45 protein-coding genes (2 of these 45 only partly in view) are annotated in these 57,671 nt (G+C 63.2%); 37 read left to right on the plus strand and 8 right to left on the minus strand.

The window, feature by feature from the left end; translation table 11 throughout:
- The 5 genes from AC07N6_RS17075 to AC07N6_RS17095 form a co-directional block, all read right to left on the minus strand.
- On the minus strand, positions 1-550 hold the start of the coding sequence (locus AC07N6_RS17075) for a DUF2863 family protein (protein WP_494782628.1). The gene continues 698 nt to the left of window position 1, outside the view; 550 of the gene's 1,248 nt are visible here — the first part of the coding sequence; the start codon lies at positions 548-550; its stop codon lies off the left edge, out of view.
- A gap of 204 nt (positions 551-754) precedes the next feature.
- A complete protein-coding gene (gene acnA, locus AC07N6_RS17080; RefSeq protein WP_494782627.1) occupies positions 755-3,448 on the minus strand; it encodes an aconitate hydratase AcnA in 2,694 nt (897 codons plus the stop codon).
- Between the two features lie 135 nt (positions 3,449-3,583).
- Positions 3,584-4,135 (minus strand): hypothetical protein, encoded by a 552-nt coding sequence (locus AC07N6_RS17085; protein ID WP_494782626.1) that lies wholly within the window; start codon positions 4,133-4,135, stop codon positions 3,584-3,586.
- Between the two features lie 14 nt (positions 4,136-4,149).
- Positions 4,150-5,154, minus strand: a complete 1,005-nt coding sequence (locus tag AC07N6_RS17090; protein ID WP_494782625.1) for an HpcH/HpaI aldolase/citrate lyase family protein — start codon at positions 5,152-5,154, stop codon at positions 4,150-4,152.
- Positions 5,155-5,230: 76 nt separating this feature from the next.
- A complete protein-coding gene (locus AC07N6_RS17095; RefSeq protein WP_494782624.1) occupies positions 5,231-6,220 on the minus strand; it encodes a malate dehydrogenase in 990 nt (329 codons plus the stop codon).
- A gap of 467 nt (positions 6,221-6,687) precedes the next feature.
- On the opposite strand from AC07N6_RS17095, the gene AC07N6_RS17100 reads away from it, so the two are divergent.
- The 19 genes from AC07N6_RS17100 (at position 6,688) to rlmD (ending at position 29,819) form a co-directional block, all read left to right on the plus strand.
- Positions 6,688-7,473 carry a GntR family transcriptional regulator gene (locus AC07N6_RS17100; RefSeq protein WP_494782724.1) on the plus strand — a complete coding sequence of 262 codons (786 nt, stop codon included), beginning with the start codon at positions 6,688-6,690 and terminating at the stop codon, positions 7,471-7,473.
- Positions 7,474-7,612: 139 nt separating this feature from the next.
- Positions 7,613-8,023, plus strand: a complete 411-nt coding sequence (gene sdhC, locus AC07N6_RS17105; protein ID WP_494782623.1) for a succinate dehydrogenase, cytochrome b556 subunit — start codon at positions 7,613-7,615, stop codon at positions 8,021-8,023.
- A 2-nt stretch (positions 8,024-8,025) separates the two neighbouring features.
- Complete coding sequence (gene sdhD / locus AC07N6_RS17110) at positions 8,026-8,388, plus strand: succinate dehydrogenase, hydrophobic membrane anchor protein (RefSeq protein WP_494782622.1); 363 nt, start codon at positions 8,026-8,028, stop codon at positions 8,386-8,388.
- Positions 8,389-8,391: 3 nt separating this feature from the next.
- Positions 8,392-10,170 carry a succinate dehydrogenase flavoprotein subunit gene (gene sdhA, locus AC07N6_RS17115; protein WP_494782621.1) on the plus strand — a complete coding sequence of 593 codons (1,779 nt, stop codon included), beginning with the start codon at positions 8,392-8,394 and terminating at the stop codon, positions 10,168-10,170.
- 11 nt (positions 10,171-10,181) lie between these two features.
- Positions 10,182-10,892: a succinate dehydrogenase iron-sulfur subunit gene (locus AC07N6_RS17120; protein ID WP_141916252.1), complete on the plus strand. Its 711-nt coding sequence runs from the start codon at positions 10,182-10,184 to the stop codon at positions 10,890-10,892.
- Between the two features lie 153 nt (positions 10,893-11,045).
- Positions 11,046-11,315: an FAD assembly factor SdhE gene (locus AC07N6_RS17125; RefSeq protein WP_050467912.1), complete on the plus strand. Its 270-nt coding sequence runs from the start codon at positions 11,046-11,048 to the stop codon at positions 11,313-11,315.
- A 147-nt stretch (positions 11,316-11,462) separates the two neighbouring features.
- Complete coding sequence (gene gltA / locus AC07N6_RS17130) at positions 11,463-12,764, plus strand: citrate synthase (protein WP_494782620.1); 1,302 nt, start codon at positions 11,463-11,465, stop codon at positions 12,762-12,764.
- A 429-nt stretch (positions 12,765-13,193) separates the two neighbouring features.
- A complete protein-coding gene (locus AC07N6_RS17135) occupies positions 13,194-16,058 on the plus strand; it encodes a 2-oxoglutarate dehydrogenase E1 component (RefSeq protein WP_494782619.1) in 2,865 nt (954 codons plus the stop codon).
- 87 nt (positions 16,059-16,145) lie between these two features.
- On the plus strand, positions 16,146-17,375 hold the full coding sequence (gene odhB, locus AC07N6_RS17140; RefSeq protein ID WP_494782618.1) for a 2-oxoglutarate dehydrogenase complex dihydrolipoyllysine-residue succinyltransferase: 1,230 nt from the start codon (positions 16,146-16,148) through the stop codon (positions 17,373-17,375).
- A 212-nt stretch (positions 17,376-17,587) separates the two neighbouring features.
- The gene (gene lpdA / locus AC07N6_RS17145) at positions 17,588-19,015 is read left to right on the plus strand and encodes a dihydrolipoyl dehydrogenase (RefSeq protein WP_494782617.1); all 1,428 of its coding nucleotides are present in this window, start codon (positions 17,588-17,590) and stop codon (positions 19,013-19,015) included.
- 289 nt (positions 19,016-19,304) lie between these two features.
- On the plus strand, positions 19,305-20,402 hold the full coding sequence (gene zapE / locus AC07N6_RS17150; RefSeq protein WP_494782616.1) for a cell division protein ZapE: 1,098 nt from the start codon (positions 19,305-19,307) through the stop codon (positions 20,400-20,402).
- The gene (locus tag AC07N6_RS17155) at positions 20,399-21,274 is read left to right on the plus strand and encodes a hypothetical protein (RefSeq protein WP_494782615.1); all 876 of its coding nucleotides are present in this window, start codon (positions 20,399-20,401) and stop codon (positions 21,272-21,274) included. Before zapE ends, AC07N6_RS17155 begins: the two co-directional genes overlap by 4 nt.
- Positions 21,275-21,466: 192 nt before the next feature.
- Positions 21,467-21,673 (plus strand): YdcH family protein, encoded by a 207-nt coding sequence (locus tag AC07N6_RS17160; RefSeq protein WP_050467906.1) that lies wholly within the window; start codon positions 21,467-21,469, stop codon positions 21,671-21,673.
- Between the two features lie 194 nt (positions 21,674-21,867).
- Positions 21,868-24,000 (plus strand): DNA repair helicase YoaA, encoded by a 2,133-nt coding sequence (yoaA, locus tag AC07N6_RS17165; RefSeq protein ID WP_494782614.1) that lies wholly within the window; start codon positions 21,868-21,870, stop codon positions 23,998-24,000.
- Between the two features lie 69 nt (positions 24,001-24,069).
- A complete protein-coding gene (surE, locus tag AC07N6_RS17170) occupies positions 24,070-24,807 on the plus strand; it encodes a 5'/3'-nucleotidase SurE (RefSeq protein WP_494782613.1) in 738 nt (245 codons plus the stop codon).
- Complete coding sequence (locus AC07N6_RS17175; protein ID WP_494782612.1) at positions 24,804-25,805, plus strand: protein-L-isoaspartate(D-aspartate) O-methyltransferase; 1,002 nt, start codon at positions 24,804-24,806, stop codon at positions 25,803-25,805. The genes surE and AC07N6_RS17175 overlap by 4 nt, the downstream gene beginning before the upstream one ends.
- A gap of 260 nt (positions 25,806-26,065) precedes the next feature.
- Complete coding sequence (locus tag AC07N6_RS17180) at positions 26,066-27,043, plus strand: peptidoglycan DD-metalloendopeptidase family protein (RefSeq protein WP_494782611.1); 978 nt, start codon at positions 26,066-26,068, stop codon at positions 27,041-27,043.
- A 196-nt stretch (positions 27,044-27,239) separates the two neighbouring features.
- Positions 27,240-28,259, plus strand: coding sequence for an RNA polymerase sigma factor RpoS (gene rpoS, locus AC07N6_RS17185; RefSeq protein WP_494782610.1), 1,020 nt, complete (start codon positions 27,240-27,242; stop codon positions 28,257-28,259).
- A gap of 198 nt (positions 28,260-28,457) precedes the next feature.
- On the plus strand, positions 28,458-29,819 hold the full coding sequence (gene rlmD, locus AC07N6_RS17190; RefSeq protein WP_494782609.1) for a 23S rRNA (uracil(1939)-C(5))-methyltransferase RlmD: 1,362 nt from the start codon (positions 28,458-28,460) through the stop codon (positions 29,817-29,819).
- Positions 29,820-29,903: 84 nt separating this feature from the next.
- Here rlmD and AC07N6_RS17195 read toward each other — a convergent pair whose 3' ends face one another.
- Positions 29,904-30,596: a Bax inhibitor-1/YccA family protein gene (locus tag AC07N6_RS17195; protein ID WP_494782608.1), complete on the minus strand. Its 693-nt coding sequence runs from the start codon at positions 30,594-30,596 to the stop codon at positions 29,904-29,906.
- A 236-nt stretch (positions 30,597-30,832) separates the two neighbouring features.
- Here AC07N6_RS17195 and ndk point away from each other — a divergent pair, with 236 nt between their 5' ends.
- The 15 genes from ndk (at position 30,833) to AC07N6_RS17270 (ending at position 47,344) form a co-directional block, all read left to right on the plus strand.
- Entirely contained in the window at positions 30,833-31,258 is a 426-nt protein-coding gene (gene ndk / locus AC07N6_RS17200) for a nucleoside-diphosphate kinase (protein WP_494782607.1), read from the plus strand.
- Between the two features lie 96 nt (positions 31,259-31,354).
- The gene (gene rlmN, locus AC07N6_RS17205; protein WP_494782606.1) at positions 31,355-32,527 is read left to right on the plus strand and encodes a dual-specificity RNA methyltransferase RlmN; all 1,173 of its coding nucleotides are present in this window, start codon (positions 31,355-31,357) and stop codon (positions 32,525-32,527) included.
- 312 nt (positions 32,528-32,839) lie between these two features.
- Positions 32,840-33,925 carry a helix-turn-helix domain-containing protein gene (locus AC07N6_RS17210; RefSeq protein ID WP_494782605.1) on the plus strand — a complete coding sequence of 362 codons (1,086 nt, stop codon included), beginning with the start codon at positions 32,840-32,842 and terminating at the stop codon, positions 33,923-33,925.
- 4 nt (positions 33,926-33,929) lie between these two features.
- Positions 33,930-35,201 carry a flavodoxin-dependent (E)-4-hydroxy-3-methylbut-2-enyl-diphosphate synthase gene (gene ispG / locus AC07N6_RS17215; RefSeq protein WP_494782604.1) on the plus strand — a complete coding sequence of 424 codons (1,272 nt, stop codon included), beginning with the start codon at positions 33,930-33,932 and terminating at the stop codon, positions 35,199-35,201.
- A gap of 132 nt (positions 35,202-35,333) precedes the next feature.
- A complete protein-coding gene (hisS, locus tag AC07N6_RS17220; protein WP_494782603.1) occupies positions 35,334-36,695 on the plus strand; it encodes a histidine--tRNA ligase in 1,362 nt (453 codons plus the stop codon).
- Between the two features lie 25 nt (positions 36,696-36,720).
- Complete coding sequence (locus AC07N6_RS17225; protein WP_494782602.1) at positions 36,721-37,365, plus strand: YfgM family protein; 645 nt, start codon at positions 36,721-36,723, stop codon at positions 37,363-37,365.
- Positions 37,366-37,492: 127 nt separating this feature from the next.
- The gene (gene bamB / locus AC07N6_RS17230; RefSeq protein ID WP_494782601.1) at positions 37,493-38,689 is read left to right on the plus strand and encodes an outer membrane protein assembly factor BamB; all 1,197 of its coding nucleotides are present in this window, start codon (positions 37,493-37,495) and stop codon (positions 38,687-38,689) included.
- 7 nt (positions 38,690-38,696) lie between these two features.
- Positions 38,697-40,040 carry a ribosome biogenesis GTPase Der gene (gene der / locus AC07N6_RS17235; protein WP_494782600.1) on the plus strand — a complete coding sequence of 448 codons (1,344 nt, stop codon included), beginning with the start codon at positions 38,697-38,699 and terminating at the stop codon, positions 40,038-40,040.
- 143 nt (positions 40,041-40,183) lie between these two features.
- Positions 40,184-40,423 (plus strand): RNA chaperone Hfq, encoded by a 240-nt coding sequence (hfq, locus tag AC07N6_RS17240; RefSeq protein ID WP_050467890.1) that lies wholly within the window; start codon positions 40,184-40,186, stop codon positions 40,421-40,423.
- A gap of 39 nt (positions 40,424-40,462) precedes the next feature.
- Positions 40,463-41,587 carry a GTPase HflX gene (gene hflX, locus AC07N6_RS17245; protein WP_494782599.1) on the plus strand — a complete coding sequence of 375 codons (1,125 nt, stop codon included), beginning with the start codon at positions 40,463-40,465 and terminating at the stop codon, positions 41,585-41,587.
- A gap of 169 nt (positions 41,588-41,756) precedes the next feature.
- Entirely contained in the window at positions 41,757-43,106 is a 1,350-nt protein-coding gene (gene hflK, locus AC07N6_RS17250; RefSeq protein ID WP_494782598.1) for an FtsH protease activity modulator HflK, read from the plus strand.
- Positions 43,106-43,993 (plus strand): protease modulator HflC, encoded by an 888-nt coding sequence (gene hflC / locus AC07N6_RS17255; protein ID WP_494782597.1) that lies wholly within the window; start codon positions 43,106-43,108, stop codon positions 43,991-43,993. Before hflK ends, hflC begins: the two co-directional genes overlap by 1 nt.
- 286 nt (positions 43,994-44,279) lie before the next feature.
- The gene (locus AC07N6_RS17260) at positions 44,280-45,440 is read left to right on the plus strand and encodes an ATP phosphoribosyltransferase regulatory subunit (RefSeq protein ID WP_494782596.1); all 1,161 of its coding nucleotides are present in this window, start codon (positions 44,280-44,282) and stop codon (positions 45,438-45,440) included.
- Positions 45,441-45,443: 3 nt separating this feature from the next.
- On the plus strand, positions 45,444-46,757 hold the full coding sequence (locus AC07N6_RS17265; protein ID WP_494782595.1) for an adenylosuccinate synthase: 1,314 nt from the start codon (positions 45,444-45,446) through the stop codon (positions 46,755-46,757).
- Positions 46,758-46,810: 53 nt separating this feature from the next.
- Positions 46,811-47,344 carry a phosphoribosyltransferase gene (locus AC07N6_RS17270; protein ID WP_141916308.1) on the plus strand — a complete coding sequence of 178 codons (534 nt, stop codon included), beginning with the start codon at positions 46,811-46,813 and terminating at the stop codon, positions 47,342-47,344.
- Between the two features lie 81 nt (positions 47,345-47,425).
- On the opposite strand, the gene AC07N6_RS17275 is transcribed toward AC07N6_RS17270, so the two are convergent.
- Together AC07N6_RS17275 and AC07N6_RS17280 are read right to left on the minus strand one after the other, a co-directional pair.
- Entirely contained in the window at positions 47,426-48,505 is a 1,080-nt protein-coding gene (locus AC07N6_RS17275) for an SDR family oxidoreductase (protein WP_494782594.1), read from the minus strand.
- Between the two features lie 24 nt (positions 48,506-48,529).
- On the minus strand, positions 48,530-49,708 hold the full coding sequence (locus AC07N6_RS17280) for an MFS transporter (protein WP_494782593.1): 1,179 nt from the start codon (positions 49,706-49,708) through the stop codon (positions 48,530-48,532).
- Between the two features lie 123 nt (positions 49,709-49,831).
- On the opposite strand from AC07N6_RS17280, the gene AC07N6_RS17285 reads away from it, so the two are divergent.
- From AC07N6_RS17285 to pbpC, 3 genes are all read left to right on the plus strand, one after another.
- On the plus strand, positions 49,832-50,713 hold the full coding sequence (locus AC07N6_RS17285; RefSeq protein ID WP_494782592.1) for a LysR family transcriptional regulator: 882 nt from the start codon (positions 49,832-49,834) through the stop codon (positions 50,711-50,713).
- 131 nt (positions 50,714-50,844) lie between these two features.
- The gene (locus AC07N6_RS17290; RefSeq protein ID WP_494782723.1) at positions 50,845-56,715 is read left to right on the plus strand and encodes an alpha-2-macroglobulin family protein; all 5,871 of its coding nucleotides are present in this window, start codon (positions 50,845-50,847) and stop codon (positions 56,713-56,715) included.
- A gap of 10 nt (positions 56,716-56,725) precedes the next feature.
- A protein-coding gene (gene pbpC, locus AC07N6_RS17295; protein WP_494782591.1) for a penicillin-binding protein 1C crosses the window boundary here: on the plus strand, positions 56,726-57,671 show its beginning. It continues 1,307 nt past the right edge of the window; 946 of the gene's 2,253 nt are visible here — the first part of the coding sequence; it begins with the start codon at positions 56,726-56,728; the stop codon falls past the right edge of the window.

Raw genomic sequence — 57,671 nt, forward strand, 5'->3', positions numbered from 1 at the left:
GCTGCTCGCCGCGCAACTGCACCGGCGCGTGCTTGAGCGCAGATTGGCCGAGCTGCTGGGTGAGGGCGAAGACTTCGCTGTGAAAGCGCGGCAGCTGCTCGATCGCAAATAGCGTGGGCGCCAGCGCCAGTTTGGCATCGTTGGCCAGCACATGGGCGTGCAGGTGGGCGGCCAGCGCATTTTGCATGTCGGCGGCGATGGCGCCGGAGGCGATCGAAAAGCGCGTCCAGGCCAGCACCGGCAGCACCAGCAGTTGCACGTCGTATTCTTTCCCTTCGAATTCAATGGCGGTCGACTCGCTGCCGGCTTCGACGGCTTCGATCAGCACGTCGTAGGCATCCAGGTCGGCCTTGAAGAGATGGTCCAGGGCGGCGTCGATCAGCGTCTGGTGGCCGGTACGCAAGAGCTTGTGCAGCAGGGCGTCCAGCGGTTTGAGCCAGGCCTTTTCCTCAAGCCGGCTGGAGGCTTGCGCGATGGCTTGCGCGAAGGTCACCAGGTGCTGGCTGTCGGAAGAAAGCTTGGAGGAAGAACGTTTGGCGGGACGACGCATGGGTGTGTTTCTAGGGGATAGGGGAAACTTTGTATTGTAGATGATTTGGGCCTGAATTCCGGCCTTGGCGTCGCTGCAGCCGGTTTGGCAAGCTCTCATGCGCGAGAGCAATAAAAACGCCGGACAAGTCCGGCGTTTTTGTTTGGCCATGTCGCCCGTTCGCAGGCGGCATGGCCGGCATGGCCATGGGCAACGTCTGCTTGCTTAAGCGGCCAGCAGTTGACGCAGCACGAACGGCAGGATGCCGCCATGCTTGTAGTAGTCCACTTCGATCGGGGTATCGATGCGCAGCAGCAGTTTGACTTCCTTGGTTTCGCCGTTCTTGCGATGGATCACCAGGGTGGCTTCCTGTTGCGGCTTGATGTCGCCATCGAGACCCTTCAGGTCGAAGGTTTCCTCGCCGGTGATGCCCAGGGTCTGGACGCTGTCGTTGCCGATGAACTGCAGCGGCAGCACGCCCATGCCGACCAGGTTGGAGCGGTGGATACGTTCGAACGAACGGGTGATCACCGCCTTCACGCCCAGCAACTGGGTGCCCTTGGCCGCCCAGTCGCGCGAGGAGCCGGTGCCGTACTCTTCGCCGCCGAACACCATGGTCGGCACGCCGTCGCTGACGTACTTCATGGCCGCGTCATAGATCGCCATCTGTTCGCCGCTCGGCTGGTGGACCGTCACGCCGCCTTCAACGCCCGGCACCATCAGGTTCTTGATGCGCACGTTGGCGAAGGTGCCGCGCATCATGATTTCGTGGTTGCCGCGGCGCGAGCCGTAGGAGTTGAAGTCGGCCTTGAGCACGCCGTTGGCCTGCAGCCACTTGCCGGCCGGGCTGGAGTCCTTGATCGAACCGGCCGGGGAGATGTGGTCGGTGGTGATCGAGTCGCCGAACACGCCCAGGGCGCGTGCGCCGGTGATGCCGGTCGCCGCGGCCTTGGGCTCTTCGGTGAAGGTTTCGAAGAACGGCGGTTCGGCGATGTAGGTCGATGTCGGCCAGTTGTAGACCTCGCCCTTGGCGACGCCCTTGATGGCTTCCCACAGCTTGCCCGGCGCGCCCTTCACATCGGCGTAGTTTTCCTTGAAGGTCTTGGCGTTCATCGCGAACTTCAACAGCTTTTCGATCTCTTTCGAAGTCGGCCAGATGTCGCCCAGGAAGATGTCCTTGCCGCCACGACCCTTGCCGACCGGTTGCGTCATCAGGTCGACGTTGACGTTGCCGGCGATGGCGTAGGCCACCACCAGCGGCGGCGATGCCAGGAAGTTGGCGCGGATGTTCGGGTGGATGCGCGCTTCGAAGTTGCGGTTGCCCGACAGCACGGCCGCGGCCACCACGTCGTTCTTGACGATCGCTTCGTTCATGGCCGCAGTCAGGTCGCCGGCGTTGCCGATGCAGGTGGTGCAACCGTAGGCGGTCACGCCGAAGCCCAGCTTTTCCAGGTAGGGCAGCAGGCCTGCTGCTTCCAGGTACTTGGTCACCACGCGTGATCCCGGCGCCAGCGACGTCTTGATGTGCGGCGCGACCTTCAGGCCGGCTTCGACAGCCTTCTTGGCCAACAGGCCCGCGGCCAGCAGCACGCTCGGGTTGGAGGTGTTGGTGCAGGAGGTGATCGCCGCGATCAGTATGTCGCCGTTGTGCAGGTCCACGCCATCGGCGTTCTTGTAGGTCGCGCCCAGGTCGGCGGCCTTCTTGTTGAAGCCGTTTTCGGCGATCGGCTTGGTGAACAGGTCGGCGAAGGTCGACTTGACGTTGCCGATTTCGATGCGGTCTTGCGGACGCTTCGGACCGGCCAGCGACGGGGCGACGGTGCCCAGGTCCAGCGAGACTTCCTGGGTGTAATCGATCTGGCCGGCCTTGGGCACGCCATACAGGCCCTGCGCCTTGAAGTAGGCTTCGAAGGCGTCGATCTCGGCCTTGGTGCGGCCGGTGCCCTTGAAGTACTCGATGGTGGCGTCGTCGACCGGGAAGAAGCCCATGGTGGCGCCGTATTCCGGGGCCATGTTGGCGATGGTGGCGCGGTCGGTCAGCGACAGCGACTCGGTGCCTTCGCCGAAGAATTCGACGAACTTGCCCACGACCTTGGTCTTGCGCAGCAGTTCGGTGATGGTCAGCACCAGGTCGGTGGCGGTGACGCCTTCGCGCAGCGCGCCGGTCAGGTTCACGCCGACCACGTCCGGGGTCAGGAAGTAGACCGGCTGGCCCAGCATGCCGGCTTCCGCCTCGATGCCGCCCACGCCCCAGCCGACCACGCCGATGCCGTTGATCATGGTGGTGTGGCTGTCGGTGCCCACCAGGGTGTCGGGGTAGTACACGCCGGTCTTGTTGTGCACGCCGCGCGCCAGGTATTCCAGGTTGACCTGGTGCACGATGCCGAAGCCCGGGGGCACCACGCCGAAGGTGTCGAATGCCTGCATGCCCCACTTCATGAACTGGTAGCGCTCGTTGTTGCGCTGGAATTCCAGTTTCATGTTCAGGTCCAGCGCCTTCTTCTCGCGGAAGTGGTCGATCTGCACCGAGTGGTCGACCACCAGGTCGACCGGCACCAGCGGCTCGATGTTCTTGGGGTTCTTGCCCAGCTTGCTGGCGACGTTGCGCATCGCGGCCAGGTCGGCCAGCAGGGGCACGCCGGTGAAGTCCTGCAGCACCACGCGGGCGACCACGAACGGGATTTCATCCACGCGCGCGGCCTTGGCGCCCCAATTGGCCAGTTCCTTGACGTGCTGTTCGGTGACCTTCTGGCCATCGACGTTACGCAGGACCGACTCCAGCACGATGCGGATGGAAAGCGGCAGGCGGGAGATCTTCACGCCCAGCGATTTTTCCAGCGCTGGCAGCGAGTAGAACTTGCCTTTCTTGGAACCGGAAATCTTGAATTCCTTTAGGGTGTTCAATGTGTTGCGGGACATGGCCTCTTCTCCTTAGATGACAATTCAATTAGTGATATTAGCTAGTCGAATCCGGTTTGCGCTGCAATGTTCAAACTGCTGGGGGCTGCCTGATTCTGTGTTACGGCAGGAATCACTGATTCCTGATGCTTCCTGTTAATTCTTCGGCGCCGCTGCCGCTGCCGTTGCCACTGCCGGTGTGCTGGCAGCTGCAGCCGCTTGCTGCTGTTCGGCGTTTCTGCATTCATTGGCCAACTGCTGCCCCTTCTTGGCGTCCAGCAGCAGGCCCTTGGCCGGGATGCCGATCCAGACCAGGCCGACCTTGCGGTTCTCGAAGCGGTTGGCGCCGGTGGTGGTGTCGACCCGGGTCAGGCGGTGAATCCTCTTGTTCCAGCGCAGGGCAATATGCTTGTCGTCGTCGGCGTTCTTCCAGATGGTCAGCTTGTTGCCCAGTTCGCAGTTGAAGTCTGCGGAAAGGGTGCCGCCCAGTTCGGGTTCGCTGTCGTCATCTTCGGCTTCCGACGAGAACGGCATCTTGGCGACGGGCGCTGCCGCCGCTGCGGCAGCCGCTTTCTTGGCCGGCGCCTTCTTGACGGCCTTCTTCTTGGCGGCGGTTTGTGCCGATGCAGTTTGCGCCTGGGCGGCGGGCAGGCCGGCGGCGGCGAACAGGGCGCCGAGCAGGGCGATTGCGGTCAGTTGTTTTTTCATGAACGGTGATTCGGTTACTGAGAAATAAGTGATGGGGAATCGCCGGCGGCAAACCAGGGCGCCGCTGACGGCGGCAGCGCCACGCCGGCGGCGTGGGCGCGCTGCAGGATGCACCAGTAATAGCGATAGCTTGCCCGGTCGTGCAGGCTTCCCTCGTGCTGGATCGGGCCCCATTGCACGGCCTGGGCCTTGAGCAAAATTTGTGCCGCCTGGCCGGCTTCCTCGACGGAAGGCGACATGGCGCGCACGATCGGCCTGATCTGATCCGGATGAATGCTCCACATCCGGGTATAGCCGAACTCTTGCGCCGCGCGTCGCGCATCGTCGGCGACGGCGGCGGGATTCTTGATGTCGGTCGTCACGTTGTGCGACGGCGTTTTGCCATGGGCATGGCAGGCGGCGGCGATTTCCAGCTTGGCGCGGCGTACCAGCGGATGGTCGAATTGCCCGGGGGAGCGCATCGCGGCGCCGGGGATCGCACCATAATGCGCGGAGACGAAATCCATCACGCCAAAAGAGAGCGACTCGACCTGCGGCACCGCCGCGATCTTCCACACATCGGCCAGCGCGCCGTGGGTCTCGATCAGCACGTGCAGCGGCAGCGCATGGCGCCCGGCCGCAAGGCAGGTGGTGTTGATGGTTTCCAGCGCATGCAGCACATCGTCGGCGCCCTCGACCTTGGGCAGCATCACGAAGGCCAGCTCATGCGCCGCGGCCGAGCAAATGATGGAAACATCTTGCGCGAAGTGCGGGCTGCCGACGTCATGCACGCGCGCGCCGATGCGGCGGTGGCGGTTGTCGGGGCCTTTGATCAGCGAGGCGACCAGTTGCGCATGCGCGGCTTCGTTGCCGGCGGCCGCGCCATCCTCGCAGTCGAGCGTGATGTCGAACACCGGGCCGAGTTCCTGCTGCAGGGCGATCGACTTGCGCATCAGCTTTTCGGAGCCGGCGTAATGATCGCAAACCGGAAGCGAAACCGGTTGCTGCGCACCTGGGAACAAGACCTGGGAGGGATGCATTGCTGCTGAATGAATGGGGTTGCTGTTCAGTGAAAACTGCGCGGCGGCGGCAAGCCGCACGCCGCGCCGCAGTCGGTTAGCCGACCAGGTGCTTGACGCCTTCGCGCTCTTCCAGCAGCTCTTTCAGAGTGAGGTTGATGCGTTCTTGCGAGAACGCATCGATCTCCAGGCCCTGGACGATCTTGTACTCGCCGTTTTCGGTGGTCACCGGGAAGCCGAACATGGTGCCTTCGGGGATGCCGTAGGAGCCGTCCGACGGGATGCCCATGGTGGTCCACTTGCCGTTGGTGCCCAGCACCCAGTCACGCACGTGGTCGATCGCCGCGTTGGCCGCCGACGCCGCCGAGGACAGGCCGCGCGCTTCGATGATGGCCGCGCCGCGCTTGCCCACTGTCGGCAGGAAGGTGTCCTTGTTCCAGACCTGGTCGTTGATCAGGTCCTTGACGGACTTGCCATCGGCCGTGGCGAAACGGTAGTCGGCGTACATGGTCGGCGAGTGGTTGCCCCACACGCACAGCTTTTCGATGGCGGAGACCGGCTGGCCGATCTTGGCGGCCACTTGCGACAGCGCGCGGTTGTGGTCCAGGCGCAGCATGGCGGTGAAGTTCTTGGCCGGCAGGTTGGGGGCCGACTTCATGGCGATGTAGGCATTGGTGTTGGCCGGGTTGCCGACCACCAGCACCTTGACGTCGCGCGAAGCCACGGCGTCCAGCGCCTTGCCCTGCACGGTGAAGATCTGGGCGTTGGCTTCCAGCAGGTCCTTGCGCTCCATGCCGGGGCCGCGGGGACGGGCGCCGACCAGCAGGGCGACGTCGGCATCCTTGAACGCGGTCAGCGGATCGCTGTGGGCGGTCACGCCGGCCAGCAGCGGGAAGGCGCAGTCGTCGATTTCCATGATGACGCCCTTGAGCGCCTTCTGCGCTTTTTCATCAGGGATTTCCAGCAGTTGCAGGATGACCGGCTGGTCTTTGCCGAGCAGGTCGCCGTTGGCGATACGGAACAGCAGGGAGTAACCGATTTGACCGGCGGCGCCGGTGACGGCAACACGCTTGGGGGCTTTAGCCATGTTGAATCTCCAAAAGAGGTGATGAAAAAAAGCATTCCGGACTGCATCGAAGCGCACGTTGCGGTCGCGTCGCGTAAGGCGCGGCAGGGCCGTCTGCGGTTGCTTCTTGTTTGCGCAAATGTCTTGCGCGAGTTCCTCAAATTCTTGTTAGACCGCCATGATACCGTCGAAAACGAAGGGAGTCAGTTGCTTTCGCGGGCAGCGCCGCCGGCCGGTCGGAAAACCGTCGCACGCATGTCCGGCGCGCATGAAAATGCGGAATTCCGGAGGTCTAAATGCAATCGATTCTCGTTATCGTTGATTGGCCGGAAGCGCGCGTCGCGTCTGCGTTGCGGCTTTTCAGGTTGCTCGCGAGTGTAGGCCTGCGAAGGACGCGTGTCAATCAATATCTTATGTCTTATATAAGACATATTATTGCATCATTTTTGCTGGACGCCGGGAGCGGTTTTGTGGTGAAATTCGGGGTTATGAGCTCGATCCTGCCCAATTCGAACAACGGTGACGCGCAAGGCGTGGGATCGGGTGTTGCCGGCCCCGCGCCGACCTTCAGTCCGCTGTACCAGCAGATCAAGGCGCTCATCATGCAGCGCCTTGAGGCCGGCGAGTGGAAGCCGGGCGAGCTGATCCCCAGCGAAGTCGAGCTGGGCGGCCGTTTCAAGGTCAGCCAGGGAACGGTGCGCAAGGCCATCGATGAGCTGGCGGCGGAAAACCTGGTGGTGCGGCGCCAAGGCAAGGGGACGTTCGTTGCCACCCATCATGAAACGCAGGCGCAATTCCGCTTCCTTCGCCTGATGGCCGACAGCGACGAGCCGCAGCGTCCGGAAAACAAGATTATCGAAGTCAAGCGCGTGCGCGCATCCGCCGAGGTGGCGAGGCAGCTGGATGTGAAATCCGGCGACTCCGTCATCTTCATCCGGCGGGTCAAGTACTTCAATGGCGTTCCCATCATCCTCGAAGAAATCTGGCTCCCTGGCGTGATCTTCAAGGGGCTGACGGCCGAGCGCCTGGTGGAATACAAAGGGCCGTTGTATGGCCTGTTCGAGTCGGAATTCGGGACACGCATGATCCGCGCCGAGGAGCGCATCCGTGCCGTGGGGGCGGATCCGGAATCTGCGGAAATCCTGGGAGTTCCGCCCAACACGCCGTTGTTGAGTGTAGAGCGTGCTTCATTCACCTACGGCGACAAGCCGGTGGAAATGCGGCGCGGCCTGTATTTGACGACAAATCATCATTATCAGAGCGAACTGAGCTGAGGTCCGGCGGGGTGCGTGCCCTGGGCGGAAGGGGGAGATTGCTCCCCATTTGGCTGTGCTGCGAAGCGGAATAATGTTGGTGACGATTTGTAAAATCGGCGAAAATTGCAAGATTGTTTTAATCTGAGGAGAACCTTGTATGTCTGAAGCCGCTAAACCACAACGGCCGCAATTTCGTAACATACACCTTACCCAAATTGCCGGTTACCGCATGCCGCTGGCTGCGCTGGTGTCGATCATGCACCGCGTCAGCGGGCTGTTCCTGTTCCTGATGCTGCCTTTTATCCTGTATCTGCTGGATAACAGCCTGCTCTCCGAGGGCACTTTCGAGCATCTCAAGGGCATCGCCTCCAACTGGTTTGTCAAGCTGGTCATCCTCGCCCTGTCCTGGGCTTATCTCCACCACTTCTGCGCCGGCATCCGCCACCTGATCATGGATAACCATATCGGCCTGGACAAGGACAGCGCACGCAAGTCGTCGGCCGGCGTTCTGGTCGTCAGCATCGCGCTGATGATCCTGGTTGCATTGAAACTGTTCGGAGCATTCTAAACATGGATAACAATATCGGATCCAAGCGCCTCGTCGTCGGCGCCCACTATGGCCTGCGCGACTGGCTCGCGCAGCGCGCCACCGCAGTCGTGATGGCGGTCTACACCGTGATCTTGCTGGCGTGCTTCTTCACCTCCGTGCATTTCAGCTATGAAGGCTGGGGTGCGCTGTTCTCGCACCAATGGTTCAAGATCGCCACCTTCGTCACGCTCATGGCGCTGTTCTTCCACGCCTGGATCGGCGTGCGCGATATCTGGATGGATTACGTCAAGCCGGTCGCCCTGCGCCTGGTTTTGCAAGTTGCCACGATCCTGTGGCTGATCGGTTGCGCCGGCTATGCCGCGCAGATTCTGTGGAGAATGTAAATCGTGGCTGCTATCAAATCCACAATCACTACCCGCCGCTTTGACGCGGTCATCGTCGGCGCCGGCGGTTCCGGCATGCGCGCCTCCCTGCAACTGGCGGAAGCCGGCCTGAACGTGGCCGTGCTGTCCAAGGTCTTCCCGACCCGCTCGCACACCGTGGCTGCCCAAGGCGGCATCGGCGCTTCGCTGGGCAATATGTCGGAAGACAACTGGTACTGGCACATGTTCGACACCGTCAAGGGGTCGGACTACCTGGGCGACCAGGACGCCATCGAATTCATGTGCCGTGAAGCACCGAAGGCGGTGTACGAGCTGGAACACTTCGGCATGCCGTTCGACCGCAATCCCGACGGCACCATCTATCAGCGTCCGTTCGGCGGCCACACCGCCAACTTCGGCGAAAAGCCGGTGCAGCGCGCCTGTGCCGCTGCCGACCGTACCGGCCACGCGCTGCTGCACACGCTGTACCAGCGTAACGTGCGCGCCAAGACCCACTTCTTCGTCGAATGGATGGCGCTGGACATCATCCGCAATGAAGAGGGCGACGTCCTCGGCGTGGTCGCGCTGGAAATGGAAACCGGCGAAATCATGATGCTGCACGCCAAGACCACCCTGTTCGCCACCGGCGGCGCGGGCCGTATCTGGGCGGCATCGACCAATGCCTTCATCAACACCGGCGACGGCATGGGCATGGCGGCACGCGCCGGCTTGCCGCTGCAGGACATGGAATTCTGGCAATTCCACCCGACCGGCGTGGCCGGCGCGGGCGTGCTGATCACCGAAGGCGTGCGCGGCGAAGGCGGCATCCTGATCAACAGCAGCGGCGAACGTTTCATGGAGCGCTATGCGCCGACCCTGAAGGATCTGGCGCCGCGCGACTTCGTCTCGCGTTCGATGGACCAGGAAATCAAGGAAGGCCGCGGCGTCGGTCCGCACAAGGATCACGTCCTGCTGGATCTGCGCCACATCGGCGCCGACACCATCAAGAAGCGCCTGCCGTCGATCCTGGAAATTGCGCACAAGTTCGCCAACGTCGACGCGACCAAGGAGCCGATCCCGGTCGTGCCGACCATCCACTACCAGATGGGCGGTATCCCGACCAACGTGCATGGCCAGGTGGTCGTGCCCAAGGGCGGCTCGCAAAAGGAAGTGGTGCAGGGCATGTACGCCATCGGCGAATGCGCTTGCGTCTCGGTGCACGGCGCCAACCGCCTGGGCACCAACTCGCTGCTGGACCTGGTGGTGTTCGGCCGCGCCGCCGGCAACCACATCGTGGCCAGCGGCCTGCAAGACCAGAGCCACAAGCCGATCCCGGCCGGCGCGCTGGACCGTTCGCTGGAACGTATCGCCCGCATGGAACACAGCACCGGTTCCGAGCGCGTGCAGGACGTCGCCAACGACATCCGCGCCACCATGCAGAAGTATTGCGGCGTGTTCCGCACCGATGCGCTGCTGCAGGAAGGCGCCAAGAAGATCATGGAACTCGACGAGCGCCGCAAGCACGTCTCGTTCAAGGACAAGTCCAAGGTGTTCAACACCGCCCGCCAGGAAGCGCTGGAGCTGGACAACCTGATCGAAACCGCCAAGGCCACCATCACATCGGCCGCCGCCCGCAAGGAGTCCCGCGGCGCGCACGCGCACAGCGACTACGAGCAGCGCGACGACGTGAACTGGCTCAAGCACACACTGTGGTTTTCCGAGGGGAATCGTCTCGACTACAAGCCGGTCAACATGCAGCCGCTGACCGTTGAGACATTTAAGCCTAAAGCACGTACTTTCTAAGAGGTCGCAACATGACTCGCACTTTGAAATTCAAAATCTACCGTTACGATCCGGACAAGGACGAGAAGCCGTACATGCAGGACCTGACGGTCGAGTTGAAGCCGACCGACAAGATGCTGCTCGACGCCTTGCAGCGCATCAAGGCCGACGTGGACGACTCGCTGGCGCTGCGCCGCTCCTGCCGCGAAGGCGTGTGCGGCTCGGACGCGATGAACATCAACGGCAAGAACGGCCTGGCCTGCATCACCAACTTGAACGAGCTGACCGAACCCATCGTTCTCAAGCCGTTGCCGGGCCTGCCGGTCATCCGCGACCTGATCGTCGACATGACCAACTTCTTCAAGCAGTACGATTCGATCAAGCCTTACCTGATCAACGACAGCATCCCGCCCGAGAAGGAGCGCCTGCAGTCGCCCGAGCAGCGTGAAGAGCTCGACGGCGTGTACGAGTGCATCCTGTGCGCCTGCTGCTCGACGTCGTGCCCGTCGTTCTGGTGGAATCCGGACAAGTTCGTCGGCCCGGCCGGCCTGCTGCAAGCCTACCGCTTCATCGCCGACAGCCGCGACGAAGCCACCGGCGCCCGCCTGGACAACCTGGAAGACCCGTACCGCCTGTTCCGTTGCCGTTCCATCATGAACTGCGTCGATGTCTGCCCGAAGGGGTTGAACCCCAACGCGGCCATCGGCAAGATCAAGGAACTGATGGTGCGCCGCGCGGTTTAAGCGGCGCAAGCAGTACGAGCCGCCCGCGGCGCTGCCCAGCCGGGCCGCGGCGGTTCGAAACGGGAAGCAGGGCACAGGGGCTTCCCGCTGCCGAACCCGGAACGCCGGGATTCGGTAGTATTGAAGATGAAAAGTATAGAAGTGAGCGAGTTCATGACTACCCGTCACCAGGATGATCCGGCAAAACGCGCGCGACTGCGCTGGCGAGCACGCCGAGGCTTGCTGGAGAACGATCTGATCTTGACGCGCTATCTCGATGCCAACGAGGCCGGGATGAGCGACGAAGAGGTCGATGCGTTTTCCCGGCTGATGGACCTGTCCGACAACGACCTGATGGACTTGCTGCTGGCTCGCAAGGAGCCGGAGGCGGCGGTTGACCTGCCGCATGTGCACACGTTGTTGCAAAAACTGCGTACGGCCTGATTTTGCGCCTGGCCACAAGCCAGACGGATTTTGCTCGAACGCGGCCTGCTTTTTCACGCCACCCAGCGCATCGGATCATGGATGCCGCCAGGCAACGCGGTCGCGGTTTTGATTAACGGTTTCACCATCCCAGCAAAAGGAAAAGCTATGTCTAATACCGATATCAAAGCTACCCTGTCATTCTCCGACGGGTCTCCATCCGTAGATTTTCCTGTCTACAAGGGCACCATCGGCCCGGACGTGATTGATATTCGCAAGCTGTACGCCGGCACCGGCAAGTTCACCTACGACCCGGGTTTCATGTCGACCGCAGCCTGCAACTCCTCGATCACCTATATCGACGGCGACAAGGGCGAGCTGCTGTACCGCGGCTACCCGATCGAACAGCTGGCAGTGAATTGCGATTTCCTGGAAACCTGCTACCTGCTGCTGCACGGCGAGCTGCCCAACGCCGCCCAGAAGACCGAATTCGTCGATACCGTGACCCAGCACACCATGGTTCACGAGCAGATGAACTTCTTCTTCCGCGGTTTCCGCCGCGATGCGCACCCGATGGCGGTGCTGACCGGTTCCGTGGGCGCGCTGTCGGCCTTCTACCATGACTCGCTGGACATCAGCAATCCGGTCCACCGTGACGTGTCGGCCATCCGCATGATCGCCAAGCTGCCGACCCTGGTTGCGATGGCATACAAGTACAACATCGGCCAGCCGTTCGTGTATCCGCGCAACGACCTGTCGTACAGCGCCAACTTCATGCGCATGATGTTCGCCAACCCGTGCGAAGAGTACAAGGTCAACGACGTGCTGGTGCGTGCGCTGGACCGCATCCTGATCCTGCACGCCGATCACGAGCAGAATGCCTCGACCTCGACCGTGCGCCTGTCGGGCTCGTCGGGCGCCAATCCGTTCGCATGTATCGCCGCCGGCATCGCCTGCCTGTGGGGCCCGGCGCACGGCGGCGCCAACGAAGCCGCGCTGACCATGCTGGAGAGCATCGGTTCGGTCGACAAGATCCCCGAGTTCATCAAGCAAGTGAAGGACAAGAACTCCGGCGTCAAGCTGATGGGCTTCGGTCACCGCGTCTACAAGAACTACGATCCGCGCGCCAAGCTGATGCGCGAAACCTGCTACGAAGTCCTGAATGAACTGGGCCTGCACGACGACCCGCTGTTCAAGCTGGCCATGGAGCTGGAAAAGATCGCGCTGGAAGACGACTACTTCGTGTCGCGCAAGCTGTACCCGAACGTCGACTTCTACTCGGGCATTGTGCAACGCGCGCTGGGCATCCCGACCTCGATGTTCACCTGCATCTTCGCCATGGCGCGTACCGTCGGCTGGATCGCGCAATGGAACGAAATGATTTCGGATCCGGAGCAAAAGATCGGCCGTCCGCGCCAGCTGTTCGTCGGTTCGCCGCGCCGCGATGTGGCGCCGATCGACAAGCGCTGAACGGGCCCCGGGCCGGCTGGCGCAGAGTTGGCCGGCCGGCAATAACGGACGGTCGTGCGCTTGTCTCGCCTGTCCCGTGATCGGGGCGGGCGACGATGAAGCCTTGGTCGGCGCGGCTTTCCGGGCCGCTGTTGGCGGTTTGAAACGCCCAGCGGAAGCCGCAGCAAATAAAAAAGCGAATCCTGAGGGTTTCGCTTTTTTATTGGGGAGAAGGATATATAATTCCGTAGCGCTGGCTGGATGACACTGGTAGCAGCCATTTCATCAACAGGTATTCCCGCCTATTGATGAAATGGGTTCTGATACAGAAATTCAGATAGACAACAAGGTCCTTCCCCACAACTTGATGCAATCCGCTAACCGGTCAGGCCGTGTCGCGGAAGGTGTAGAAACCCGCTAATCTCGCGAAACGCGAAGAAAGGTGAGCAAATGACAAAGCTCTACGAGCAATATAACCTCAACTCCTACCTCTTCGGTGGGAATGCTCCGTACCTGGAAGAACTGTACGAAGCCTATCTCGACAATCCCGGATCCGTCCCCGACAACTGGCGCGCCTATTTCGACGCCGTCCAGCACGTTCCTGCCACCGATGGCTCGAGCCGTCCCGACGTCGCCCACGCTCCCGTTATCGCCTCGTTCGCCGAGCGTGCCAAGCAAGGCCCGATCCGTACCGTCATCGCCTCGGCCGACTCCGACATGGGCCGCAAGCGCGTCGCTGCCACCCAACTGATCGCCGGCTACCGCGACCTCGGTTCCCGCTTCGCCAACCTGGATCCGCTGCAACGCCAGGAACGCCCCAGCATCCCCGAACTCGATCCATCCTTCTACGGCTTCACCGATGCCGACATGGACATCGTGTTCAACATCAACAACACCTATTTCGGCCCCGAGACCGCATCGCTGCGCGACCTGCTGCAGATGCTGCGCGACACTTACACGCGCACCATCGGCGCCGAATTCACCTACATCTCGGACATGGCCGAAGTGCGCTGGCTGGAAGAACGCCTGGAGCCGACCCGCGCCGCGCCCAGCTTCTCGGCCGAGAAGAAAAAGCACATCCTGGAACGCCTGACCGCGGCCGAAGGCCTGGAGCGCTACCTCCACACCAAGTACGTCGGCCAGAAGCGCTTCTCGCTGGAAGGCGGCGAAAGCTTCATCGCCTCCCTGGATGAAACCATCCAGCGCGCCGGCGAAAACGGCGTGCAGGAAATCGTGATCGGCATGGCCCACCGCGGCCGCCTGAACGTGCTGGTCAACATCCTGGGCAAGACCCCGCAGGAACTGTTCTCCGAATTCGAAGGCCACCACGCTGACGACCTGCCGGCCGGCGACGTCAAGTACCACCAGGGCTTCTCGTCCGACGTCTCCACCCCCGGCGGCCCGGTTCACCTGTCGCTGGCGTTCAACCCGTCGCACCTGGAAATCGTCAACCCGGTGGTGGAAGGTTCGGTCAAGGCGCGTATGGATCGCCGCGGCGACAAGGACGGCTCGCAAGTGCTGCCGATCCTGGTGCACGGCGACGCCGCATTCGCCGGCCAGGGCGTCGTGATGGAAACCCTGAACCTGGCGCAGACCCGCGGCTACGGTACCGGCGGTACCGTGCACATCGTGATCAACAACCAGATCGGCTTCACCACCTCCGACCCGCGCGACTCCCGTTCGACGCTGTACTGCTCGGACGTGGTCAAGATGATCGAGGCGCCGGTGCTGCACGTCAACGGCGACGATCCGGAAGCCGTCGTGTTCGCCACCCAGATCGCTGTCGACTACCGCCTGAAGTTCAAGAAGGACATCGTGGTCGACATCATCTGCTTCCGCAAACTGGGCCACAACGAGCAGGACACCCCGGCGCTGACCCAGCCGCTGATGTACAAGAAGATCGCCCAGCATCCGGGCACCCGCAAGCTGTACGCCGACAAGCTGGCGGCCCAGGGCACCATCGCCGCCAACGGCGGCGAAGAGCTGGTCAAGGCCTTCCGCGCCGCGATGGACGCCGGCAAGCACACCATCGATCCGGTGCTGACCAACTTCAAGAGCAAGTACGCGGTCGACTGGCTGCCGTTCCTGAACCGCAAGTGGACCGACGCGGCCGAAACCGCCGTGCCGCTGGCTGAACTGAAGCGCCTGGGCGCCAAGATCACCACCATCCCCGAAGGCTTCAAGGCCCACTCGCTGGTCGAGAAGGTCATCAACGACCGCGCCACCATGGCGCGCGGCGAAATGAACCTGGACTGGGGCATGGGCGAGCACCTGGCCTACGCGTCGCTGGTGTCGTCCGGCTACGCCATCCGCCTCACCGGCCAGGACGCCGGCCGCGGCACCTTCGTGCACCGCCACGCCGTGCTGCACGACCAGAACCGCGAACGTTGGGACGCCGGCACCTATGTGCCGCTGCAAAACGTCGCCGAGAACCAGTCGACCTTCACCGTCATCGACTCCGTGCTGTCGGAAGAAGCGGTGCTGGGCTTCGAATACGGTTATTCGACGGCCGAGCCGAACACACTGACCATCTGGGAAGCGCAGTTCGGCGACTTCGCCAACGGCGCCCAGGTCGTGATGGACCAGTTCATCAGCTCCGGCGAAGTGAAGTGGGGCCGCGCCTCGGGCCTGGTGCAGATGCTGCCGCACGGTTACGAAGGCCAGGGCCCGGAGCACTCCTCGGCGCGCCTGGAACGTTACCTGCAACTGTGCGCGGACAACAACATGCAAGTGGTGCAGCCCACCACCGCCGCGCAGATCTTCCACCTGCTGCGCCGCCAGATGATCCGCCTGTTCCGCAAGCCGCTGATCATCATGACGCCAAAGTCGCTGCTGCGTAACAAGGATGCCGGTTCGCCGCTGTCCGACCTGTCCAAGGGTTCGTTCCAGACCGTGATTCCGGAAGTCGACGAGTCCATCGACGCCAAGAAGGTCAAGCGCATCGTCGCCTGCTCGGGCAAGGTCTACTACGACCTGGTTAACGCCCGCAAGGAACGCGGCCAGACCGACACCGCCATCATCCGCGTCGAGCAGTTGTATCCGTTCCCGCACAAGGCGTTCGCAGCTGCCCTCAAGCAGTTCCCGAACTTCAACGAACTGGTCTGGGCGCAGGACGAGCCGCAGAACCAGGGCGCATGGCTGCAAATCCAGCACAACATCTTCGAAAATCTGTCCGAAGGTCAAAAGCTGGCTTATGCAGGCCGTCCGGCCAGCGCATCGCCTGCCGTGGGTTACTACGACAAGCACTATGCGCAGCAGAAGGCGCTGATCGAGACTGCGTTCTCGAAGCTCAAGGGCTTTGTCCTGACCAAATAATCACTGTTGCAAACCAGACGCGCCATCGCTGCAAGGGGGAGCGCGTCTGTGTTTCATTAAAACGAATTACCCGAATCGGAGAACTAAATGGCTCAAATCGAAGTAAAAGTCCCACAATTATCGGAATCCGTCGCTGAAGCGACCCTGCTGCAATGGCACAAGAAAGTCGGCGAACCGGTTTCGCGCGACGAAAACCTGATCGACATCGAGACCGACAAGGTCGTGCTGGAACTGCCGGCGCCGGACGCCGGCGTCATCACCCAGATCATCAAGGCTGACGGCGCCACCGTCGTCGCCGGCGAAGTCATCGCCATCCTCGATACAGAAGCATCGGCGCAAACAGCGCCTGCCGCCGTAGCTGCGGCGCCGCAAGCCGCAGCGCCTGCCGCCGCCGCTCCCGAGCCAGCCAACAAGGGCAACGTCGCCATGCCGGCCGCCGCCAAGCTGCTGGCCGACAACAACCTGTCGACCGCGCAAGTTACCGGCACCGGCCGCGATGGCCGCGTGACCAAGGGCGACGTGCTGGGCGCGCTGTCCGCACCGTCGGCCGCGCCTGCCGCCGCCGCCAAGCCGGCGCTGGCGCCGGTGGCCGCACCGAGCAAGGCCGGCCTGGAAAGCCGTCCGGAACAGCGCGTTCCGATGAGCCGCCTGCGTGCGCGCGTGGCCGAGCGCCTGCTGCAATCGCAAGCCACCAACGCCATCCTGACCACCTTCAACGAAATCAACATGCAGCCGGTCATCGACCTGCGCAACAAGTACAAGGACAAGTTCGAGAAGGAACACGGCGTCAAGCTGGGCTTCATGTCCTTCTTCGTCAAGGCGGTGGTGCACGCGCTGAAGAAGTACCCGATCGTCAACGCCTCGGTTGACGGCAACGACATCGTCTACCACGGCTACTTCGATATCGGCGTGGCCGTCGGTTCGCCGCGCGGCCTGGTGGTTCCGGTCCTGCGCGATGCAGACCAGATGTCCATCGCCGACATCGAGAAGAAGATCGGCGAATTCGGCCAGAAGGCCAAGGACGGCAAGCTGTCGATCGAAGAACTGTCGGGCGGCACCTTCACCGTGTCCAACGGCGGCACCTTCGGTTCCATGCTGTCGACCCCGATCATCAACCCGCCGCAATCGGCGATCCTGGGCATCCACGCCACCAAGGACCGCGCTGTTGTCGAAAACGGCCAGGTCGTGGTGCGTCCGATGAACTACTTCGCGCTGTCCTATGACCACCGCATCATCGACGGCCGCGAAGCCGTCCTGTCGCTGGTGGCGATCAAGGAAGCGCTGGAAGATCCGGCCCGCCTGCTGCTCGATCTCTAATGACTGCCGGGCAGGCTACTGCGCGAACCGATTTCGCCGATGCGATGCTCGCCGTACTCCGGTACGGCTGCGCTTCTCTCGACGACCTTGGCTCGCTCGCTACGCCTGCCCGACAGCCCACAGAGCCGGATCGGCGCTGAAAACCTTTTCTTTTCAGCGCCTTTTTTGTATCCGCGGAATACATGTCCGCGATAGACAAGATTGGAAAAAACATGAGCAAGAATTTTGACGTGGTCGTCATCGGTGGCGGCCCCGGCGGCTACATCGCCGCCATCCGCGCAGCGCAACTGGGTTTCAACGTGGCCTGCATCGACGAATGGAAGAACGACAAGGGCGGCCCGGCGCCGGGCGGCACCTGCACCAACGTCGGTTGCATCCCGTCCAAGGCGCTGCTGCAATCGTCCGAGCACTATGAGCATGCCAGCCACGGTTTCGCCGAGCACGGCATCGAAGTCAAGGGCCTGGGCCTGAACCTGGAAAAGATGCTGGGCCGCAAGAACACCGTGGTCAAGCAGAACAACGACGGCATCCTGTACCTGTTCAAGAAGAACAAGGTCACCTTCTTCCACGGCCGCGGTTCCTTCGTCAAGGGCGATGCCAACGGTTACGAAATCAAGGTGGCGGGCGCGGCCGAAGAAACCGTCACCGCCAAGCAGGTGATCATCGCCACCGGTTCCAATGCCCGTGCGTTGCCAGGCGTGCCGTTCGACGAGCAACTGATTCTGTCCAATACCGGCGCGCTGGCTATCACTGAAGTGCCGAAGAAGCTGGGCGTGATCGGCGCCGGCGTGATCGGCCTGGAAATGGGTTCGGTATGGCGCCGCCTGGGCGCGGAAGTGACCGTGCTGGAAGCGCTGCCGACGTTCCTGGGCGCAGTCGATGAACAGATCGCCAAGGAAGCGCAGAAGCTGCTGGCCAAGCAGGGCCTGAACGTCAGTCTGGGCGTGAAGATCGGCGAGATCAAGGCCGGCAAGAAGGGCGTCACCGTCGAGTACACTGACAGCAAGGGCGACGCGCAAAAGGGCGAGTTCGACAAGCTGATCGTCTCCATCGGCCGCACCCCCAACACCATCGGCCTGAATGCCGAAGGCATCGGCCTGAAGCTCGATGAGCGCGGCTTCGTCGCCGTCGACGGCGACTGCAAGACCAACCTGCCCAACGTGTGGGCGGTGGGCGACGTGGTGCGCGGCCCGATGCTGGCGCACAAGGCGGAAGAAGAAGGCGTCGCGGTGGCCGAGCGCATCGCCGGCCAGCACGGCCACGTCAACTTCAACACCATCCCCTGGGTCATCTACACCTCGCCGGAAATCGCCTGGGTCGGCAAGACCGAGCAGCAACTGAAGGCCGAAGGCGTGCAATACAAGGCCGGCACCTTCCCGTTCCTGGCCAACGGCCGCGCACGCGCGCTGGGCGATACCTCGGGCATGGTCAAGTTCCTGGCCGATGCCAAGACCGATGAAATCCTGGGCGTGCACATCGTCGGCCCGATGGCTTCCGAGCTGATTGCCGAAGCCGTGGTTGCCATGGAATTCCGCGCTTCGGCGGAAGACATCGCCCGCATCTGCCATGCCCACCCGTCGCTGTCCGAAGCGACCAAGGAAGCGGCGCTGGCAGTCGACAAGCGTGCGTTGAACTTCTGATGCGCGATGAAAAACCTGTTCAACGCCTCGTATTTCATCTTGAAATGACGTCAGGCTAACGCCCGTCGAGACATTGAACAGGTTCTAATGCGACAATACGCGTCGCCCATGCTTGTCATGCAGCCGCGTATTGAGCATTGACGATGCATCGTGATGGGCGAGCCTGGCTCGCCCATTTTGCTTTACGGAATTTGAAAAACGGCGCCCGGCACAGGGCCGGCGCAGATGGTCGGAGTGATGCGGCGAGAGGCTGCGCCGCCGAGACTTACCGGGAATAAAGAACCGCACCATGGATGTCCGCCAATTTTACGAGCACTCGCTGGGCGAGCGCGGCTACCAATCCGACGAGGCGCAATTGCGTGCGATCGACCGCTTGCAGCGCGCCTATGAGGAGTGGGTCGAATACAAGGCACAGCGCGCCAGTACCTTCAAGCGGCTGATCAGCCGCCCCAGCGTGCCGCGCGGCGTCTACATGTGGGGCGGGGTGGGGCGCGGCAAGTCGTTCCTGATGGACAGCTTCTATTCGGTGGTGCCGTTGGTGCGCAAGACGCGCGTACACTTCCACGAATTCATGCGCGACGTGCACCGCCAGCTGGATGAGCTCAAAGGCATCGCCAATCCGCTGGACGAGGTGGCCAAGCGCATCGCCAAGAAATACCGGCTGATCTGCTTCGACGAGTTCCACGTCTCCGACATCGCCGATGCGATGATCCTCTACAACCTGCTCAAGGGCCTGTTCGACCAGGGGGTGTCTTTTGTCATGACCTCCAACTACGAACCGGGCACGTTGTATCCGGATGGCCTGCACCGCGACCGCATGCTGCCGACCATCGCGCTGCTGAAGGAAAAGCTGGACGTGATGAACATCGACGCCGGCATCGATTACCGCAAGCGCGTGATGGAGCAGGTCAGGATCTACCACACGCCGCTCAACGCGCAGACCAATGAAGAGTTGCGCACGGCCTTCGCCGCCGTGGCCGAGACCGCCGATGAGGACCCGCGGGTGCATATCGAGGCGCGCGAAATCCGTGCGCTGCGCCGCGCCGGCAGCGCCATCTGGTTCGACTTCGCGACCTTGTGCGGCGGCCCGCGCTCGCAGAACGACTACCTGGAGCTGGCCAGCCAGTTCCAGACGGTGATTTTGTCCGACATCCCGCGCATGTCGGCGGCGATGTCGTCCGAGGCGCGCCGCTTCACCTGGCTAATTGACGTGTTCTACGACCACAAGGTCAAGCTGATCATGTCGGCGGCGGTGGAGCCGGATGAACTTTACACCGCCGGCACCCTGTCCAATGAGTTCCATCGTACCGTTTCACGTATCATTGAGATGCAGTCGAAGGAGTATTTGGAGGCGGATCGCCGCATTTTGGCCGACCGGCTGTCATGAACCATACCAAGATGGACAAGAATTACATGCAAGGTTTCTTCGCTGACGCCAATGGCGTTTCCCGTTTCCTTTGCGGCCTGGCGCTGATGCTGGTCGCCGGCTGGAGTTCGGCCCAGACGGCGGCCCAGACTGCGGCCCAGACGGCGGCGCCCACGGATCGCCAGGCTCCTGCCGCGGGCCAGGCATCCATGTCCAGGTCGACCTTCGAAGCGCTGGAGGCGCGCGCGCCGATTAACCAGCGCTATCCGGCCGGCTCGATCAAGTCCGGCGAGACCGCGCAACAGGCACTGACCGAGGCGGCCCAGGATCGGGATGCGGTTGGCGTGCGCTACATCGTCGACCAGCGCGCCTGCTATCAGAAGTTCCTGGTGGCGTCCTGCCTGGAAGACGCCAAGGAGCGCAAGCGGGCGGCTGAAAGCAAGATCAAGCAAGTAGAGATCGAGGCCAACACCTACCAGCGGCAGGCGAATGTGGACGAGCGCGACCAGGCCCTGGCCGAACAGCAAAAGAAGGACCAGGAAGACGCCGCGCGCCGCCTGCAGGAGCAGAAGCAGAAAGAAGCCGATTCCGCGCGCAAGGTGCAAGATAGCGACGCCAAGCGCCAGCAGGTGCAACAACGCATCGACCAAAACCAGGGACAGTCGCCGGACTACCGCATCCGGGAGCATGAAGCCAAGATGCGGCAGCAACAGGCCGAAGAAGCGGCCCGCGCGCCGGAACGCGCCGCCAATGCGGCCGCCCGCGAGCAGCGCATCAAGGATGCGGAAGCGCATCGCCTGGATGTGGAGCGCAAGAAGGCCGAGAACGAGCGCGAGCGCGCCGAGCGCAAAAAGCGCGAGGCGCAATCCGAGACGCCGCCTGCCGCCAAGTAACGGAGCCGCCCGCCAGGGGCGATTGTTGGCGCGACAGGGCTGGATTACACTAGGGCCTGTTAACATTTAATTTAAATGAATTGTTAACAGGCCCTAGCACACATTTCCCCGGACGCAAGCTTGAGCCGCGCGTTGACAACGTATTGGCCGCCGCTTCCGGCCTGAAGCCAGATACGCATTCAGCCATCCATTATGACCAGCACGCATCGCGAAGACATCCAGCGCCGTATCATCGAACTCGAGGTTGAACACCGCGACCTCGACAGTGTGATCGACTTGCTCATGCGCGATCCGCGTTCGGAAGATCTCCAGTTGCGCCGCCTGAAGAAGCGCAAGCTGCAACTGAAAGATCATATTTCCCTGCTGAAGATGCAGCTGGTTCCCGATATTCCGGCGTAATTCCATGGTCTTCGGCGGGGCGCCGGCTACGCCATCTTTCCTTCCGGACATCAGGCCTGCATGCCGATACGGCTTGCTGTGCCGACTCCGCGTAAAATAGCGGGTTATAGTGGGTTATAGCGGTTTGCCTTGTTAGGCATCCATAGCCCGGCGAATCCGCCATCCCGTTTTCTCATCCCTACAGGTTTGCCGCAGTGAGCGCTCAAGAAGATACCGCCGTATCGGAAACACCAGGTATCCATGATGCCGAGATCGAACAGTTGTTCGGCGCCGGAGGGGCGCTGGGCGGCGCCGTCGGCAGCTACCGGCCGCGCCATTCGCAAACGGCAATGGCCAAGGCCATCGCGGCGGCCATTGCCAACCGGGGAACCTTGATCGCCGAGGCCGGCACCGGCACCGGCAAGACCTTCGCCTACCTGGTTCCGGCATTGCTATGGGGCGGCAAGGTGATCGTTTCCACCGGCACCAAGACGCTGCAGGACCAGCTCTACACGCGCGACATCCCGACCGTGCGCAAAGCCTTGCAGGCGCCGGTTTCGGTCGCGCTGCTGAAGGGGCGTTCCAATTACGTCTGCCATTTCCATCTTGAGCGCACGCTGCAAAACGGCCGCCTGACCGCGCGCGAGGATGTCGGCTATCTGCGTGAAATCTCGCGCTTCATGAAAACCACGTCGTCAGGCGACAAGGCCGAACTGACCTCGGTGCCCGAGACAGCGTCGGTCTGGAACCTGGTCACCTCCACCCGCGATACCTGCTTCGGCTCCGAATGCCAGTATTACCAGGATTGTTTCGTGATGAAGGCGCGCAAGGAAGCCCAGCAGGCCGATGTGGTGGTGGTCAACCACCATTTGTTCTTCGCCGACGTGGCTCTGAAGGACACCGGCATCGCCGAGCTGCTGCCGGCGGCCAATACGGTGATTTTCGACGAGGCGCACCAGTTGCCTGAAACGGCCACGTTGTTCTTCGGTGAAACCGTGTCGACCTCGCAGGTGCTGGAATTGTGCCGCGACGTGCTGGCCGAAGGTTTGTCGCACGCGCGGGACGGCGCCGACTGGGCGCGCCTGGTGGCGCCGGTGGAGCGTGCCGCGCGCGACCTGCGGCTGGCCTTCCCGGAAGACTCGGTGCGCCTGGCGCTCAACCAGATCGCCGCATCCAGCGTGTTCTTCCCCGCGCTGGATACGCTCAAGGGCTGCATGGATGACATGATCGCCGTGCTGGAAAAGCAGGCCGAACGCGCCGAAACCATCCAGCAATGCCGCGACCGCGCCAACGAGATCCTGCGCCAGCTGGAAAACTGGAGCGTCTTGCCGGGGACGGCGCCGGCCAAGCCCGCGGCGGACCGGCAGGGCAAGGGGGAGGCGAAGGTGGCGGCGAAGGTGGTGGCGGAGACGGAGACGGAGGCGCCTCAGGAAAAGCCGTTCTATGTGCAGTGGGTGGAGGCGTATTCGTCTTCGCTGCAATTGCACCGTACGCCGCTGTCGATCGCGCCCATCTTCAACAAGCAGCGCGAAAGCACGCCGCGCTCCTGGATTTTCACTTCGGCTACGCTGGCGGTGAAGCGCGACTTCAACCACTATGCATCCCAGATGGGCTTGTGGAACGAGCCGGCCCAGTCCTGGCCCAGCCCATTCGACTACGAGCAGCAGGGCATCTTGTATGTGCCGCAACATCTGCCGCAGCCCAATTCTTTCGAATACACCGACGCCGTCATCGACGCCGCTTTGCCCGTCATCGAGGCCGCCGGCGGCCGCTGTTTCTTCCTGTGCACCACGCTGCGCGCGGTCAACCGCGCCGCCGAGCGCCTGCGCGCCGAATTCGAGGCGCGCCAGCTGCCTTATCCGCTGTTCGTGCAGGGCGAGGCCGGGCGCACCGAATTGCTGGATCGTTTCCGGGCCGCCGGTAATGGCGTGTTGATCGGCAGCCAGAGTTTCTGGGAAGGCGTGGACGTGCGCGGCGATGCGCTGTCGCTGGTGATCATCGACAAGCTGCCATTTTCGCCGCCGGACGATCCGGTGCTGGCCGCGCGCATTGCCGAAATGGAAAAGCAGGGCCTCAACGGTTTCGTGCACCACCAGTTGCCGGCCGCCATCATCAACCTCAAGCAGGGCGCGGGGCGCCTGATCCGCGATGAAGGCGACCGCGGCGTGCTGATGATCTGCGATCCCCGCATCATTACCAAAAACTACGGCCGCCGCATCTGGCAGAGTCTGCCTCCGTTCAAGCGCACCCGCGAGGCCGCCGTCGTGCAGGAATTCTTCCGCCAGCAGGCGGCGTCCCGCGCTGAGGAAGGGGCCGCGGCGCCACAGCCCGAGCCCGACCTGGCTTGATCCGGTCGGCCCGATTTTGTCTGCCGTATCGCGGATTTTTATCCCCGGCCTTCGGTTAAAATGCAGCCAATGAAAATCCTCATCAGCAACGACGATGGCTACCTCGCGCCAGGCATCAACGCCTTGGCCGAAGTGCTTGCGCCCATCGCCGACATCACTGTCGTGGCGCCCGACAGCAACCGTTCCGGCAGCTCCAATTCGCTCACATTGGATCGTCCGCTCTGGGTGGAGCAAGCCGCCAACGGTTTTTACTATCTGAACGGCACGCCCTCCGATTGCGTCCATGTGGCGCTGACCGGGCTGCTCAAGGAACGGCCCGACCTGATCGTTTCCGGCATCAACCAGGGCCAGAACATGGGCGACGATACGCTGTACTCGGGCACGGTCGCGGCGGCGACCGAAGGTTTCCTGTTCGGCATTCCATCGATCGCCTTTTCGCAGTTGCACAAGGGATGGGGCGAGTTGAAGGCGGCCGCGCGCATTGCGCGTGAAGTGGTCGAGCGCCAGTTCGACGCGTTGCCCAAGCCTTACCTGCTGAACGTGAATATCCCCAATCTTCCCTACGAAGAATTGAGGGGCTGTGTGGCAACCCGCCTGGGCAAGCGCCACACCTCCGAACCGGTGCACAAGCTGACCGATCCGCATGGGCGCGACCTGTATTGGATCGGCCCGGCGGGCGCGGCCAAGGATGCCGGCGAGGGCACCGATTTCCACGCCACTTCGAACGGCTATGTATCGATCACCCCGTTGCAGATCGACCTGACCCACAGCGCCCAATTGGACAATCTCAAGAAAGCGCTTGCATGAGCGACAAGCAGAGCCGCTTTCCGCTGAGCCTGTCCTCGGTGGTCGACAAGAAAAAGAACGGCGCCGCTTCCGCCAAGACGGTGGCCAATGGCGCGCGTGCGCAAGCCACCACGCAGACTGCGGCCAAGAATGCGGCGCTGTCGTCGCAGCGGGTCGAGCGCTCCGCGCCCAAGCCGCTCAATCCGGTGCAGCAAGGGCTGTCGCAGGCATTGCGTTCACAGCCGGCGCCGCTGCCGGCAGCCTCCAGGCCGCAGACGCCGGCACAGCCGTTGTTGAGCGCGGCCCCGGCGCCCAGGACGGCGGTACGCAATGTGATGACGGTTACCCAGACCAACAATTCAAGCCATGCGTCGCCGCTGGCATCGGAAGCGGTGCGCCGTGCGATGGTGGCGCGCGTGGCCAAGCAAGGCGTGGCCGACGCCAAGGTGCTGGCGGCGCTGGAGGCGGTGCCGCGCCATATGTTCGTCGAGCCGGGGCTGGCCAGCCAGGCATATATCGACGCCTCCTTGCCGATTGGCCACCATCAGACCATTTCCCAGCCTTACATCGTGGCGCGCATGATAGAAATCATGCGCCAGAACCATAAGGGCGGCAGGCTGGATCGTGTGCTGGAAATCGGCACCGGCTGCGGCTACCAGGCCGCGGTGTTGTCGCGGGTGGCGGGGGAGGTGTATTCGATCGAACGCATCAAGCCGTTGCACGAACTGGCCAAGAACAACCTGCGGCCGCTGAGAATTGCAAATATCCGCTTGCATTACGGAGATGGTATGCTTGGCTTGCCTCAAGTGGCGCCGTTCGACGGCATCATTTTGGCTGCCGCGGGCCTTGAGGTGCCGCAAGCTTTGCTGGAGCAACTGGCAGTGGGCGGCCGGCTGGTGGCGCCCGTGGGCGGCCGCCAGCAGGTGCTGGAACTGATCGAGCGCGTAGACCGGTACGAATGGCGCCGCACGACCATGGAGCAATGCCATTTCGTGCCGTTGCGGCCGGGAACGGTATAAGGTCCGGAGCGGCGTATCGGCATCCTATTGGCTCGTTATAGGATGGATTGGCGCCGGTATCAAGATCTGCAGCGGATTGCCGAAACAGGCATGGGCAGGATGCGGCAAGTATCACGGATCGAAGACATGCTGCAGTCGGGCAATGATGGTGAAGTGGCAAGGCGGCCGGCAAATAGGCGGCTGCGGCTTGTGTTTCCCTGGATGAACTTCTCACGCTGGCGGCGGGTCAACTAGCGTTGTACAAAATTTAATGTAAGAGCATGAAGAAAATTCGTTTGGCTGTGCTGGGAATTGTCGTCGGAATTTTGGCTGCTTGCAGCTCGACAACCAATCAGCAGGCGCCGGTCGTCGAGCGCACCAGCAGCGGCGGCAAACCGGCTGAGGCCGCGTCGGCGGCAGTGCCTGCGGCAGCGGCGCCGGCCGGGCGCGGCTACTACACGGTGAAGAAGGGCGATACCCTTTATCGCATCGCGCTTGAGGCCGGCCAAAGCTATCGCGACATCGTCACCTGGAACAACCTGAGCAATCCGAACGACATCAAGGTCGACCAGGTGTTGCGCGTGGCGCCGCCAGACGGCGCAAGCGGCCAGGTTCAGACGGCGGCAGTGGCTCCGGCGCCGGCCTCGGGCATCGAGGTCAAGCCGCTGGGCGCGCCCGGTGCGGCGACGCCGGCTATGGCCGCGGCCGGGGTGTCGAACAAGACCGGCCCGCGCGGCGACAAGCGGGCTTATTCTGAAAGCGCATTGGCGGAACTGGAGCGGCCGGACACGGCGGGCGCGCCGGCCGTACCGGCCGCAACGGCGCCTGCGGCGCCGGCCAAGGCCGAGCCTGCGCCCTCCGCGGAGAAGCCGGCGCCTGTGGCGACCGATGACGAAGGGGTGTCCTGGATGTGGCCGGCCGAAGGCAAGGTGGTCGGCACTTTCGACGGCGGCAAGAAGGGCCTGGACATTGCAGGCAAGTCCGGCCAGGCGGTGCTGGCTGCCGGCGCCGGCAAGGTCATGTATGCCGGCAGCGGCATCCGCGGCTACGGCAACCTGGTGATCATCAAGCATACGAACAACCTGTTGTCGGCCTATGCGCACAACAAGGCCATCCTGGTCAAGGAAGGCCAGAGCGTGACCAAGGGGCAGAAGATCGCCGAGATGGGCAATTCCGACAGCGACAGCGTGAAGTTGCACTTTGAAATCCGTCAACAGGGCAAGCCTGTCGATCCTGCGAAATACTTGCCGCCACGTTAGGGCGTGTCATGAACGATTTCGGCCTTCGCATCCAGATCAGAATGGATGCAGTACAAGGCGCGCCGGAACGTTCAGGGCAGTCCCGGGACGGGGCGCCGGTGGCCTGCTCCAGTGGCCATGGTACGCCCGCGCCTTGCATGCGGCCCCTTTCCGGGGCGGCGCGGGAACTGAAACGGTTCATCACACGCTCTAGCACATGACAAGCAATCGCCGCGATCACTTGCCAGACCAGGATCCTCCCAGCGAGGATATTGACGATCCCATCGAGGAAGTCGATGAACCGGAAGTGACCGACGGCGATTCCGCTGCCGCTGCGGAGCAGCAGGAGCCGGCGGTGGCCGAGGGCGTGGACGAGCTGAAGAAAGTGCTCGCCGCCGAACTGTCCACCGACACCACCCAGCATTACCTCAACAAGATCGGCGCCAAGCCCTTGCTGACCGCGGCCGAGGAGCTGCATTACGCCACATTGGCCAAGCAGGGCGAGTTCATCGCGCGGCAGAAGATGATCGAGCACAACCTGCGGCTGGTGGTATCCATCGCCAAGCATTACATCAACCGCGGCGTGGCCTTGCTGGACCTGATCGAGGAAGGCAATCTCGGCCTCATGCGCGCCATCGACAAGTTCGAGCCCGAGCGCGGTTTCCGTTTTTCGACCTATGCGACCTGGTGGATACGCCAGAGCATCGAACGCGCCATCATGAACCAGGCGCGCACCGTGCGCCTGCCGGTGCATATGGTGCGCGAACTGAACCAGATCCTGCGCGCCAAGTATCACCTGGAGGCCCAGCAGCGCGACGGCCGCGACGCCAGCGTCGAAGATATCGCCCACCTGGTCGAGCGGCCGGTGGAAGAGGTGCAGGACGTGCTGGCCTTGTCCGAGCATGCGGCGTCCCTGGACACGCCGCTGGACAACGATCCGCAAGCCAGTTTGATGGACCTGCTGCCCAGTGCGGTGGAAGAGCATCCCGACAGCCGCGCCGAAAGCCATGAAATGGCGATCCTGATCCGGGAGTGGCTCAAGAGCCTGTCGGAAAAGCAGCGCGTGATCGTGGCGCGCCGCTTCGGCCTGGATAACGACGATCCTTCCACATTGGAGCAACTTGCGGGCGAAATGGGCATCACCCGCGAGCGGGTGCGCCAGGTGCAGCAGGAGGCGCTGGTCAAGCTGAAACGGCTGCTGGCGTCACGCGGGGTCAACCGCGACGCCCTGTTCTGAACCGTATTCCCGTTCAATCTGTGCGCCCGCCTGTGGCGCGCCATCCTGGTTCCTTGCGCGATTGGGCGGTGCGCGTAGCGCCGGGCGCGCATCGCGCTTCCCTCCGGCTGCCGGATCGCGGACAATATCGCTTTTGTTTTCCGGCAGCGGACAATTGGAGCGCATGGCGCGCTCTGGTCCCACCCTGCGGTTTCCTTCATGCAACAAGACATCATCATTGAAATCAAGTCGCTCGATATGGACGGGCGCGGCGTCGGCCATCTTCAAAACGAGGACGGCACCCAAGGCAAGGTGATCTTCGTCGAGGGCGCCTTGCCTGGCGAACGGGTCAGTTTCGAATCCTTCCGTCGAAAACCCAAGTGGGAAGCGGCCACCATGACGGCGCTGCACCGCGAATCTTCGCTGCGGGTAAAGCCGCGCTGCGCGTATTTCGGCACTTGCGGCGGCTGCGCCATGCAGCATCTGGAGCCGTCCGCCCAGGTGGCGATGAAGCAGCGGGTACTGGAAGACAATCTTTGGCACCTTGGCAAGACCAAGGCCGAAACCATGCTGCGCCCGATCTACGGGCCGACCTGGGGTTATCGTTACCGCGCCCGCATTTCGGTGCGTCACGTGGCCAAGAAGGGCGGCGTGCTGGTGGGTTTTCATGAAAAGAGTTCGGCCTTCATCGCCGACATGAAGACTTGCGAGATCCTGCCGCCCAATGTCTCGGCGCTGCTGGTGCCGCTGCGCGAACTGATAGCCGGCCTGTCGATCCGTGACCGCTTGCCGCAAATCGAACTGGCGGTGGGCGAGGGCGACAATGGCGCCAAGGTCACGGTGCTGGTGCTGCGCATCATGGAAACGCCGAGCGCTGGCGATGAAGCCAGCCTGAAGGCGTTTGCCGACCTGCACGACATCGAATTGTGGTTTCAGACCAAGGGGCCGGACACGGCGGCGCCTTATTATCCGGCGCAATCGAGGCTGCAGTACACGCTGCCGGAATTCGGCATCCGCATGCCGTTCAAGCCGACCGATTTTACCCAGGTCAATCACCAGATCAACCGCGTCCTGGTGGCGCGGGCATTGCGCCTGCTGGATGTGCAGCCGGAAGACCGCGTGGCCGACCTGTTCTGCGGGCTGGGCAACTTCACGCTGCCGCTGGCTACGCAGGCGCGCGAGGTGGTGGGGATTGAGGGCAGCACCGCGCTGACCGAGCGCGCGCTGGACAACGCCAAGATCAATGGCGTGGATGGCAAGACGAGGTTCTACTGCCGCAACCTGTTCGAGGCCAAGCCTGAGGATTTCGTGGCGCTGGGCAAGTTCGACCGCATGCTGGTCGACCCGCCGCGTGAGGGCGCGCATGAGGTATGCCGCGCGCTGGTCGAATTGCCGCCCGGGCAGCAGCACCTCAAGCCCAGGCGCATTGTCTACGTTTCCTGCAACCCCGCCACGCTGGCGCGCGATGCGGGTGTGCTGGTGCATCAGGGCGGCTATGCATTGAAGTATGCCGGGGTGGTCAACATGTTCCCGCATACGGCCCACGTCGAATCGATCGCGGTATTCGATCTGCCGCAGTAAAGATTGATATTTAAAGATTGATATTGATGCAATAAAAAAGCCGGCTCACATTGGGCCGGCTTTTTCACTATCGCAGAGATGGCTTCAGTTGCGGTTGCCGCCCAGGATGCCTAGGATCGACAGCAGGTTCACGAAGACGTTGTAGACGTCCAGGTAAATGGCCAGCGTGGCCGAGATGTAGTTGGTCTCGCCGCCGTTGACCACGCGTTGCACATCAAACAGGATGTAGGCCGAGAAGATCGCGATGGCGATGACCGAAATGGCCAGTTGCAGCGCGGGCATGTGCAGGAAGATATTGGCCACCGACGCCACCAGGATCACCAGCACGCCGGCGAACAGGAATTTGCCCATGCCGGAAAAGTCGCGCTTGGAAACGGTGGCGATGGTCGCCATGCCGCCGAAGATGACCGCGGTGCCGCCGAAGGCCGTCATGATCAGCGCGCCGCCGTTGGAAAAGCCCAGCGTGAATTCGATCAGGCGCGACAGCATCAGGCCCATGAAGAAGGTGAAGCCCAGCAGCACGACCACGCCCAGGCCGGAATTCTTGGTCTTTTCAATGGCGTAGAAGAAGCCGAAGGCGATTGCCAAAAACAGCACGAAGCCGATCATCGGGCTGCCCGCGAACAGGCTGAAATGCATCTGCACGCCCAGCCAGGCGCCCAGCACGGTCGGAATCATCGACAGCGCCAGCAGCCAATAGGTGTTGCGCAGTACGCGGTTGCGAGCGGCCAGGCCCACGGTCGAATGGCCGAAAGTCGTATCCAGGTGTTGGTTCATTTGTCCTCCAATTGCGTTGAAATGCGAGTGACAGCATAGCACGGCGAGTCATGCTTAAGACAGGTTGCCGGGCGTTCAAGTTCGTGGCCGGCGCTGGATATATGCCAAATCAAGCGTAAAGGCCGCCTGCAAGCCTCGAATTGCCATGTCAGTTGATGGTTTCATGCTAAAATACAAGGTTCATTGGATTATCAATTATTGGCTTTAAGCCATTATTTTTATTGGAGTTTTTTCTCATGGCAACTCAACGCACCCTGTCGATTATCAAGCCGGACGCAGTGGCTAAGAACGTGATCGGCCAGATCTACACCCGTTTCGAAAACGCCGGCCTGAAGATCATCGCCGCGCGCATGGCCCAACTGTCGCGCGCTGAAGCCGAAGGCTTCTACGCCGTGCACCGCGAGCGTCCTTTCTTCAAGGATCTGGTGGACTTCATGGTGTCCGGCCCGGTCGTGATCCAGGTGCTGGAAGGCGAAGGCGCCATCCTGAAGAACCGTGACCTGATGGGCGCGACCGATCCGAAGAAGGCCGAGAAGGGCACCATCCGCGCCGACTTCGCCGATTCCATCGATGCCAACGCCGTGCACGGTTCGGACGCCGAAGAAACCGCCAAGGTCGAAATCGCTTATTTCTTCCCGGCACTGAACGTCTATTCGCGTTAATCTGTTCCTGTTTTTGATCGGTTTTCCGGATTTGGGCGGAAACCGGCGCAGCGGTTCTTGCCGCGCCTTTTCGTTCAGGTCCCAACCGAAGGCATCATGACTACAGCTCTCACCAACTTGCTGGATATGGATCCCGCGCAACTCGTCGCTTATTGCGGCGAGTTGGGTGAGAAGCCGTTTCGCGCCAAGCAATTGCAACGATGGATACACCAGTTCGGCGTTGCTGATTTCGATCAGATGACCGATCTGGCCAAATCGTTGCGCGACAAGCTGAGAACCCGCGCCGAAGTGCGTGCGCCGGCCATCATCAGCGACCATACCTCGACCGACGGCACCCGCAAGTGGCTGGTGGACGTGGGCCAGGGCAACGCGGTGGAAACCGTGTTCATCCCCGAAGAAAACCGCGGCACGCTGTGCGTTTCCACGCAGGCGGGCTGCGCAGTCAATTGCCGGTTCTGCTCGACCGGCAAGCAGGGCTTCAACCGCAATCTCAGCGTGGCCGAAATCATCGGCCAGCTGTGGATGGCGGAATTCGAGCTGCGCAAGACCAAAGGCATCGAAGGCGGCCCCAAGGGCGAGCGCCAGATCACCAATGTGGTGATGATGGGCATGGGCGAGCCCCTGCTCAACTTCGAGCCGACCGTCACCGCGCTGCGCCTGATGCTGGACGACAATGCCTACGGCTTGTCGCGCCGTCGCGTCACGCTGTCGACTTCCGGCGTGGTGCCGATGATCGACAAGCTGGCGCAGGAATGCCCGGTGGCGCTGGCGGTTTCCCTGCACGCATCCAACGATGCGCTGCGCGATGGGCTGATCCCCCTGAACCGCAAGCATCCGCTGCGCGAACTGATGGCGGCGTGCCAGCGCTACCTCGAATTCGCCCCGCGCGACTTCATTACTTTCGAATACTGCATGCTGGACGGCGTCAACGACAGCGATACCAATGCCCGCGAACTGGTGGAGCTGGTGACGCAGGGCGATACCGCCATCCCGTGCAAATTCAACCTGATCCCCTTCAATCCCTTCCCCGAGTCGGGATTGAAGCGTTCGCACAATCCGCGCATCAAGGCGTTCGCGCAGATCCTGATGGATGCGGGCATCGTCACCACCATCCGCAAGACGCGCGGCGACGATATCGATGCCGCCTGCGGGCAACTGGCGGGCGAGGTCAAGGATCGCACCCGCGTGCAGGAGCGCATGCAGAAGATGGCTGAGTATCAGGGCAAGTTCGGCAAGGATTTTGGCCGCATCGTGGAGATCACCGGGTGACGGCAGGTTTGCTGAAGGTTGCTGTCAGCCGTGCCATACGATCCGCCGCCGGGGGCGCGACAGTGCCATCGGCGCGTCTGGAAATGTTGTTTGCCGTTGTCTCCGCAAGGACGCCGGCGGCGCGCTTTTTGGCCGTTGCCGCGCGTCCTTTTGTATTTTTTGTTCAAGGTTTTACGTCCGTTGCATGCTTCATGCGGCGGGCGCCGCAGTTGTCGAATTCCCGGGAGGGGCGTAGCGAGCGCTGCGCCGGGACGCTCCAGAAGAATCCGGCATGGGCCGGTTTAAAAAAGGTTTTTCCATGTGGAGCATTTGATGAGTGATCAACAAATGAACGAAGTACCTTCGCCGCAAGAAGGCGTTCAGCCTTCGCCCGCTCCCGCGTTGCCCTTGCCGGGCGCCGTGCTGGCTGCGCAGCGGCAGAAGAAAGGGTGGTCGGTGGAGCAGGTCGCAAGTCTGGTCAAGCTGGCGCCGCGCCAGATTCAGGCGATCGAAGCGGACAACTATTCGGTCTTGCCCGGCCTGGCCGTGGCGCGCGGTTTTGTGCGCAGCTATGCCAAGGCATTGGGGCTGGATGCCAATGCGGTGATCGCTGGCATGCCGCAGGAGTCGCCGGTGGCGCAGCGCGACCACATCGTGCCGCAGTATTCGCTGTCGACGCCGTTTTCCGAGGCGCCTTTGCCGGCGATGATGGGCAGCCGGGGCAACACTTCGCCGGCGGCAGTGATCATCGGCGCGCTGGTGGTGGCCGTGGCGGCCGGCGCGGCCGCCGTACGCTGGACCGATGTCGCCGGCAATGTGCCGCAACTGGCGTGGCTCAAGGCGCATCAGGCGGATTCCGCCGCCGCGCCGGAGGCCGCTTCGGAGGCCAATGCCGCGGATGCCCCGGGGGCGGACACGCCGGTCAATGCCCGTGTGGAAACGATCGAACCGGCAGCCGGCGATAACGCCGACAAGGCGGCCAATGTGGCCAATGCGGCGCCTGCCGAGCCGGCCAGGCCGGTTCCGGTCGTGCCGGCCACGCCCTCCGCGTCGGTGCCGGCAAGCGCTCCATCGGCAGCGGCTGTGCCGGCAGCAACGGCGGCAGCGGCCCAGTCCGGCCAGCCATCGTCGACGCCGGCGGCTGCCGCGGCAGAGTCTCCCGGATTGCATATCGTCAACAGCAAGGATTTGTTGCGCCTGACCTTCCGCGAGGATTCGTGGGTGGAGATCCGCCGCACGGACAAGACCACGCTGATTTCGCGCCTGCTCAAGGCGGGAACCACCGAGGCATTCGACGTATCCGATGCCACGGTGCTGGTGATCGGCAACGCCGCCGGTGTCGACGCCACGTTGCGCGGCCAGCCGCTGGACCTGAAACCTGCAAACGGCAGCAATGTCGCACGTTTGAATTTGAATTGACGCCATGTCTTCTTCCCCGATCGCTTCCGGGCCTTGGGCCCGCCGCCAGAGCCGCCGTGTGCTGATCAGCTACGGCGCGCGCGAGATCGCCGTCGGCGGCGGCGCGCCGGTGATGGTGCAGTCGATGACCAATACCGACACCGCGGACGCCATCGGGACCGCGATCCAGATCAAGGACCTGGCGCGCGCCGGCTCGGAAGTGGTGCGCTTGACCGTCAATACGCCGGAAGCTGCCGCCGCCGTGCCGGCCATTCGCGAGCAGCTCGACCGCATGGGCGTGGACGTGCCGCTGGTGGGGGACTTCCATTACAACGGCCATACGCTGCTGACCGAATATCCGGACTGCGCCAAGGCCTTGTCCAAGTACCGCATCAACCCCGGCAACGTCGGCAAGGGCGCCAAGCGCGACACCCAGTTCGCCCAGATGATCGAGGTGGCTTGCAAGTACGACAAGCCGGTGCGCATCGGCGTCAACTGGGGCAGCCTGGACCAGGCGCTGCTGGCGCGCATCATGGATGAGAACGCCGGCCGCGCCGAACCCTGGCCGGCGCAGGCGGTGATGTACGAGGCGCTGGTGACTTCCGCCATCGAGAATGCCCAGCGTGCCGAAGAGCTGGGGCTGGCGGGCGACAAGATCATCCTCTCGTGTAAGGTCTCCGGCGTGCAGGACCTGATCGCGGTATATCGGGAACTGGCGCGCCGTTGCGACTATCCGCTGCATTTGGGCCTGACCGAGGCCGGCATGGGCAGCAAGGGTATCGTGGCATCCACGGCGGCGCTGTCGGTGTTGTTGCAGGAGGGCATCGGCGACACCATCCGCATTTCGCTCACGCCCGAGCCGGGCGGCGACCGCACCAGGGAAGTGGTGGTCGGCCAGGAAATCCTGCAGACCATGGGGCTGCGCAAGTTCACCCCGATGGTGATCGCTTGTCCCGGCTGCGGACGCACCACATCGACCGTGTTCCAGGATCTGGCCGACAAGATCCAGACCTACCTGCGCGACCAGATGCCGGTGTGGAAGGGCAAGTACCCCGGCGTCGAGAGCATGAACGTGGCGGTGATGGGGTGTATCGTCAACGGCCCCGGCGAATCCAAGCACGCCAACATCGGCATCAGCCTGCCCGGCACCGGCGAGTCGCCGGCCGCGCCGGTCTTTATCGATGGCGAGAAGCGGATGACGCTGCGCGGCGAACGCATTGCCGAGGAATTCCAAAGCGTGGTGCTGGAATATGTCCAGACCCGCTATGGCCAGGCGGGCCAGAACGGCCAGGCCTGACCACGGTTTTAGGTCGCGGGAAGGGAAGCGCGGCCGTAGCGATACAGTACACTTGCGCCAGCCATGCGCCGTGCATCACGGCGATGGCAGGCAATCCAATTTGAATTGAAGACAACACTATCCGGTATCGGTATGTCAGAGCAAAAGAAAGTCGAGAAGATCGTTGGCGTCAAAGGGATGAATGACATCCTGCCCGCCGACGCGCCACTGTGGGAACTGTTCGAGAACACTGTGCACTCCGTGCTCAAGAGCTATGGCTTCCAGCAGATCCGCACCCCCATCGTCGAGCCGACCGCGCTGTTCGCGCGCGGCCTGGGCGAGGTGACCGACATCGTCGAGAAGGAAATGTATTCCTTCACCGACTCCATGAACGGCGACAACCTGACCTTGCGTCCGGAAAACACCGCCGGCGTGGTGCGCGCCGCGCTGGAGCACAACCTGACCTACGACGGCCCCAAGCGCCTGTGGTACGTCGGCCCCATGTTCCGCCACGAGCGTCCGCAGCGTGGCCGCTATCGCCAGTTCCACCAGGTTGGCGCGGAAGCGGTCGGCTTTACCGGCCCGGACATCGATGCCGAACTGATCATGATGTGCCAGCGCCTGTGGGATGACCTGGGCCTGTCCGACATTCGCCTTGAACTGAACTCCATCGGCGATGCGGAAGAACGCAACAAGCATCGCGCCGACCTGATCGCCTATTTCGAGCAGCACAAGGACTTGCTGGATACCGACGCCCAGCGTCGCCTGCATGCCAATCCGCTGCGCATCCTGGATACCAAGAATCCGGCCATGCAGGAAATGGTCAACGGCGCGCCCCAACTGCTGGATTACCTGGGCGAGGAATCGAAGACCCACTTCGAGGGCGTGCAGAAGATCCTGCGCCACAACAACATTCCGTTCACCATCAATCCGCGCCTGGTGCGCGGCATGGATTACTACAACCGCACCGTGTTCGAGTGGGTCACCGACCAGCTCGGCTCGCAAGGCACGGTCTGCGGCGGCGGCCGTTATGACCCGCTGGTCGAGATGTTCGGCGGCAAGCCGACGCCGGCCTGCGGCTTCGCCATGGGGGTGGAGCGCCTGCTGGAGCTGATGAAAGCCAGCGGCGAACAATATGCGCCCAACCAGTGCGATGTCTACCTGGTGCATCAAGGCGAAGACGCGCAGATGCAATCTTTCGTATTGGCCGAGCGTTTGCGGACTGCCGGCCTCGATGTTGTGCTACATTGCGCATCGTCGAACGGCGGCGGCAGCTTCAAGGCGCAGATGAAGCGCGCCGACGGCAGCGGCGCCGCCTTCGCCGTGATCATCGGTGAAGACGAAGTGAAATCCGGCACGGCGACCGTCAAGCACATGCGCGAGGGCGATGCCGGAGATGGCCGGGCCAACCAGAGCAGCATGGCATTCGATGCGGTGGTCGACTACATCGTCGACCAGATCGTCGATGGCCACGATCATGGACATGATCACGAGCACGTGCACTACCATCCCTAATCGTTAAGACTTTTTGCAGAGTTACATGGCATACGATCTCGAAGAACAAGAACAGCTCGACTCCATCAAAGCATGGTGGGCGAAATACGGCAATCTGATTACCTGGCTGGTGATCGTTGCGCTGGCGGCTTATGCCGCCTGGACCGGTTGGAACACCTACCAGTCCCGGCAGGCGGGGCAAGCGTCGGTACTGTATGAAGAACAGCAGAAGTCGCTGGCCGCCAAGGATAATGCCAAGGTGCAACGTACCGCGGCCGATCTCCAGGACAAGTTCAGCGGCACCGCCTATGCCGAAATGAGCGCGCTGGTAGCGGCCAAGTCGGCGTTTGACGCCAATGACGCGGACGCCGCCAGGAAGCAGTTGCAGTGGGTGGTCGACCATGGCCGCGGCCCCGAATACAAGGCGATTGCCGCGGTGCGCCTGGCCGGCGTGATGCTGGACGCCAAGGCCTATGACGATGCCCTGAAAGTGCTGTCGGGGGACTTCCCGGCGCAGTTCGCCGGCGCCATCGCCGACCGCAAGGGCGACGTGCTGTTGGCCCAGGGCAAGCGCGACGATGCCCGTGCCGCTTACAAGCTGGCGCTGGAAAAGACCGAAGCCAAGGATCCCAGCCGCCAGCTGATCCAGATCAAGCTGGACGCCATCGGCGGCGAAGCGCCCAAGGCCTGAACCGGAAATGGCATGTGCGCGTCCGGCCGCTGCGGGGCTGCGCGCAGCCAGCCATGGCCGGGGTCTCCGGCTGAAGAATCAACCGCAATCCCACCGCGAATCCATCCATCGCTCAGAGGAAAACAATATGCGTAGTGCGACAGCGACTGCTGCCAAGGCAACATCTTTTGCTCGATCCCGGTCCGCCGGCAAGCTGGCGTTGAGGCTGGCCGCCGCGGCGGCGGTTGTGGCCCTCTCGGGCTGCGCCTGGTTTTCCAGCAAGAAAGACCCGAATCCGCCGGCGCCGCTGGTCGAATTCACCCAAAAGCTGCGCGTGCAGACGGCCTGGTCGGTCTCGGTCGGCAAGGCCGGCAACTTTACCTTCACGCCGGCCTATGCTGCCGGTAGCGTGTTCGCGGCGGCCGCTGACGGCACCGTGGTGCGCATCAATGCCGAGAACGGCCAGACCCTCTGGCGCGTGCGTACCGACATGCCGCTGACGGCGGGCGTCGGCACCGATGGCAGCACGGTGGTCGTGGTGGGCGAAAAGGGCCAGATCCAGGCATTCGACGCTTCCGGCAAGCCGACCTGGAAGGCGCAAGCCTCCAGCGAAGTGCTGTCGGCCCCGGCTGTGGGCGAGGGCCTGGTCGTGGTGCGCAGCATCGACAATCGCGTGACCGCCTATGATGCCGACAACGGCAATCGCCGCTGGATGGCGCAACGCACCGTGCCGTCGCTGACCCTGCGCAATGCGCCGGGCATCGTGATCGGTTCGCAGACCGCCTTCGTGGCGCTGCCGGGCGGGCGCCTGTCGGCGCTGGCATTGAACAATGGCGGTCCGCGCTGGGAAATCCCCGTCGGCGACCCGCGCGGCACCACCGAGCTTGAGCGTATCTCCGATGTGTCCGGCGTGCCCGCGCTGGGCGCGCGCGACATCTGCGCGGTGGCCTATCAGGGCCGTATCGGCTGCTTCGACTTGATCAACGGCAATGTCCGCTGGATCAAGGAGTTTTCCAGCGACGTCGGCGTGTCGCTCGACGACAATTATGTCTATGCCGCCGATGTCGGCGGCGTGGTCACCGAATTCGCGCGCGACACCGGCGCCAGCATATGGCGCAACGACAAGTTGAAGAACCGCCAACTGTCCACGCCGATCAGCGTCGGCCGTGCAGTGGCTGTGGGCGATTACCAGGGGTATATTCACTTCTTGTCGCGTGAAGACGGTGCCTTCGTGGCCCGCCTGTCCAGTGATGGCAGTCCCATCCAGGCTCCTCCGGTCAATGCCGGCCAGTCTGCCGTTTTCCAAACCAAATCAGGAACTGTGGTCGCTGTCGCGACTGAATAATATTGAAATGAAACCGGTAATTGCACTAGTAGGCCGTCCCAACGTCGGCAAATCGACGTTGTTCAACAGGCTCACCCGCAGCCGTGATGCATTGGTTGCGGATTTGCCCGGCCTCACGCGCGATCGTCACTACGGCGAAGGCCGGGTAGGCGAACGCCCGTTTTTGGTGATCGATACCGGTGGTTTCGAGCCCGTCGCCAAGGACGGCATCATGTACGAGATGGCCAAGCAGACCAAGCAGGCGGTGGTCGAGGCCGACGCCGTGGTGTTCATCGTCGATGGCCGCCAGGGCCTGACGCCGCATGACAAGACCATCACCGACTTCCTGCGCAAGTGCGGCCGCCCGGTGCTGCTGGTGGTCAACAAATCCGAAGGCATGAAGTACACCTCGGTCACGGCCGACTTCTACGAGCTGGGCATGGGCGATCCGTATGTGATCTCCGCCGCCCACGGCGACGGCGTGGCGGACCTGGTGGACGAGGCGCTGAACGTTGCCGAGGCGCAGCGCATGCCGGAACCGGAGCCGGAAGAGGCTGCCATTCGCGGCATCAAGATCGCCATCGTCGGCCGCCCCAACGTGGGCAAATCGACGTTGGTCAACACGCTGCTGGGTGAAGAGCGGGTGATCGCTTTCGATATGCCCGGCACCACCCGCGACTCGATCGAGATCCCGTTCGAGCGCGATGGCCGGCACTACACGCTGATCGACACCGCCGGCATCCGCCGTCGCGGCAAGGTGTTCGAAGCCATCGAGAAATTCTCGGTGGTCAAGACGCTCAAGTCGATTTCGGACGCCAACGTGGTCTTGCTGTTGCTTGATGCCCAGCAAGATATTTCCGAACAGGACGCCCATATCGCCGGCTTCGTGCTGGAGTCGGGCCGGGCGCTGGTGGTTGGCGTCAACAAGTGGGACGGCATGCAAAGCGACCAGCGCGACCAGATCAAGACGGATCTGGAGCGCAAGCTCAATTTCCTTTCGTTCGCCAAATTCCATTTCATCTCGGCCCTGAAGTCGAGCGGCATCGGGCCCCTGATGAAATCCATCGATTCCGCCTATGCCGCGGCGATGGCCAAGCTCTCCACGCCCAGGCTCACGCGGGCGCTGGAAGAGGCGCTGGAACACCAGCAACCGCGCCGCAAGGGATCGATTCGTCCGAAGCTGCGCTATGCGCACCAGGGGGGGCAGAATCCGCCGGTGGTCGTTATCCATGGCAATGCGCTGGAAGCCATCGACGACAACTACAAACGCTATCTGGAGAAGCACTTCCGGGAAACTTTCTCCCTGGTTGGCACTCCACTGCGTATCGAGTTCCGTTCTGGAAAGAACCCGTTTGTCCGTCAGGACAAATAATCCGTAGAGATGCTGTAATTTAGTTAATGATTTTTGGCGTTGCAGGGAAAATCGTTTACATTGATGAAGCATACATTGGTAAAGCACTTGTTTTTTATTAAAGTGCCTCCAAGTCCTAATCACAACAACACTGTGGAGCTGCCATGAGCAACAAAGGGCAATTGTTACAAGACCCATTTCTGAACGCATTGAGAAAAGAGCACGTTCCCGTCTCTATCTATCTGGTCAACGGCATCAAGCTGCAAGGCCATGTGGAGTCTTTCGATCAATACGTGGTCCTGCTGCGCAACACCGTTACGCAGATGGTTTACAAACACGCCATTTCCACCGTCGTGCCTGCGCGCGCGGTCAACCTGAGTCTCGACTCGTCCGACGCCGAATAATGGTCTACCGAGCCGGCGTAACGCCGTGTGCATCTTGATATGCGTGCCGCGTTAGTCGGCCTGGATTTCGGCAAGAATGATTTCGCCGCAAGTCTGGATGAGTTGTTCCTGTTAGCGAAGTCCGCCGGCGCGGAGCCGGTGATCACCATCACCGGACGTCGTGCCAGTCCGGACGCAGCTCTTTTCGTCGGTTCCGGCAAGGCGCAGGAAGTCGCCGATGCAGTCGCCGACCTGGAACTTGAGCTCGTTATCTTCAACCATGCATTGTCACCCGCCCAACAGCGCAATCTTGAGCGTGTGCTGAAGGTGCGTGTGCTCGACCGCACCAGCCTGATCCTGGATATTTTTGCCCAACGGGCCAAAAGCCACGAAGGCAAGGTTCAGGTCGAGCTGGCGCAATTGCAGCATCTGGCGACCCGCCTGATTCGCGGCTGGACTCACCTGGAGCGGCAAAAGGGCGGTATCGGCCTGCGCGGCCCCGGCGAAACCCAGCTGGAAACCGACCGTCGGCTGCTCGGCGAACGGGTCAAGGCGCTGCGCGCGGTGCTGGCCAAGTTGCGGCGGCAGCATGCGACGCAACGACGGGCGCGGGGGCGCAACGAGACCTTTTCGGTGTCGCTGGTGGGCTATACCAACGCCGGCAAATCGACCATTTTCAATGCGCTGGCCAAGGCCGGCGTTTATGCCGCCAACCAGCTTTTCGCCACGTTGGATACGACCTCCCGCCGCGTTTATCTGGGCGAGGTCGGGCATGTTGTCATTTCGGATACCGTCGGCTTCATCCGCGAATTGCCGCACCAATTGGTGGAGGCCTTCCGGGCGACGCTGGAAGAGACCATCCATGCCGACTTGTTGCTGCACGTTGTCGATGCCGCCAGCCCGGTGCGCATGGAGCAGATCGAGCAGGTCAACGAGGTCTTGAGGGAGATCGGCGCCGACCATGTGCCGCAGATCCTGGTCTGGAACAAGATCGATGCGGCCGGCCTGGAACCGGCGGTCGAGTATGACGAGTATGGTAAAATCCAGCGGGTTTTCGTCAGTGCGAAGTCTGGTGCTGGCTTGGATCTGCTGCGCGAAGCGGTGGCCGCTTCGCTGAAGGCCGCATTGGAGGCCAGGGGCCGCAGCCGATCGCAGCCTGTTGATTCCGAAGGTGTGCCCGTCTGAGCAATTCCCTGAGGGGCACTAACCAAATGTCGTTGGCAAGGCGTGCCGACGCCGACAATACGAAGTACGGCAAGGAGGCGCAACGTCGCCAGCGGCGTTTTGTTGGTGATTCTGAACGCGCATTCCTCCTTGATTCACTTATCAATAACTACAGCCGGATCGCAAACGCATGCTTGTGTCTTTATTCAAGAAAATCGGTGTGAAGTTTTCGTTGAACGACCCTCAATGGGGGCGTGGTTCGCAAGACGACAACCGCGACAATCAGAATAACGGAAGTAACGGCGAAAAACGACCCGAGAAGCCATCCGGCAACGGCGGGCCGCCGGATCTCGACCAGCTCTGGCGCGATTTCAACCAGCGCCTGTCCGGCATGTTCGGCCGCAAGGGCGGTGGCGGCGGTTCCTCCGAGGGCGGCGGCTTCAACCGTGGCGACGTCAAGGGCGCCGGCATCGGCGCGGGCGTGATCGCCATCATCGTCGCGTTCCTGTGGCTGGCCAGCGGCTTCTTCATCGTCCAGGAAGGCCAGACCGCCGTCATCACCACCTTCGGCCGCTACAGCCATACCACCTTGCCGGGCTTCAACTGGCGTTGGCCGTATCCCATCCAAAGCCACGAAATCGTGAACATGTCGCAGGTGCGTACCGCCGAGATCGGCTACCGCGGCAACGTGCGCAACAAGCAACTGAAGGAATCGCTGATGCTGACCGACGATGAGAACATCATCGACATCCAGTTCGCGGTCCAATACACGCTCAAGAATGCCGCCGAATGGCTGTTCAACAACCGCGACCAGGACGACTCCGTGCGCCAGGTGGCCGAAACCGCGATCCGCGAGATCGTCGGCCGCAGCAAGATGGACTTCGTGCTCTATGAAGGCCGGGAAAAGGTCGCGATGGACGTGAACCAGCGCATGCAGCAAATCCTCGATCGCTACAAGACCGGCGTGCAGATCACCAACGTGACCATGCAGGGCGTGCAGCCGCCCGAGCAGGTACAGGCCGCTTTCGATGACGCGGTCAAGGCCGGCCAGGATCGCGAGCGCCTCAAGAATGAAGGCCAGGCCTATGCCAACGACGTGATTCCGCGCGCTTCCGGCGCCGCTTCGCGCCTGCTGGAAGAAGCCGAGGCCTACCGTTCCCGCGTCATTGCGAACTCCGAGGGCGATGCCTCGCGCTTCAAGCAGGTGCTGGACGAGTACCAGAAGGCGCCGGCCGTGACGCGCGACCGCATGTATCTCGAAACGATGCAGCAGATCTTCGCCAACACCACCAAGGTGATGGTCGATGCCAAGAGCGGCAGCAACCTGCTCTACCTGCCGCTGGACAAGCTGATCCAGCAGACCGCGGGCGAGCAGCCCGCGGCATCCGGCAAGCCGCAGGCCGCACCTGCGGGGCAGCCCGCCGGCGCGGCAGCTTCTTCCAATCCGACTTCGGGAAATGACACAGTGTATTCGTCCGAGCTGATGCGCGACATAAGAAACCGGGATCCGCGCGAAGCGCGCGAAAGGGAGGTGCGCTGATGGGCCGCCTCATTACTTCCGTCATCGTCGCCGTCGTGGCGATCTGGCTGGCTTCCTCGACCATCTTCGTGGTGGACCAGCGTTCCTCGGCCATCGTGTTCGCGCTGGGCGAAGTCAAGCAGGTGATCAGCGAGCCGGGCTTGCACTTCAAGTTGCCGCCGCCGTTCCAGAACGTGATGTACCTGGACAAGCGCATCCAGACCCTGGATACGCCCGATGCCGACCGCTTCATCACCGCAGAGAAGATGAACGTGCTGGTTGACGCCTACGTCAAGTGGCGCATCATTGACCCGCGCCTGTACTTCGTCAGCTTCGGCGCCGACGAGCGCCGCACGCAGGATCGCCTGTCGCAGATCGTCAAGGCGGCGTTGAACGACGAAATCACCAAGCGTACCGTACGCGAAGTGATTTCCAGCCAGCGCAACAGCGTCATGGATGCGCTGCAGGCGCGCGTGGCCAACGAGGCCAAGCAGATCGGCGTCGAAATCATCGACGTGCGCCTGCGCCGCGTGGACTATGTCGACCAGATCAGCAACTCCGTTTTCGAGCGCATGAAGTCCGAGCGGGTGCGCGTGGCCAATGAGCTGCGTTCCACCGGCGCCGCCGAGTCCGAAAAGATCCGCGCCGATGCCGACCGCCAGCGCGTGGTGATCCTGGCGGAAGCCTACCGCGCATCCGAGAAGATACGCGGTGCGGGCGATGCCAAGGCGTCGCAGGTCTATGCACAGGCCTTTGGCCAGAACCCGGACTTCTACAAGTTCTACCGCAGCCTCGAGGCATATCGCGCGAGCTTCAAGAACCGCCATGACGTGATGGTGGTGGATCCGAGTTCGGAATTCTTTAAATATTTCAAGGGTGTCGGCAACAGCAGCGTTTCCAAGAAATAAACCGACAACGTGAACCAAGTAAGGCCCGCGCTGCATAAGGGCGCAACGGGCAAGAGGATGGATGCCGCTGGTTGAGGGCATCTTTCCTTTTTTTGTGTGGCGGATTGTTCCGGGCAGGCAAGTTTCCCGGATTGCAGGAGTGGGGCGTCAGGATGTTCTTCTATCCCGAAACGCCCCGGTTTTTCGTCCAGCTCCAGCCTCCAGCCCCAGACTTGCAGCGTTGATGGTTTGCCCATGCAGACCGCCGGGCCGCCCGCCTGTTTTTTTTCCTGAGTTATTTTCGTCTATGCCTAACTGGCTTCTTCCTGAAAACATTGCCGACGTCTTGCCGTCCGAAGCGCGCAAGATTGAAGAGTTGCGTCGGCGCCTGCTCGACAATTTCCGCCTGTACGGCTACGAAATGGTCATGCCGCCGCTGCTGGAATACCTGGAGTCGCTGCTGACCGGCGCCGGCCAGGACACCGACCTGCGCACCTTCAAGCTGGTCGACCAGTTGTCCGGCCGCACGCTGGGCGTGCGCGCCGACATGACCACCCAGGTCGCGCGCATCGACGCCCACCTGCTCAACCGCGCCTCGGTGACCCGCCTGTGCTACGCCGGCAGCGTGCTGCATACCCGTCCGTCGGGCCTGCACGCGACGCGCGAGCCGATCCAGATCGGCGCCGAGATCTACGGCCATGCCGGCATCGAAGCCGACGCCGAAATCCAGGAGCTGGCGCTCAATTCGCTGGCGCTGGCCGGTATGCGGCAGATCCGCCTGGACCTGTGCCATGTCGGCGTGCTGCGCGCGATCATCGCCAACGACCCGGCCGCCAAGCGCCAGGAGGCCCAGTTGTTCGGCCTGCTGGAGGCCAAGGATGTGCCGGGCCTGCAGGAAATCACCGCCGCCTACCAGGACAGCACCCGCCAGGCGCTGCTGGCGCTGCCGGGCTTGTACGGCGACATCGCCGTCATCGCGCGCGCGCGCATCACGCTGCCGGCCTTGCCGGGCATCGCGCAGGCGCTCGATGAGCTGCAGGCGCTGGTCGAACTGGCCGGCAGCCACGAAGGCGCGGCCGTGACCATCGATCTGGCCGACCTGCGCGGGTATCATTACCACAGCGGCGTGATGTTCGCCGCCTATGTGCCGGGCCTGCCCAATGCGGTGGTGCGCGGCGGCCGTTACGACCATGTCGGCGAGGCTTTCGGCCGCGCCCGTCCGGCCACCGGCTTTTCGATGGATTTGCGCGAACTGGCACGCCTGATGCCGGGCGCGGAAAGAAAGCGCGCAATTCGCGCGCCGTGGGGTACCGAAGCCGGCCTGCGTGAGAAAATAGCGCAATTGCGGCAGGCGGGGGAAATCGTGATCCAGAGCCTGCCGGGTCACGAAAACGATCAGGACGAATTCGACTGCGACCGCGCCGTCGAATTCAGCAATGGAAACTGGATTATCAAAAACTTGGGCTGAGTCATGTTACAGAATAGCAATGCAAAGAATGTCGTCGTCATCGGTACGCAATGGGGCGACGAAGGTAAGGGCAAGATCGTCGATTGGCTGACCGACCACGCGCAAGGCGTGGTGCGTTTCCAGGGCGGCCACAACGCCGGCCATACGCTGGTCATCGGCGGTCAGAAGACTGCGCTGCAACTGATTCCGTCCGGCATCATGCGCCCCGGCGTGGCATGCTACATCGGCAACGGCGTGGTGCTGTCGGTGCCCGACCTGCTGCGCGAGATCGACAAGCTGGAAGCCGCCGGCGTGGAAGTGTGCTCGCGCCTGAAGGTGTCGGAAGCCTGTCCGCTGATCCTGCCTTACCACGTCGCCCTGGACGTGGCGCGCGAAACCGCCCGCGGCGCCGACAAGATCGGCACCACCGGCAAGGGCATCGGCCCGGCCTATGAAGACAAGGTGGCGCGCCGCGCCATCCGCGTGGCCGACCTGCTCAACGAAAAGCGTTTCGCCGAGAAGCTGCTGGCCAACCTGGACTACCACAACTTCGTCCTGACCCATTACCTCAAGACCCAGCCGGTCGACTACCAGAAGACCCTGGACGACGCGCTGGCCAACGTGCCGCGCATCCGGCCCATGGTCACCGACGTCTCCAGCGACCTGTACGCCGTGCACAACGCCGGCGGCAAGCTGCTGTTCGAAGGCGCGCAGGGCAGCCTGCTGGACGTCGACCACGGCACCTACCCGTTCGTCACCTCGAGCAACTGCGTGGCCGGCAATGCCGCCGCCGGTACCGGCGTCGGCCCGGGCATGCTGCACTACATCATGGGCATCACCAAGGCCTATACCACCCGTGTCGGTTCCGGCCCGTTCCCGGCCGAATTGCCGACCGATGCCGGCGTCGGCAAGCACCTGGCCTCCGTCGGCCATGAGTTCGGCACCGTCACCGGCCGTGCGCGCCGTTGCGGCTGGTTCGATGCTGCGCTGCTCAAGCGCTCGGTGCAGATCAACGGCGTATCCGGCATGTGCCTGACCAAGCTCGACGTGCTGGACGGCATCGAGTCGCTCAAGCTGTGCACCGGTTACAAGCTCAACGGCAAGCAGGTCGACATCTTCCCGGTCGGCGCTGAAGAAGCCGCGGCGTGCGAACCGATCTACGAAGAAATGCCGGGCTGGAGCGAGTCCACCGTCGGCGCCAAGTCGCTGGATGCGCTGCCGGCCAACGCCCGCGCCTACATCGCGCGCATCGAAGAGCTGGTCGGCGTGCCGATCGACATGATTTCCACCGGTCCCGACCGCGAAGAAACCATTGTCCTGCGTCATCCGTTCAAGTAAGCGTATCCCCTGGAACAACCGTAACAAGCAATTCGCAACAAGCAATAAACAAGATGAAGATCTCTGACGACAAAGACCTGTGGGTCACCTGGGACGACTACAACCGCCTGATCGAACGACTGGCGCTGAAGGTCTACGAGTCCGGCTGGCAATTCGACCAGGTGTTGTGCCTGGCGCGTGGCGGCCTGCGGCCGGGCGACGTGATGTCGCGCATTTTCGACGTGCCGCTGGCCATCCTCTCGACCAGCTCCTATCGTGAAGCGGCCGGCACCATCCGCAGCTCGCTGGACATCGCCAAGTACATCACCATCACCAAGGGCACCCTGGGCGGCCGTATCCTGCTGGTGGACGACCTGGTCGATTCCGGCGTGACGCTGCAAAAGGTGCTGGTGCACCTGAAGGAGCACTATCCCGCCGTCACCGAGATCAAGTCCGCGGTCCTGTGGTGGAAGGGATGCTCGGTGGTGGAACCCGATTACCACATCGACTACCTGCCGACCAATCCCTGGATCCACCAGCCTTTCGAAGACTACGACAGCCTGGGCCCGCACCAGCTGGCGGCCTGGATCAAGAAGGGCGACGCCTGAGCCGTTGGCGTTTTGCCGGTCCCAATGAAAAGAGCTTGCCGCGGCAAGCTCTTTTTTTGCGTGTACACATACAGGGCGCACTCAAGGGATGACCTTGTTCCGCCTGAACTCCTCGAACAGCCGGTAGAACATCTGCTCGCTCTCCACATACTCATGGAAGCCGAAACGCCGTGCCTTGGAACCGTCGCCGAACATGTCGTAGTCCCATGAGAACACGAAATCGGCGAATCCCCACGACGACAGCGTGTCGTAGGAATGCGCGTCCAGGCCGTGGGCGCGCGCGATGCTTTCCCACAGCGGCGCCTTGTCGCTCATCACGTCGGCCAACGCCAATGGCAGCGGCGGCCCGACTTCCATGTCGAACCAACGCGCGATCTTCGGCCACATCTCGCTCCAGCGGAAGATGTCGCCGTTGCCGATGTTAAAGGCTTGGTTGGCGCAGCCCTCATTGGCCGCGGCCCAGACCGTCGCCTTGGCCAGCAGGCCGGCATCAGTCATTTCCACCAGCTTGTCATAGGCGCCCGGCTTGCCGGGAAAGCGCAGCGGCAAGCCCAGCGCTTTCGAGATGCTGGCATACACCGCAATGGCCAGCGCCAGGTTCATCGGATTGCCCAGCGCCGCGCCGCCCACCACTGCCGGCCGGATCGCCGACCAGCTCCAGCGCTGGCCTGACTGCGCCTGCCGCTGTTCCAGGTAGCGCTGCTGGTCGAACATGAATTCGGGCGGCATGAATTGCGCATCGGTTTCGCGCGCCGGCGTCTTGAAAGGGCCCAGGTGGCCGCCGTAGACCTTGTAGCCCTGCATCAGGCTGATGTGGCGCAGTCCCGGCGCGGCCGCTTCGACTGCTTCCACGGTGTTCTCCAGCATCGCCAGGTTGGGCGCTACCAGTTCGCTCCAGGTGGCGCGATGCTGGTAAGCCGTGTAGAAAATATGGGTGACATGCTCCAGCGGCGCCAGCTTCGCGCGCGTGTCGGCCGCATCCAGCAGGTCGACCGCGATGTGGCGCAGCCGGCCGTGCGCCTGGTCTTCGCCGCCACGGCGCGACAGGCCGATCACGTCCCAAGCGGGCAGCGTGAGCAGGTGCTCGATCAGCTTGCTGCCGATGACGCCGTTGGCGCCGACCACCAGGACGGTTTGCTTGCCTGCGTTTTCAGTAGACATCCGGTTGCTCCGGTCAAGGTAAGGTCAGCAGGCTTCGACGCCGGCGGAAGGAACCGCGGCCGCCTTGCCATCCATCTTCCAGCTCACCAGCGCCACCACGATGCCGGCAATCGGCAGCAAGGCCGCGACGTAAGGCACCGAGTGCAAGCCGGGACCATGGTCGATGGTCAGGCCGCCCAGCCAGGCGCCTGCGGCATTGCCCAGGTTGAAGGCGGCGATGTTGGCCGAGGAGGCGAGGTTGGGCGCGCCGGTGGCCTTTTCCAGCACGCGCATCTGCAACGGCGGCACGGTGGCGAAGGCGGCCATGCCCATCAGGCCGACGCCGATGATCGAGGCGATCTGGTGGCCGTTGGTCAGGCCGAACAGCACCAGCACCACGGCCAGCGCCACCAGGCTGCCCACCAGCGTGGCCATGAGCCTCTTGTCAGCCAGCTTGCCGCCCAGCAGGTTGCCGATCACCAGGCCCACGCCGAACAGCAGCAGGATGGGCGAGACGGCCGCCGCCGGAAAACCGCTGATATCGGTCAGGATAGGGGCGATATAGGTAAAGGCCGCGAACACGCCGCCAAAGCCCAGCACCGTCATGAGCAGGCCCAGCAGCACCTGCGGACGGCCCAGCACGCGCAGTTCCTTGCCGAAGTCGGCCTGTTCGCCGCCTTGCGAGCGCGGCACCAGCAAGCCGGTGCCAGCCAGCGCGACCAGGCCGATGGCGGTCACCGCCCAGAAGGTGGCGCGCCAGCCGTACATCTGGCCCAGCCAGGTGCCGAAGGGCACGCCCAGCACGTTGGCCACCGTCAGGCCGGTAAACATCAGGGCGATGGCGGAGGCCTGCTTTTCCTTGGGCACCAGGCTGGTGGCCACCACCGAACCGACGCCGAAAAATGCGCCGTGGGCGAACGAGGCGACCACGCGCCCGATCATCAGCATGTTGTAGTCCGGCGCGAGGGCGCACATCAGGTTGCCGATCACGAACACCACCATCAAGGCCATCAGCAGCGTCTTGCGCGGCAGGCGGCCGGTGGTGGCGGTGACCAGCGGGGCGCCGACGAATACGCCCAGCGCGTAGCCGGTCACCAGGAGGCCGGCGGCCGACAGGCTCACGCCCAGGTTGGTCGCGACTTCCGGCAACAGGCCCATGATCACGAACTCGGTGGTTCCGATGGCGAATGCGCTGATGGTCAGCGCCCAAAGTGCAATTGGCATATCAAATCCTTGTTGTTGGCCGGCGTCCGAAAAGACTTTGCCAGCGATGGAAAGGATTGTGCCTGCGATCTTTCTTGAGAAAAATACCGTTAAAATCAAAGAATATTTGATTTGGAGTCAATGATGTCAATTCAATCGGAAGAATTGCGCACCTTTGTTGCCGTGGTGGAAGCCGGCAGCCTTTCCGCCGCCGCGGAGGTGCTGGAGCAGACCACCTCCGGCGTGAGCCGGGCCCTGTCGCGGCTGGAAGAAAAGCTGGGGGCGAGCTTGCTGACCCGTACCACGCGGCGCATGGACCTGACCGAAGAAGGGCAGACCTTCCTTGAACAGGCGCGCCATATCCTGGCCGCGATGGAGCATGCCGAGGAGGCGGTGCGGGCGCGCACGCAAAAGCCGGTCGGCAAGCTGCGGGTGGATGCGGCCGTGCCGTTCATGCTCCATTGCGTGGTGCCGCACGTGGGCGCTTTCCGCGAGGAGTATCCCGAGATCGAGCTGGAGCTGACCACCAATGACCGTTTCATCGATCTGGTGGAACAGCGCACCGACATCGCCATTCGCATCGGCGAGCTGCAGGACTCCACATTGCATGCCAAGCCGCTCAGTTCGGCGCGCCTGAACATCGTCGCCAGCCCCGGTTACCTGGCGCGCCATGGCGAACCCCAATCAGTGGAGGCGCTGGAGCAGCACCGGCTGATCGGCTTCTCCCTGCCCGAATCGCTGAACCAGTGGCCGCTGCTGCATGCCGGCGGCGACCGCTATCCGGCCAGGCCGGCGATCCGCGCTTCCAGCGGCGAGACCATCCGCCATCTGGCGTTGCACGGGCAGGGCATCGCCTCGCTGTCGAACTTCATGACGGATGCCGATATCGCTGCCGGCCGGCTGGTCAAGTTGCTTGAGCCGGCCTACAGCGGTTACCGGCAAAAGATTTCGGCGGTCTATTACCGCAATACCCAATTGTCGAGACGCATCAGCTGCTTTCTGGACTTTTTGCAATGCAAGCTCTGATACGCTCTCCAGCCGGGCAACAAATTGCCGTAATTCAGGTCACAGCGCCATAACAAGATCGATCCGGAGAAAACAAGATGAAGCAAACGGAGGCCTGCATGGCCGCAGCATGGAACGCCAGGGCAAAGCAGATGCTGCAGGCGCGGGTTGCCATCCGCAAGGTGCGCAACCGGTGCAGCGCATTCGGCGCGAGCTTGCTGGCCATCGGCGTCTTGGCCGGCCTGGCCCTGTCGCCCTCCAGCGCGGTGGCGGCCGGCGCCAGTGTGACCAGTTTTTCGCCGCAGGGCGAAGTGTCGCGCATCCGCCAGGTACGGGCGCGGTTTTCCGAAGCCATGGTCAAGTTCGGCGATCCCAAGGCCGGCTCGCCCTTCGACGTCGATTGCCCGGTAGCCGGCACTTCACGCTGGGCCGATGACAAGAACTGGATCTTCGACTTCGAACGCGACCTGCCGCCCGGCACCAGCTGCAGCTTCAACCTGCGCGCGGGAACCAGGTCGGCGGCCGGCAACCCGCTCGGCGGCAAGGGGCGCTTCCAGTTCAGCACCGGCGGCCCGGCCGTGACGCGTGTGCAACCCTATGCCGGCGCGCGCATCGCCGAAGACCAGGCGTTCATCCTGTTCCAGAACGGCGCGGCGACGGCAGCTTCGGTGCGCGACCATCTGTACTGCGAAGCCGAAGGCGTCAATGAACGCATCCCCACCAAACCGCTGGCCGAAAGCGACCGCCAGGCGCTGCTCAAGGAGTTCGCCAGGAATATCGATCCTGCCACGGTCACCACGGTGCAATGCCAGCAGCGCCTGCCCAACGACGCCCATGTGCAACTGGTGTGGGATCGCGGCATCGCCGCCGCCAATGCCCCCGCCATCGTGACTGCTCAACCCCAGGTGTTCAAGTTCCAGGTGCGCAGCGAGTTCACCGCCAGTTTCAGTTGCCAGCGCGAGAATGCCAATGCCGCCTGTTCGCCGATCTTGCCGGTGACGCTGTCGTTTTCCTCGCCGGTGCCGCGCAAGCTGGCCGCGCAAATCGTGATGAATACCGCCACCGGCAAGATCAAGCCCGACCTGAACCCGAACGAGCAGGGCGAGACCATCCACGATCTCAGCTTCAAACCGCCATTTCCGGAAAAGTCCGAATTCACGATCACGCTGCCGGCCGGCTTCCAGGACGAGGATGGCCGACCGCTGGGCAATGCCGGGTCGTTTCCGTTGAAGTCGGCGCTGGCGGACTTTCCGCCATTGGCCAAATTCCCCGCGGCGCCGTTCGGCATCATCGAACTCAATGCCGACCCGGCCCTGCCGGTGACCTTGCGCCGTGTCGAAGCCGGTTTGCAGGTGCGCGGCGCGGACGGCAAAGCCATGCCCGGCAAGGTGGCCGACCTCAAGGTCGACGGCGACAAGGGCGTCATCGCTTGGCTCGCCCGCCTGAACAAGTATCACGAGAAATGGGGCGACCCGAAGAAGGTCGATTCGCGCAGCATCAGCCTGCTGCAGAAGGAACCGGGCGTGAAGCAGCTCGACCTGCCGCCGCTGAAGGAAGCCAAGGATGGCGTGTGGCCCTTCGAGGTGGTGGGCATTCCGTTGAAGGACCCGGGTTTCTATGTGGTCGAACTGGAGTCGCACAAGCTCGGCGCATCGCTGCTGGGCAAACCGCAGCCGATGTATGTGCGCACCAGCGCACTGGTGACCAACCTTGCCGTCCACGTCAAGCTGGGCCGCGCCAACGGCGCCGTGTGGGTGACTCGCCTGGATAACGCCAAGCCGGTTGCCGATGCCGATGTGCGCGTGTCCAATTGCGAAGGCACGCAGCTGTGGCAAGGCCGGACCGACGCCAACGGCGTGGCCCTCATGCCGGCGCTGGAAGACGCCTGCGCCAGCCGGCCCTACAGCGCAGCGAATGAAGGCAGCATCAACGGCCTGTTTGTCAGCGCCCGCAAGACCGATGAGAAAGGCCGCGCCGACATGGCGTTCGCGCTGAGCTCGTGGAATGACGGCATCGAGTCATGGCGTTTCAACCTGCCGACCGAGACCGCAAAAGTCGCCACCACGCGCGCCACCACCATCTTCGACCGTACGCTGTTTCGCGCGGGCGAAACGGTATCGATGAAGCATGTGATCCGCAGCGAAACCATGCAAGGTTTCGCTACGCTGCGCAAGGAAGACCTGCCCACGCGCGCGCGCATCATCCACCAGGGCAGCGGCCAGGAGTTCCAGTTCCCGCTGTCCTGGCGAGGGCAGAAGAGCGCCGAAACGGTATTTGCCTTGCCCAGGCAGGCCAAGCTCGGCATCTATGAGGTGGTGCTGGACGACGGCAAGGTCAGCGCCAGTGCCAATGGCCAGGATGCGAACGACAACCAGGCCGATGGCGAGCGCGGCTGGGATGGCGGGCGCCGCAGCTACTATACCGGCAGCTTCCGCGTCGAGGAGTTCCGCCTGCCGCTGATGCAGGGGCGCATCACGCCGCCCAAGGGCGCGCAGGTCGCGATCAAGGAATTGCCGCTCGACCTGCAGCTGAACTACATCAACGGCGGCGGCGCGGCAGGGCAGAACGTGAGCGTGTCCAGCCTGGTGCGTTCGCGCAGCGTCAGCATCGGCGGCTACGACGGTTTCTCCTTCGAGCCGCCGCGCGCCGACGACAGCAGCAATGCCGATGACCAGAAGATCGTGGCCGACAAGCTGCCCGTCACGCTCGACAAGAACGGCGCCGGGCGCGCCGTGATCGCCCGGCTGCCGGCCTCGCCACGGCCGCAGGAACTGGTCACCGAGATGACCTACAGCGACCCCAACGGCGAGGTGCAGACCATCTCCAGCGTGACGCCGCTGTGGCCGTCCGCCGTGGTGGTCGGCCTGCGTGCCGGCAACTGGATTTCGGTCAAGAAAAAACTGACGCTGACGGCGGTGACGCTGGACACCGCCGGCCGGCCGCAGGCCGGTGTGCCGGTCGAGATCCGCGCCATCGCGCGCAAGACCAACTCGCACCGCAAGCGCATGGTCGGCGGTTTTTATGCCTACGAAAACGACCAGAGCACGCAAGACCTCGGCAAGCTGTGCTCGGGCAAGAGCGATGCGCACGGCATGTTCCTGTGCGATACCGAGTTGTCGGAACCGGGCAATGTGGATCTGATCGCCTCGGCCAAGGATGCGCGCGGCAATGCCGCCGCGGCGTATTCGTCGGTGTGGGTGACCGGCCGCGGCGAACTGTGGTTCGAGGGCGAGAACCAGGACCGCATCGACATCCTGCCGGAGAAGAAGAGCTACCAGCCGGGCGACACCGCCAGGTTCCAGGTGCGCATGCCGTTCCGCTACGCCACCGCGCTGGTGGCGGTGGAGCGCGAAGGCGTGATCGATACCCAGGTAGTGCAATTGTCGGGGCAGGACCCGAGCATCGCCGTGCCGGTCAAGGCCGGATATGGGCCCAACGTTTATGTGTCGGTGCTGGCCGTGCGCGGGCGCATGCGCGAGGTGCCCTGGTATTCCTTCTTCCTGTGGGGCTGGAAGGAGCCGATCAACTGGTGGCATGAGTTCCGCGAATACCAGGCGCCGGGCCCCATCGTCGATCTCTCCAAGCCGGCCTGGAAGTTCGGCATTGCCGAGATCAACGTCGGCGAGGCCGGGCATCAGCTGCAAGTGACGGTGAGCGCCGACAAGCCGGCCTATCCGATCCGGGCCACGGCCAAGGTCACGGTGCAGGTCAAACTGCCCGACGGCCAGCCGGCGGCCGGCGCCGAATTCGCGCTGGCAGCGGTGGACGAGGCCTTGCTCGAACTGCAGCCCAACACCAGTTGGGATGTGTTGCATGCGATGCTGCAGCGGCGCAGCTATGGGGTGGAAACCGCGACCGCGCAGATGCAGGTGGTCGGCAAGCGCCACTACGGCAAGAAGGCCACCCCGGCCGGCGGCGGCGGCGGTCGTGCGCCCACGCGCGAACTGTTCGACACGCTGCTGCTGTGGAAACCCAATGTGACGCTGGACGCGCAAGGCCGCGCCCAGCTCGAGGTGCCGTTGAACGATGCGCTGACTTCCTTCCGTATCGTCGCCGTGGCCGAAAGCGGCGCCAACTACTTCGGCACCGGCAGCGTCAATATCCGCTCGACCCAGGATGTGCAGGTCATCTCGGGCTTGCCGCCGCTGGTGCGTGAAGGCGACAGCTTCAGCGGCATGGTCACGGTGCGCAACACCACCACGCATGACATGAAGATCAAGCTGACGGCGCGCGCCCAGGGCAACCTGCCGGCTGTCGCGCTGAGCCTGCCGGAGCGTGACGTGGCGGTGGCTGCCGGCCAGTCGGCCGAGGTGGCGTGGCCGGTGCAGGTGCCGGAAGGCATTGCGCAACTGGCCTGGGAAATCGGCGCGCAGGAACAGGGCGGGCAAGGGGCCAGGGACGCCATGAAGTTCAGCCAGCGCGTATTGCCGGCGGTGCCGGTCACGGTGCAGCAAGCCACGCTGTTCCAGCTCGACAAGAGCGCCGCCATCAGCGTCGCCCAGCCTGCGGGCAGCCTGCCGGGGCGCGGCGGTTTGACGGCAACGCTCAGGCCCAGCCTGGCCGGCGGCGCCGAGGGATTGACGCGCTACTTCACTAACTATCCGTTCTCTTGCCTGGAACAGAAAACCTCCAAGGCCATCGGCCTGCGCGACGAGGCCGGCTGGCAGAAGATCGCCGCCGACCTGCCGACCTATCTCGATGGCGACGGTCTGGCGTATTACTTCCCGCCGTCCGACAGCGGCGCGCGGCGCGGCAGCGATACCCTGACCGCCTACCTGCTGGCAGCCACCAGCGAGGCCGGCTATGCGATCCCGCAGCAAAGCCGCGACAAGATGCTGGAGGGTTTGGCCAACTTCGTCGAGGGGCGTGTCACGCGCGATTTCTGGTCGCCGCAAAAAGACCTGGACGTGCGCAAGCTGGCCGCGCTGGAGGCGCTGTCGCGCTACAACCGCGTGCAGCCCGCCATGCTCGGCTCGCTGCAGATCAATCCCAACCAGTGGCCGACTTCCGGCCTGCTGGACTGGATCGCGCTGCTGCAGCGCGTGCCGGCCATCCCCGAGCGCCAGAAGAAGCTCGATGAGGCCGAACAGATCTTGCGCGCACGCCTGAACTTCCAGGGCACGCGCATGGGTTTCTCCAATGAGGAGGGCGATTACTGGTGGTGGTTGATGAGCGGCGGCGATGCCAACGCCAACCGCCTGATCCTGCTGGAACTGAACAATCCTGCCTGGCGCGACGACATGCCGCGCCTGGTGGCCGGTGCGATCGGCCGCCAGCAGCGCGGCCATTGGAACACCACCACCGCCAACGTCTGGGGCAGCCTGGCGCTGGAAAAATTCGCGCGCAAGTTCGAGGGCGAGCCGGTCAGCGGCAGCACGCGCGCCACAGTGGAGCAGGGTGGGGCCACGGTCGCCACCCAGGCCCTGGCATGGAGCGGGGCGGCCGCCGGCGGCAAGCTGCAATTGCCCTGGCCCAAGGCCGATGCCGCGGGTGGCACGGTACGCTTCACGCAGGAAGGCAGCGGCAAGCCATGGGTGACGCTGCAAAGCCTGGCCGCGGTGCCGCTGGCGCAGCCGTTCTCCAGCGGCTACCGGATCACGCGCAAGGTGGAAGCGGTGGAGCAGAAGCAGGCTGGCAGCTACACCCGCGGCGATGTGCTGCGCGTGACGCTGGAGATCGATGCCCAGGCCGACATGACCTGGGTGGTGGTCACCGACCCGGTGCCGGGCGGCGCGACCTTGCTGGGCTCCGGCCTGGGCCGCGATTCGGCCATCGCCCAGGGGCAAGAGGACAAGCCGCGCGATCGCGGCCTGGGTTGGCTGGCCTATGAGGAGCGCAGCTTTGAAGGCTATCGCGCCTACTACGAGTCGATGCCCAAGGGGCGTACCAGCATCAGCTACACGGTGCGCCTGAACAACGCCGGCGAATTCAATTTGCCGCCGACGCGGGTCGAGGCGATGTACGCGCCGGAAATGTTCGGTGAGGTCCCGAACCGCAAGGTCGTGGTCAAGGCCGCGCAATAAGGGAGCAGACATGTCGATCCGATGCGCAATGGGACGCAAGCTTGCAAGACTGCTGCTGCTGGCAGCCTTGCTGGCGCCAGCGGCCGCGCATGCCGTGCCCGGCTTCGCCGAGGTGAAGCGGGATTTCCTGCCATCCGAAGCCAGCCTCTACGACCGCCATGGCGAGCTGCTGCAGCAGCAGCGCGTGAACATGGACGAGCGCAAGCTGGCCTGGGTCGGGCTGGAAGACGTATCGCCGGCGCTGCGCAATGCGCTGGTGGCGTCGGAAGACCGGCGCTTCTACCAGCACAGCGGCATCGACTGGAACGCGGTGGCCGCATCCGCCTGGGGCAACCTGTGGCACACGCGCACGCGCGGCGCGTCCACCATCACCATGCAACTGGCCGGACTGATCGATGCCGACCTGCGCCGCAAATCTTCCCCGCGTTCGGTCACGCAAAAGATCTCGCAAGCGTTTGTGGCGCAGGCGCTGGAGCGCTCGTGGCGCAAGGACCAGATCCTTGAGGCCTATCTCAACATGGTGGCGTTCCGCGGCGAGCTGGTCGGCGTGCATGCGCTGTCGCGCGTGATGTTCGGCAAGCATCCGAGCGGCCTCAACCAGAGCGAGGCGGCCATCGCCGTGGCACTGATCCGCGCGCCCAACGCGACGCCGCGGCGCGTATTCGAACGCGCCTGCGCGATCCTGAAGGAAGAGCGTGCGCCGGAACAATGCCATGGCCTGGACGGCGCCACCGAACTGGCATTGGCGCGCGCCAATGCCCACCGCGATTTGCCGGGCGCCAGCGATGCGCCGCAGCTTGCGCCCCATCTGGCGCGCAAGCTGCTCACCCAGCCCGGCCAGCAATTGCGCTCGACGCTGGACGCCGACTTGCAGCGCTTCGCTTCGCAGGCCTTGCGCCGGCAACTGGCCGGCCTGGTTGAGCGCAACATCGAAGACGGCGCGGTGATCGTGATCG

This window comes from Herbaspirillum sp. GW821-FHT09A12 (genome assembly GCF_059418325.1).

Bases quoted from the DNA above. Each gene is read 5' to 3' on its own strand.
- hisS (WP_494782603.1), top strand. From the start codon at position 35,334: ATGTCAGAGCAAAAGAAAGTCGAGAAGATCGTTGGCGTCAAAGGGATG.
- AC07N6_RS17260 (WP_494782596.1), top strand. From the start codon at position 44,280: ATGCCTAACTGGCTTCTTCCTGAAAACATTGCCGACGTCTTGCCGTCC.
- AC07N6_RS17265 (WP_494782595.1), top strand. From the start codon at position 45,444: ATGTTACAGAATAGCAATGCAAAGAATGTCGTCGTCATCGGTACGCAA.
- hflC (WP_494782597.1), top strand. From the start codon at position 43,106: ATGGGCCGCCTCATTACTTCCGTCATCGTCGCCGTCGTGGCGATCTGG.
- AC07N6_RS17135 (WP_494782619.1), top strand. From the start codon at position 13,194: ATGACAAAGCTCTACGAGCAATATAACCTCAACTCCTACCTCTTCGGT.
- AC07N6_RS17155 (WP_494782615.1), top strand. From the start codon at position 20,399: ATGAACCATACCAAGATGGACAAGAATTACATGCAAGGTTTCTTCGCT.
- AC07N6_RS17125 (WP_050467912.1), top strand. From the start codon at position 11,046: ATGACTACCCGTCACCAGGATGATCCGGCAAAACGCGCGCGACTGCGC.
- rlmN (WP_494782606.1), top strand. From the start codon at position 31,355: ATGACTACAGCTCTCACCAACTTGCTGGATATGGATCCCGCGCAACTC.
- hflK (WP_494782598.1), top strand. From the start codon at position 41,757: ATGCTTGTGTCTTTATTCAAGAAAATCGGTGTGAAGTTTTCGTTGAAC.
- AC07N6_RS17275 (WP_494782594.1), bottom strand. From the start codon at position 48,505: ATGTCTACTGAAAACGCAGGCAAGCAAACCGTCCTGGTGGTCGGCGCC.
- ispG (WP_494782604.1), top strand. From the start codon at position 33,930: ATGTCTTCTTCCCCGATCGCTTCCGGGCCTTGGGCCCGCCGCCAGAGC.
- AC07N6_RS17120 (WP_141916252.1), top strand. From the start codon at position 10,182: ATGACTCGCACTTTGAAATTCAAAATCTACCGTTACGATCCGGACAAG.
- surE (WP_494782613.1), top strand. From the start codon at position 24,070: ATGAAAATCCTCATCAGCAACGACGATGGCTACCTCGCGCCAGGCATC.
- hfq (WP_050467890.1), top strand. From the start codon at position 40,184: ATGAGCAACAAAGGGCAATTGTTACAAGACCCATTTCTGAACGCATTG.
- AC07N6_RS17160 (WP_050467906.1), top strand. From the start codon at position 21,467: ATGACCAGCACGCATCGCGAAGACATCCAGCGCCGTATCATCGAACTC.
- AC07N6_RS17280 (WP_494782593.1), bottom strand. From the start codon at position 49,708: ATGCCAATTGCACTTTGGGCGCTGACCATCAGCGCATTCGCCATCGGA.
- AC07N6_RS17180 (WP_494782611.1), top strand. From the start codon at position 26,066: ATGAAGAAAATTCGTTTGGCTGTGCTGGGAATTGTCGTCGGAATTTTG.
- rlmD (WP_494782609.1), top strand. From the start codon at position 28,458: ATGCAACAAGACATCATCATTGAAATCAAGTCGCTCGATATGGACGGG.
- AC07N6_RS17195 (WP_494782608.1), bottom strand. From the start codon at position 30,596: ATGAACCAACACCTGGATACGACTTTCGGCCATTCGACCGTGGGCCTG.
- odhB (WP_494782618.1), top strand. From the start codon at position 16,146: ATGGCTCAAATCGAAGTAAAAGTCCCACAATTATCGGAATCCGTCGCT.
- zapE (WP_494782616.1), top strand. From the start codon at position 19,305: ATGGATGTCCGCCAATTTTACGAGCACTCGCTGGGCGAGCGCGGCTAC.
- hflX (WP_494782599.1), top strand. From the start codon at position 40,463: ATGCGTGCCGCGTTAGTCGGCCTGGATTTCGGCAAGAATGATTTCGCC.
- AC07N6_RS17270 (WP_141916308.1), top strand. From the start codon at position 46,811: ATGAAGATCTCTGACGACAAAGACCTGTGGGTCACCTGGGACGACTAC.
- AC07N6_RS17290 (WP_494782723.1), top strand. From the start codon at position 50,845: ATGCTGCAGGCGCGGGTTGCCATCCGCAAGGTGCGCAACCGGTGCAGC.
- AC07N6_RS17175 (WP_494782612.1), top strand. From the start codon at position 24,804: ATGAGCGACAAGCAGAGCCGCTTTCCGCTGAGCCTGTCCTCGGTGGTC.
- der (WP_494782600.1), top strand. From the start codon at position 38,697: ATGAAACCGGTAATTGCACTAGTAGGCCGTCCCAACGTCGGCAAATCG.
- AC07N6_RS17095 (WP_494782624.1), bottom strand. From the start codon at position 6,220: ATGGCTAAAGCCCCCAAGCGTGTTGCCGTCACCGGCGCCGCCGGTCAA.
- sdhD (WP_494782622.1), top strand. From the start codon at position 8,026: ATGGATAACAATATCGGATCCAAGCGCCTCGTCGTCGGCGCCCACTAT.
- AC07N6_RS17100 (WP_494782724.1), top strand. From the start codon at position 6,688: ATGAGCTCGATCCTGCCCAATTCGAACAACGGTGACGCGCAAGGCGTG.
- sdhC (WP_494782623.1), top strand. From the start codon at position 7,613: ATGTCTGAAGCCGCTAAACCACAACGGCCGCAATTTCGTAACATACAC.
- lpdA (WP_494782617.1), top strand. From the start codon at position 17,588: ATGAGCAAGAATTTTGACGTGGTCGTCATCGGTGGCGGCCCCGGCGGC.
- AC07N6_RS17285 (WP_494782592.1), top strand. From the start codon at position 49,832: ATGTCAATTCAATCGGAAGAATTGCGCACCTTTGTTGCCGTGGTGGAA.
- AC07N6_RS17210 (WP_494782605.1), top strand. From the start codon at position 32,840: ATGAGTGATCAACAAATGAACGAAGTACCTTCGCCGCAAGAAGGCGTT.
- ndk (WP_494782607.1), top strand. From the start codon at position 30,833: ATGGCAACTCAACGCACCCTGTCGATTATCAAGCCGGACGCAGTGGCT.
- AC07N6_RS17090 (WP_494782625.1), bottom strand. From the start codon at position 5,154: ATGCATCCCTCCCAGGTCTTGTTCCCAGGTGCGCAGCAACCGGTTTCG.
- acnA (WP_494782627.1), bottom strand. From the start codon at position 3,448: ATGTCCCGCAACACATTGAACACCCTAAAGGAATTCAAGATTTCCGGT.
- bamB (WP_494782601.1), top strand. From the start codon at position 37,493: ATGCGTAGTGCGACAGCGACTGCTGCCAAGGCAACATCTTTTGCTCGA.
- gltA (WP_494782620.1), top strand. From the start codon at position 11,463: ATGTCTAATACCGATATCAAAGCTACCCTGTCATTCTCCGACGGGTCT.
- AC07N6_RS17225 (WP_494782602.1), top strand. From the start codon at position 36,721: ATGGCATACGATCTCGAAGAACAAGAACAGCTCGACTCCATCAAAGCA.
- rpoS (WP_494782610.1), top strand. From the start codon at position 27,240: ATGACAAGCAATCGCCGCGATCACTTGCCAGACCAGGATCCTCCCAGC.
- AC07N6_RS17085 (WP_494782626.1), bottom strand. From the start codon at position 4,135: ATGAAAAAACAACTGACCGCAATCGCCCTGCTCGGCGCCCTGTTCGCC.